This is a genomic window from Candidatus Krumholzibacteriia bacterium (assembly GCA_030748535.1).
GTDB lineage: Bacteria > Krumholzibacteriota > Krumholzibacteriia > JACNKJ01 > JACNKJ01 > JASMLU01.
The window spans coordinates 57672-109459 of record JASMLU010000004.1; the positions used below are offsets into that span (position 1 = coordinate 57672).

Consider the following 51788-nt stretch of genomic DNA (forward strand, 5'->3'; position numbering starts at 1 on the left):
CCGAGCCCGAAGGACCCTCCAGCAGAAGCCCCCGCCCGGGATGCAGCGTGGCATTGAGAGAATCGACTAATACCTGACCCCCGGCCTTCACAGAGAATGACCGGATTTCCAGGTTCTTCGCCAACTCACTCCCCCATGCGTGAAATGGCCTCAATCTCGATGGAAACCTCCACGAAATTCCCGACCACCAGGCCTCCTCCATCCATCGTCCGGCTCCAGGAAATCCCGAAGTCGCGGCGATCAATCTTCGTGCGAGCACTGAAGCCCGCACGCAGGTTGCCCCGTGGATCCGTCATCTGTCCGACAAGCTCAACTTCCAGAGTCACCGGCTTCGACTCTCCGTGGAGACTGAGCTCCCCGTCGAGGAGAAAACCACCATCGCTGATTTCCCGGACCCGAGTCGATGAGAAAGTCATCTCCGGGTACTTTTCTACATCGAAAAAGTCCTCGTTCTGGAGGTGGCGATCCCGCTTTTCACTATCGGTATCAATGCTGCTCATTCCAATCACAGCATCCACACGAGATGCCTCCGGATGAGCAGGATCCCAGTGAACAGTCCCGCTGAAATCGTCAAAGCGGCCGGACACCTTGCTGATGCCCAGATGGCGGACCTTGAAGGCCACCTCACTGTGGCCGGAATCGATGCTGTACTCCGCGGCCGAGAGAGAAAGGGAGACAAGGATGAGGGCAAGACACAGAAATCTAATCATGGATAAGCTCCTGCTGAGGGGTTGAATACGGAAGATCGGAAACTTTCCGGGAAAGTCAAACCCGGGTGGATCGTTTCTCCGTGGATTCAGCCCCATGGCCCTGCTATAATGGACAAGTCATTCTGCCACATCCTCCGAGGAAACCATGAAACAGACGATCCTGATTCTCCTTACCGTATCTGCCATCGCGGAAGACCACTTCTGCCTGAACCCCACGCTGCCGAAGCCCACGGAATCGCCCGAGGAAGTTTAAAGGAGCGGCAGAGGAAACCAGAAAACTCGTTCCCCTGAAGTGAGGAATATGAAACGCAATCTCGTCTCAGTGGCCCTCCTCGTGACACTCTTGGGCCTTGTCTGGGTGAACTCGCATCGAAGCACTGCCGTGCCCATGCCCACTGAACACCGCCTGGACAGCGAAGCGGAAAGGCAGAACCGAAAGGGCCGCAAGGAGTGGATGCGTCAGATGCACCGGGCTGCTCCCGGCGTGGACTGGGAGGCCATCAACCGGGCGAACGGTCTTCTCCTTCAGGAAAAACGCAAGGGACGGAGAACCGATCTCTGGACGGAAAGAGGCAGCCACAACCTCGCCGGGCGCATGCACTGCGCGGCACTTTCTTTGGAGGGCGACAGCCTCTACGGAGGCTCTTCCAAGGGCGGCGTCTGGAAGGGCAGCCTGATGGGACAGGGCTGGCGACCGGTTTCCGACAATCTCTACGGCGGTTCCCATGGGCTGGCAGTGGCCGGCTCCGGCACAGAGGTCATCACCTCCGTCACCGACGGCGGTCTTGTTCACTACAGTGAGGACGGAGGAGCAAGCTGGCACCTGCCTTCCGGGCTGCCCGGCAGTATCCAGAAGGTCAAGCGCGTGGCTCGCGATTTCTCCAGCAATGACCGCGTCTATCTCATGATCGTCAGCGCAGGAAACGGGAAAGAACTCTTTCGCTCCGAAGATGCAGGACGCAGCTACACCGAGATCTATCACCTGAACACTGCGGTCGGCGACTTCTGGCTCGACCGACAGCAGGGCGGCAGCATCTATGTCGCCAAGGCCCGGAGTTTCTATCGCAGCGATGATCTGGGCGCAAACTGGAACTTCGTCGGTTTCATCCACGGTTCGTCTCCTGGCAAGGTGGTCCTGGCCGGAAGCGAAGCCGGGGCGCCGACCTTCTATGCCGCCACAAAAATAGGTTCGGAGTGGACCCTGCATCGTTCAATGGATGCAGGCCTGAGTTGGGAATACCGTTACGACATCGATGACTTCTGGGAAACCCTTGCCTCGTCGATCGTCAATCCGAACCTGGTTCTCTTCGGTGGCGTCGAGCTATTCCGGTCCCTCGACGGAGGCGGCAGTTTCAACAAGGTCAACAACTGGTACGACTACTACTCGAATCCTCTATACCGCCTGCACGCGGACCTTCCCGGCTTCGACTGCCTCTGGACCGGCTCGGAAGAACTCATGTACATCGCCACGGACGGAGGACTCTACCGGGGGATCAACAATGTGGCCGTTGTGCAGAACATCTCGCTCGAGGGACTGGGCGTCAGCCAGTACTACGGAACCCATACCAGCGTGCTCAACCCCTGGAGGATTCTCGCCGGTGCCCAGGACCAGGGCTACCAGCGTTGCGATGAACTGAACGGCGACAGCGGCAGTCTGGACTTTACGCAAATCTGGAGCGGTGACTACGGACACCTGACTTCTTCCAACGGCAGCCACGACTGGGTCTACTCGGTCTATCCGGGTTTCCTGCTGATCCATGTCGGCGAAGAAAACCCGAGCCTCTACGATGCAGACTTCCCGGCCGATGAGAGCTACTCCTGGTTGCCCTTCATTCTCGCAGACCCCGAGGACTCGCAGTCCGTCTTCTTCTGTGCAAAGCACCTTCACCGGGGAACCTGGGATGGCGTCATGTCCGTGGACTGGACCGCCGGTAGTCAGGACTTCACCGTGGCTGGAGGATCCTATCTGACCGCCCTCTCGATCTCTCCCGCGGATCTCAGCCGCCGCATTGTCTGCACGAACACAGGCCGCATCTGGCATTCCAGCGACAGTGGAGAAAACTGGAACCTCTCTTCAGACACAGGTCCCTCCTCTCACTATTTCTATGGAACCGGCATCCTGCATTCTGGGACCGACCCGCTTGTCGCCTGGCTCGCGGGAAGCGGCTACAGCGGCCCGGCGGTCTATCAAACTGTAGACGGAGGAGAACACTGGACCCCGCTTTCCGATGGCCTGCCCTCGACACTTGTCTATGAACTCGCTCTGGAATCCCCGGGAGAGGCCCTGCACGCAGCTACCGATGCTGGGCCCTGGCGCTTCGACCCCGCCACGGAAGTCTGGAGCTATGCCGGAGGAAGCGAAGCACCGCTTACGACTTTCTGGAGCGTAGAGACGGTGCCCGCCCTTGGCGTGATCCGCTACGCCACCTACGGCCGCGGTATCTGGGACTACGACTATCTCGATCCCACGGCAAGCGAGGACGCTCCTGACTTCGGGCGTTTCGCCCTCAGCAATTTCCCGAACCCCTTCAACCCGAAAACCACGATCCACTTCCGCCTTCCCGAAGCAGGACTGATGGAATTGGAAATCTACGATGTTCAGGGAAAGAGAGTGAAACAGTTCGAGCGGATGCACCGGGAAAGCGGAAGCCATTCACTGCAATGGGACGGAAGGGACGATCAGGGGGAAAGCTGCTCCAGTGGAACCTATCTCGTACAGCTTCGAAGGGGAGATCGTAAGGAAAGCCTGAAGATCACGCTGGCTCGCTAGCGAATGAGAAGCATCTTTCTCTTCAGCTGTTTCACGCCGGTATCCAGCCGATAGAAATAGGTGCCGCTCGCACAGTCCCGCCCTCGATGATCCCGACCGTCCCAATGCAGGCGATGCTCTCCTGCAGGAAGACTTCCCTCCAGCAGACTGCGAACCCACCTTCCCGAGGAATCGTAGATCCGAAGCTTCGCAAGGCCCGCTTTCTCCAGGTCAAAGCGGATCTCTGTTTTCGGATTGAAGGGATTGGGATAGTTCTGCTGCAGTTGCAGGGGAGCCGTGTCGGCGGCCTCGGTAGGATCCTGAAGTTCCAGTCGGAACATGCTTCTGCCATGAGTTCCCGCAATCAGGGTGCGTGTAGGCTCATGAAGCTTCAGGTCCAGCACCGGCACATTGGGAAGCCCGGAACCCAGTGCCTGCCAGAATGTTCCTCCATCGCTGAAATAGCAGCCGAGATCCGTACCGACATAGAGTCTGGAAGGGAAGTCCGGATCCACAAGAATGACACTTACGGGAAGCTCGGGGAGGTTCCCGCTGATGTCTGTCCAGGAAGTGCCACCGTTTGTGGTACAGAACACATGCGACACCGCTTCGTCCCAGCGCAGGCCGGAATAGCTGATGTAGGCAATGTCCTCATCGTAAGGATCCACGGCAATGCGCGTCACCCAACGCTCGGGGAGAGAATCGGCAAGGTAGTCCCAATTTGTGCCCCCGTCCGTGCTTCTCCATACCTTCGCATCATCGGTTCCTGCGTAGATTACACTGGAATTGGAAGGAGCTACGGCGATTGTTGTGATGGTTCCGAAATTGGCACCGTGGTTCCCCCCGGTGAGGTCTCCGCTGATGGCCGACCAACTGGAGGCTCCGTTCAGGCTTCGATACAGTCGATAGCTTCCGTAGTACATGGTCTGGGAGTTGTTGGGATCGAGGACCACGGGAGTCGACCAGTTGCGACGATCCGAGCCGGAGATCCCGGAGGTAGCTGAACTGAAACTGCTTCCCCCATTGGTGGAACGACAGAGCCCGCCATACTGGTACTCGGCATAGATCCGGTTCGCATTGCCGGGGTCCACGATGCAGGTAAAGCCATCCCCGCCCAGAATCCTTTCCCAGTCGTCCGTGGCTCCGCTCAATGTTCTCAGGGTTCCGTTATCCTGGGTTCCTCCGTAAAGTCGCTCGGGATTCTGGTAGTCCACCTCAATGGCATAAAATTGCGAGGTCGGCTGATTACCGAGTTTCGTCCAACTGTCTCCCCCGTTTCCACTTCGATAGAGACCGCCGTCATTGCCATTGAAGATTGTGTGGGGACTGCCGGGGACGAAGGCCATGGCGTGGTGATCCACATGCATGTTTCCGCCCACCTCGCTCCAGCTCTGCCCCCCGTTCTGGCTGCGATAGAAATACAGACCCAGAGCATACACCTGGTTCGGGTCTGAAGGATGCACCCGGATATTCCCGAACCACCATCCATAGGAGCTGTACATGCCGGAAAGGGAGGAGTCATTGCAGCGGCTCCAACTGTCCCCACCGTTTGAGCTCTTGTAGACGCCGTCAAAATAGCTGCTGTCGTCTGCGTAGATGGCATAAAGAATGTCCGGGCTTTCGGCGCAGAGGGCCAGCCCGATACGCCCGACATGACTGTCCGTGGGCAGACCGCTACTCAGTTCCGACCAGCTCTCGCCCCCATCCTGACTGCGCCAGATTCCACTGGAAGGCCCTCCGGAGCGGCGATAGGTCAAGCCTCTCATGCGCTCCCACATGGCGGCATAGATTTCATCCGGGTTCTGGGGATTGATCACAAGGTCGATGCAGGAGGTGGAATCCGTCAGGGAGAAAACCAGGCTCCAGGAGTCGCCCCCGTCTTCACTTCGATAAACGCCACGATGGGGATCGGGACTGAAGAGGCTTCCCGTTCCCGCTGCAAAGATGCGATTGGAATCACCGGGGTCCACAGCGATCCGGGCAATGTAACGCGTTTCCTCCAGACCGGAATACTCCCAGCTTTGGCCCTCGTCCAGAGAACGATAGAGCCCCGTACCGAAGAAGCTCAGGCTGGCCGCATTGGCTTCTCCCGTCCCGACATAGATCCGTTCCGGGTTCTGGGGATCAAGAGCCACGGAGCCCACTGACAGGGAAGGCTGATCATCAAAGATCGGTTCCCAGTTAGCACCGGTATCTACTGAGCGGAATACTCCCCCGCTGGCCATGGCCGCATAGACGATATTCCCCTGCGTGGGATGAAGGGCAAGGTCCGTTACCCTTGCGCCGATGTTGTCCGGGCCGGCCTGCACCCAGGCATTTCGATTCAGCCCTGACTCCGCCTGCATCCTCCGTGCTTCCTCGACCGACTGTCTCCAGGCGTCATGGTTCACACCCGAATGGGGCCAGGCACGCTGTGTCCAGAACCACTCATTGGGGCGTGCATTCGGCTCGCGAGCTTTCTCTGCAGGCGCAAAGAAACCCGCGAACTTTCCCACTAGCAGGAGAAGGCAGAGGGTAAAAAGAAGCTTCTTGATCACTTGATCAGCACCATTTTCTTACTGGCGACACGGTCTCGCGTTTCCAGACGATAGAAGTAGACGCCACTTGGAAGCGGGTGGCCTGTCACGTCCCTGCCATCCCAGGAAAGCAGGTGCTCGCCAGCGGCATGCTCGCCTTCAGCAAGAACCCGAATCACCCGGCCCCGTGAATCAAAGACGCGCAGAAGAGCCGGACCCTCTTCTGCCAGATTGAAACGGATTTCCGTCTTCGGATTGAAGGGATTGGGGTTGTTCTGATGCAGGCGGTCCACAAAGGAAACGCTGAGTCCATCGTCTCCCGTGGTGTCAAAGATGCCGGCGAGCAGGAAGTCATCGACGCCGCCTTCGACCAGGGAGCCGGAACCTTCATCCGAGGCAATGAAGCGTAGCTGCAAGACCCCTGCTTCTCCGACATGGTCAAAGAGGTCGAAGCTCTCCTGCACCCAGGCATTGCTCGAAGTCGTCGTGTGTTCCAGGGAGATCCAGCTGTTGCCGCCGTCATTGCTGAGATCCACATCCCACCAGTCATTGTTCGGATCGGCACCCTGGTCGTTGGAGTACCATTTCCAGTAGCTGAAGACTGCGGAAGTAGCACCGCTGAAGTCATAGCTCGGGCTGAAGAGAGTGGTCTTTCCACTGTCCACATCGTTGGCCCCGTCACTTCCACCGGGATGCTGTCCGGTAATCCAGCAGAGAGTTCCATCGGCACTATGGTCGTCACCTGGCTGGCAGCCCGTAGGCACCGGATCCACGCGCACCCAGACTCCGGTCGTGGCATCGTCGTCGGAAGCTCCCACAGTCCATCCTCGTTCGGCTTCCATCGTGTGCTCGAAGCTCTCGCCGATTTCGTAGTAATGCAGATTCAGGGGCGCACCGAAGGGGCTGCTTCCCGTGTGCCCGCCGACATCGTTTGCCGTAAGGAAGTACTCGACCACGCTTCCCACGGCTTGAGCGGGAATGGAGGATCCATATTCCCCGGGAACTCCCGTGGCCGTCATCGGCTGATCAACAAACTCTCCCCCGTTCAAACGGTAGTGAAGCGTGACGCTCGCCGGGTCAATCGCAGTACCCTCATAGCCCGTGGGGATAGTCTGCACTTCGACCGGTGAATAGAAGTCCGGCGTGAAGGGAGCCGGGCTGTGGCTGAACTGAACGGCGCGCAGGCTTCCGGAAATCTGGATCATGTAGAGTGAAGGCCAGAGATTGTCCTCAAAGAGTTGCTGGCGGCGGGATTCCGGCGGCCAGAAACCGTCGCCGGAATGACCGATCTCGTTGGTAAATCCGAAGATCTTCTCGTGTTCACCCTGTGCGCCGTAATCCCAGTCGAAGGTACCGCCCGAGACGATGTAGAGAACGTCCCCGGGTTGCCCAGGCGCATAGCCATTGTACTTGACCATTTCTGCGGCAATGTCACGGAAGAGTTCCTCGTCGGGTGTGTCGGCAGTGGTGTAACCCCAGGGATAGAGCGTGAGTTCACTGTAGGAATGCCAACTCTGGCGAAGGTCGAATTGATGGTCATTGATCAGCGCGATCATGGCCTGCACTTCCGGCTCGCTGGCCGCATAGGGACCGCGATAGGTTTCGCTCGAAGGGCTCCCGCTACTCCCGCTGTCCAGACCCCACTCGTAGGGATAGTTGCGGTTCGGGTCCACGCCGTAACTTCCGCCATTATTGCGACGGTTCTTCCGCCACATTCCTCCGCCGTTCGGATTGGTGGACTCGTTGTAGAGGAATCCGTCGGGGTTGACGATGGGAACGAAGTAGACTTCGCGATTATCAAGCAGATAGGTAATCTCCGGGTCGACCCCGTAATTCTCCGCGAGGTACTCGGCCAGCATCAGGGGCATTTCCGAGGCCATAATCTCGCGGGCATGATGCAGTCCGTCAAAGAGAAGCTCCGGCTCCACCTCATCCTGCTCCGGATTGTCGGAAACCCGGAAGCACCAGAGATCGTTCCCCTGATGGCTTTGACCGATGGACCACTTCTCGCTGACCACTTCGGGGTAGAGCATGTGGAGGCTGTCCATCCAGGCGATGGCCTCGCTGTAGGTGTGATAGATGCCGAAGTTCGTGCGGCTGTCCAGGCGCGAAGCGTAGAAGTTCTCCAGGTCATCCTGAAGCACCTCGATCCGGCTGCCACGAAGAGTGAGCTTCATGTAGTCCTCACGCTGCACGACGATGTCATAGTAATCCCAGGCTCGCCCCGACTCCGTAATGTCGAGTTCATCGGGGTTGATCAGGATGTAGTTCATATCCTCTTCTGACTCGATGTAGAATCGAAGCAGGGTATGTGATTCCTCGAGTGCGAGTGAGGGCAAGACAAGCAGAACTGACAGGCAGACGATGGCCAGACGCATGGGGATCCTCCCGAGATCGTTAAGTTTCGATATTCATTATACCATAGGATGACGAGAGCTGACAACGCTTTGCAGGTTTCTGGCTCAGTTCTCGGCCTTTTCGCCCCAGTGCAGGTTCACCTTCATCAGACCTTCCAGTCCCGAAAGATCGCCAACGATCTGGTCGACATCCGATGGGTTCTTGAGCGTCACCATGAAGCTGAGCTTGATGACATCTCCCATTTTACGGCTTTTGACATTCACCAGGTCATAACTTCGAAAGTACTGCTCAAAGACGGGCAGGTAGATTCGGCGCTGCTCTTCATGGTCTGAAGGCAGTTGCTGGAAGGTGAGAAGAAACTCCGAGTGTCCGCTTGAGCCGTGGCGTGTCCAGTGGAGAATCCCGACAAACAATCCGACGAGCAGTCCTCCGAAGGCGGCAATCATCAGGTTGCCCGTACCGCAAGCCATGCCCACTGCCAGTGCGTAGAAGACATAGGCCGTGTCGCGGGTGTCCTTGACGACCGTGCGGAAACGGATGATCGACATGGCTCCGGCCAGACCGAAGGCCCGGGCGATGTTGCTGCCGATGACCATCATGACCAGGCTCATCAGCATGGAGAGAAGGACGATGGTGTTCAGGAAGGAAAAGGAAACCGTCAGTTGCCGTTGTGTTGCACGATAGACCCAGGAGACGAAAAGCCCCATGAGAAAGGCCAGAGTCGTGTTGAGAAAAACCTCTCCCCCCGTCCAGGGTTCGGGTCTCATCGCCAGTGTCTGCAACAGTTCATCCATGAGGAACCTTTCTTACTGCGGAATCTGTGCCCAGGCATTGATGCCTTCGCAATACTTCGAGTAGGAGCGAGGCATCAGGTTCATAAGACGGGTAAGGCGGCACATCCAGGAGGGCATATTGTCGTCGAACTTCAGTTCCAGGACAAAGAACTCGTCCTCGAACTGACGAAGCGGGTCATCCTCTCCAATGTCATCCATTTCCGGATTCGAGAGGCTGCGGATGTTCTGGTCAAAGGTGACCCTGTCGCGGGGGTTGTCCCTGCCAATCATGGCTTCCCTCTCATAGCTCACGAGAACTACCGGGGCGAGGTGCATCACCCGCATGTTGAATCGAAACTTTTCAAGAACCTTTCGATCCGAAAAGACCCAGTCCTCAAAATCCGGAGAAGGATAGCTGCCATTGAGAGCTTCTTCCACTCCCCCCACGGTGAGCTGCACCCGTTCTTTCACGGAACGGCGACCAATCTTGCGCTTGATCTCGAGAAAGGCCACGGACTCATTGCAGACGCTGTCGTAGGTTCTCACGCGAAGCTTCTTGCGGACATTGACGCTGTCGAGCTTCTCGTAAAAGAAGTCCAGATCCTCGGTATCAAAGTAGATGCTTCTTACCGTGTACCGTTGTCGGGGAAGGTCCCTGCAATGTTCGTCGTGAATGACAAAAGGGAAAACGATGTCCCGGATTTCCTCCATCCAGGCAATCGGAAGACGGTACTTCAGTTCATATCTGCGAAAAGCACTGGCCACTATGTACCCTCGCCCATCAGGTGCCAGAATTCACGCTTCAGGCCACGGAGGAAGTTCTCGTAGAGGATTCGGAGAAGACTTGCCCGCTCACCGTAGACGGAAGCCAAGCCGCGCATCCCGGGCAGGAGTTCTTCCCCCGGGTTTTCCAGGCTGGCAAAAACGGCAATGTAGTTCCCGCTTCTGGTTACGATCGTGCGGGAGTCGCTTCGATGCAGACGGCACTGCAAGCGGGTTCCCTTCATGCCGGGGACATGAAAACTAATCTGCTGTCCATGCTTCAGAAAGTCTGCTCTTTCCTGGGGAATCAGGACGGTAAGAACCAAAGAATCCTGACGGCTTACCTGAAGCAACTGCCCTTCCCCATGCCCGGAGTGAAGAAGGCCGCCCAGAGGAGAGAGGATTTCCTGCGCGAGCAGAACCTCTTCCATGGCGGACATCTCCGCCTGCAGGCCCTGGAGTGTCTGTTCGGCTGCGGCAATCTCCTCGGGCCTTGATCCGGTAGAGAGAACCCTGAGTTCTGCTCTTGCCAGATCCAGGTCCAGACTCAGGAGTTTTCCACGAACCTCGAAGTCCTCCAGGATTTCATCGCTAACGATTCCCTCCCGGTGCATCTCCCTTTGCCGGAGAAGCTGGGGCAGGAAAGCATCGTAACTGGCTTGAGCCTGTTTCTGCGCCAGGCTTGCTCTATCCAGCTCTTCCGGTTTTTCCCCGGCCTTGAGAGTTGCCAACAAGCTCTTTGCATCGCCAAGTGCGCGGGCCCTTTCTGCCATCTCCAGTTCCAGAGAGGAGGATTGCACCCGTGCAATCAGGTCTCCCTCATTCACCCTTCGGTGACCCGGGTTGTCGGGAATATCGGATAGCTCCAGATCCAGTATGGCCGGGCGATCAAAGCGATAGACGCGATAGTGAAGTGTCTCGCCACTCTGGTGATCCACGGCGCGGGATTCATAGCTACCCGGGCCCAGTTCACTCAGGGTCCACTGGCTGCGGGGAAGTAGCTGGCAAGATCCGCTGACCCTGCGGTCCACCTTGACAAGGCCGAGAACCAGAAACAGGACTGCCAGGGATCCGAGAAAGACAGACCAGAAACGGCCACGACGCCAGGATTCGGGAACTCGCGTCATGGTGAGGCCATCTTCCATAGTTGAGCAAAGAGCTCTTCATGCCGCTGAACATCTGCGGAGCTCTCAAAGATGTTCAAGAGTTCTACATTCTTCCCGGCGCCGGACAGGGTCCAGTTGTAACTGCCGGAAAGCACCTGCCGGGAGTCGATGATGAGGAACTTCGCATGGAGTTTACCCCGGGAGCGGGGCCAAAGACGCAGTTCCGCGCCGCACTCCTGAAGGGCGCGAGTGATGCCTGCGTTCTCAGCGGCCTCCTTGGCATCCAGAAGAATACGCAAGGCGACCCCCCTCTTCGCGGCCTCTTGCAAGGCGGAGAGGATCCGGGGATCCTTGAACTTGTACACAACGGCGTTCACGCTCTCGCCGGCAGAAGCCAGGGCGGACAGGGTCGTCTGCCTTGGGTTTCTGTCCAGAGAGAGCTGAAACACCGAAGAACCAAGCGACTCGGTTGGGTTCACGTCGCTCCTTCTTTCCGCTGCCCGCAGGCCCTTCCCATCAAAGAACAGAGAAAAAAGGAAGATCCATGCCAAGAGGCAGAATCCGACCCCTCTTTCCCGGAAAGGGATGCTGTACAGCGTGGGTGTCATGCCTTAATTGTAAAGCAATCTCTTTCAAAAATAAAGGCTTCCGGCATTTCTGCGGGACAATCCCCCGGGAAATTGATAGCCTTTGCCCATGTTTTCCAGACTCTTGAAAAAGCTCTCCGAAGGCCCTCTGCTGCTCGATGGCGGGATGGCTGCCGCCCTCTCCGCAAGGGGCTTTCCGCAGTCCCGACCCCCGGAACTCGCCTGCCTGGAATCACCGGAACTCCTGAAGGAAGTCCACACCGGATTCCGGGATTCCGGATCCGATGTTTTTTTGACAAACAGCTTCGGTGGCAACGAATTTCGCCTAGAAAAGCACTCACTCGGCTCGAATCAGGAAGAAATCCTCCTTTCATCGGCAAGAATCGCAAGAGAAGTCGCCGGATCCGGAGTTCTGGTCGCCGGCAGCATGGGGCCTTCGGGTCGGGAGGATCTCTCCCTTCAAGTCCTGGAAGCGGCTTTTGCAAGACAGGCGGAGTTCCTGGCGAAAGGAGGCGTGGATTTCTTCTTCATCGAAACCATGCAGAATCCGGAGGAAGCGGCCGCCGCAGTCCGGGGTGCAGAGAGAAGTGGCCTGGAAGTCTGCGTCTCGATGTGTTTTCCCTCGGGGATTCCCGATGATTCCCTGCTCGCGGAACTCGTCCAGCGTATGGAAGACACAGGAGCGGTCGCCATGGGAGCCAACTGTTCTCCCTCGTCTCATGGCATGCCGGACCTGATTTCGCGCGTGAGTCGCTTCAGTTCCCTTCCCCTGATCGCAAAACCCTCGGCAGGTTTGCCCCTGATGGAAAATGGCAAACCTGTCTACCGGCTTTCGCCGGAGGACTTCGCCTGTGATCTGCTTCGGGCACAAGATGCGGGAGCCTCCCTGCTCGGAGGATGTTGCGGGGTGGAGGCCGGGCATATCGCCGAGCTGCATCGGCAGTGGAAGCATCCCTAGGCTGATTTTAGGGGAATCCCCTTGACCAAGTAAGCACGGAACTCTAGGCTTTTCATCTCTTTAGCTTCGATTGGGAGGATGATATGTCCAGAATCGTCAGGGCAGGGCTGATCCAGGCCACACTCTGTGCAGATGCCAGCAAGAGCGTGCAGGAAATCAAAAGCGCCATGCTCGAGAAACACCTGGGGCTGATTGATGAGGCCGCAGAAAAGGGTGTCCAGATTCTCTGCCTGCAGGAACTCTTCGACGGCCCCTATTTCGCCGCCGAGCAGGACATCAAGTGGTACGAGATGACCGAGCGGATTCCCGATGGCCCGACCATCCGGATCATGCAGGAAAAGGCGAAGCAGCATGATATGGTGATCGTCGTTCCCATGTACGAAGAAGCAGAAACCGGGGTTTACTACAACACGGCCGCCGTCATCGATGCCGATGGCACTTATCTGGGCAAGTACCGCAAGCACCACATCCCCCACTGCAATCCCGGCTTCTGGGAAAAGTTCTACTTCCGCCCGGGAAACCTGGGCTACCCGGTCTTTGATACGGCTGTCGGCAAGGTGGGAGTCTACATCTGCTACGACCGCCATTTCCCCGAAGGCTGGCGAGAGTTGGGACTGGGAGGCGCAGAGATCGTCTTCAATCCCTCTGCCACGGTTCAGGGCCTCAGCGAATACCTCTGGAAACTGGAGCAACCGGCCGCTGCCGTTGCCAATATCTACTATGTCGGAGCCATCAACCGCCCCGGTACCGAGGCTCCCTGGAACTTCGGAGAGTTCTACGGCACTAGCTATTTCGCCAATCCGAGGGGGCAGATCATTGAGGAGGGACCGCGCCTTGAAGATGCCGTCGTGGTGGCCGATCTCGACATGGAACTCATCCGGGAAGTGAGAAATGTCTGGCAGTTCTACCGGGACCGCCGTCCCGAATCCTATACGAAAACGGTCGCACCCTGAGCGGGAGGCTCATGAACTACGACGCGCGTCTTTACAATAAAGACCTGGCTCCCGTTCCCCCGGAGAACAGAACCTGGGGCATGGGGAACATCGCCGCCCTCTGGGTCGGTATGGTCGTCTGCGTTCCGACCTACATGCTCTCGGCCGGCCTGGTCAGCGAAGGAATGAACTGGTGGCAGGCCATCCTCACGGTCTTCCTCGGCAACCTGATCGTGCTTCTTCCCATGATGCTCATCGGCCATGCGGGCACAAAGCACGGAGTGCCCTTCCCGGTTCTCCTGCGCTCTTCCTTTGGAAGCCTCGGAGCCAATGTGCCCGCCATCCTTCGGGGACTGGTGGCCTGCGGCTGGTTTGGCATCCAGACCTGGATTGGCGGCGCGGCGATTTACACCCTGCTCAATGTTCTCAGCGGACAGGCCTTTACGGGCGAACCCCTGCCGGTTCTCGGAATCAACGCCGTCCAGTTGCTCTGCTTTCTCGGCTTCTGGTGCATGCATGTTTTCTTTATCGCCAAGGGAACCGAATCCATCCGCTGGCTGGAGACCCTGGCAGCCCCCTTCCTGATTGCCATGGGCCTTGCACTGCTCTTCTGGGCCTATAGCAAGGCAGGCGGGTTCGGAGAGATGCTCTCGGCTCCTTCGAAGTTCGTGGCAGGAGGCGCAAGAGAGGGTGAGTTCTGGAAGGTCTTTTTCCCAAGCCTCACGGCCATGGTGGGCTTCTGGGCGACTCTTGCCCTGAACATCCCCGACTTCACCCGCTACTGCAAGAGCCAGCGCGACCAGCTTCTCGGGCAGGCACTCGGACTGCCTCCGACCATGGCCCTCTTTGCCTTTATCGGAGTGGCGGTGACCTCGGCCACCGTCGTCATCTACGGAGAGGCTATCTGGGATCCGGTTCAGCTCATGGGGAAAATGGGTACGGGATTTACCGTCGCCCTCGCCCTCTTTGTTCTTGCCGTCGCCACGCTCACGACAAATCTGGCGGCCAATGTGGTGGCTCCCGCCAATGGCTTCAGCAATATCAATCCTGACCGGATCAGTTTCCGCATGGGCGGCTTCATCACGGCGGGACTCGGTATTGCGATCTTTCCCTGGAAACTCCTCGAGAGTACGGGCGGCTACATCTTCACCTGGCTGATCGGCTACTCAGCCCTGCTTGGCCCCATCGCAGGGATCCTGATTGTGGACTACTTCCTGATCCGCAAAACCGAACTGCATGTGGAGGATCTCTTTCTCATTGAAGGACGCTATTCCTATCGGCGCGGATGGAACCCGATCGCTCTTGTAGCCCTGATCCTCGGCGTTCTGCCCAATGTGCCCGGCTTTCTGCATACGGCCGGCCTTGTTTCCCGCGTTCCTGCCATCTTTGACAGCATCTACACCTATGCCTGGTTTGTGGGCCTTTTGATTGCGGGCCTGCTCTATTTCACACTGAGCCGCTCTGCCATAGCGGCGGATTTGAGGAAGTAAATGTCTCAGCCGACACTGCCCGATTGCAAGCATCAAGCCCGGCCCTACGATGGTCCCGATTACGGAGAGGTTCTCAATACAAGACGGGAACACCTGAACCCCGCGATTTTCACGCTCTACAAGGAGCCGCTCATGATCGTGGAAGGGCATATGCAGTATCTCTTCGATGAGAAGGGGCGACGCTATCTGGATCTCTTTGCCGGCATCGTGACCGTCTCCTGCGGGCACTGCCATCCAAGGGTCACGGACGCCATGAGCGAGCAACTACAGCGCATCCAGCACACGACGACGATCTACCTGAATCCCCTGATCGGCGAGTATGCAAAGCGCCTGGCTTCGAAACTCCCCGGCGATCTGGATGTCTTGTATTTTGTGAACAGCGGAAGCGAGGCCAATGACCTGGCACTGATGATGTCGAGGCTCTACACCGGACACCACGATGTCCTTGCCGTCCGCAATGCCTACCATGGCGCGAGCCCGACGGCCATGGGCCTGACCAGTCATCACACCTGGAAGTACCCGGTCCCCCACTCGCAGGGCATCCACCATGTTCCCTGCCCCGATCCTTCGCGTAGCCGCTATCAGGGAAGCCCCGAGGAAATCGCAAGCTCTTCGGCCGAGGAAATCCGGGACATCATCCGCTTCAGCACGCCGGGAAAGGTGGCGGCCTTTATCGCCGAACCGATTCAGGGAGTGGGCGGCGCCACTTATGGAAGCCGGAACTACCTGGGCGAAGCTTACGGGATCGTCCGCGAGCACGGCGGCCTCTGCATTGCCGACGAAGTGCAGACCGGTTTCGGACGCACCGGCGATCATTTCTGGGGATTCGAAAACTTCGATGTGCAGCCCGACATCGTGACCATGGCCAAGGGAATCGGCAACGGCGCCCCCCTGGCTGCCGTGGCCACACGCCGGGAGATCGCGGAAGTCCTCACGCAACGCATTCACTTCAACACCTATGGAGGCAACCCGATCTCCATGGCGGCCGGCTTGGCGGTTCTGGATGTCATCGAGGAGGAGGGGCTGCAGGAAAACTCGAAAGTCCTCGGTGCCCGCTTCCATGAGGGGCTTTTGAAACTGAAGGACAAGCACTCACTGATCTATGATGTTCGAGGCATGGGACTGATGATCGGCGTGGAACTGAGAGACAAAGAGGATCAGCCGGCCACTGCCGCCTGCGCAGAAGTGCTGGAGCAGTCGCGTGAAAGAGGGCTCCTCGTCGGCAAGGGCGGTCTCTTCGGCAATGTGCTCCGGATCAAGCCGCCCATGTGCATCAGCGCAGACGATGTGGACTTCGCGCTCGAGGTTCTCGACATTGCAATCGAATACGCGGCCAAAGCCTGATGGAAGGAGATAGCATGGGTTTCGACAAGGTCATCACGGGCGGGAGGATTGTCACTCCCGAGGGCATCATCGAGGGCGATCTTGCCATTGAAGGCGAGAAGATCGTGGCCATCGGTCCCGGCCTGGCCGACATGGCTTCGGAGATCATCGATGCAGAGGGACACCTCGTCCTGCCCGGAGCCATTGATGTTCACACCCATCTGGAATTGCCTTTCTGTGGAACGGTCTCTTCCGATGACTGGATCACGGGCAGCCGGGCCGCAGCGCGCGGAGGCGTGACCTCCTTGATTGACTTTGCCATTCCCTTCGGCGATCAAACTCTTTCGGAAGCCCTCGATTCCTGGCATGCGAAAGCACGGGGCAAGAGCCTGATCGACTACGGATTTCACATGGTCATGACCAATGAAACTCATGTCACCCAGATGGAGACGATGTTCGAGCGCGGTGTCCCGAGCTTCAAGGAGTTCATGATCTATGAGGCCCAGGGATGGCAGGCTCATGACGGCACGCTCTTCCGGACTCTGGAGCGTTTGAAGGACATGGGTGGAATGCTCATGGTTCATGCAGAAAGTGCGAAGGTTCTCGACGAACTAATCGGACGCTACCACACGCCGGAAGCGATGAAGCAGTACGGGGCGAGGCTTCACACGATGACGCGCCCGGACTTCACGGAATCAGAAGCCGTGCAGAGAGCGGTCAAGTGGAGCGAGGTCACCGGAGGCTCCTTGTACATTGTGCACATGTCGGCCGGCGAAAGCGCGGAGGTCGTTCGACAGGCTCAGGAAAAGGGCGTTCCGGTCTTGGCCGAGACCTGCCCCCAGTATCTGGCTCTTGATGACGAGGTCTTCAGTCGGGAAGACGGCCACCTCTTCGGCACCTGCCCGCAGATAAAGTCAAAGGGCAATGATGACAGACTTTGGCAGGGCTTGGCCGATGGCGAGTTGGCGGTCGTAGCTACGGACACCTGCAGCTTTACCCGCGAGCAGAAGGCGATGTGGGAAGGGGACTTCACAAAGATCCCCATGGGAATGCCGGGACTGGAAACCATGCTCCCGATTCTCTACACTCTGGGCGTCCAGAAGGGACGCATGGACATCGAAACGATGACTGCGAAACTGTCCACGAACCCGGCGAAAATCATGGGCCTCTACCCGAAGAAGGGAAGCATTGAGGTAGGTAGCGATGCGGACATCGTCATCATCCATCCCGAGAAGACCCACGAGGTCATTCCCGATGAGATGGAAACCAATACGGACTGGTCTCCTTTCGAAGGATGGCATCTTGCGGGCTTTGCGAGAACCACTCTTTCGCGCGGAGAAGTGATTGTGGACAAGTACAAGGTATGCGGCGAAATGGGTCGCGGGCAATGGCTGCCCCGCGACAAGGCCGGATTCGTGAAAGGACTGCGATGATTCTGAGCAACTTCATTGGTGGACAAAAAGTGGAGAGCCCTTCCGAAAGAAGGCTCCCGGTCACGAACCCGGGCGATGGCAAGGTCATCGCAGAAGTGCCCCTGTCCCGGGCCGCAGAGCTGAACGAGGCAGTTCAGATTGCCAAAACCGCTCAGGAAGAATGGTCCCTGATCCCCTTGAAGGATCGCGTGCAGGTTCTCTTCCGCATGAAGACCCTCATGGAGGCGGAAGTAGAGAGTCTTGCAGAGTTGATCACCGTGGAGAACGGCAAGACGATCGAGGAGTCCCGGGGTAGCATCCTCCGGGCGGTTGAATGTCTGGAGTTTGCCAGCAGTCTCCCCCAGATCGCTACGGGGGAAATTCTGGAAGTAAGCCGCGGAGTGGAATGTCGTTCCACGCGCTACCCGCTCGGAGTGGTCGCAGGCATTACGCCCTTCAACTTTCCCCTCATGGTTCCCCTCTGGATGGCTCCCCTGGCTCTCGCCTCCGGGAATGCCTTCATCCTGAAGCCCTCCGAGCAAACACCGCTTAGCGCCATGGAACTGGCTCGTCTCTTTTCCGAGGCCGGACTTCCCGATGGAGTCTTTTCTGTCATGCACGGTGACCGTGAAATCGTGGAAGCCATTTGTGATCATCCCGACATCGCCGCTGTGGGTTTTGTCGGTTCCACTCCCGTAGCGCGCGCGGTCTACGAGCGTTGTGCGGCGACAGGAAAACGCGTGAGATCCATGGGTGGTGCGAAAAACCATCTGGTCGTCGTCCCCGACGCGGATCCGGAAATGACGGCCACCAATGTCGTGGCCTCGGCTACCGGTTGTGCGGGACAGCGTTGCATGGCAGCGAGTGTCCTGCTGGCCGTGGGCGATGTGGATCACATCATCGAGAAAATTCACGAAAAGACCCGGGCGGTCATCGCGGGCGACAACATGGGCCCGATGATCAGCGAGGCAGCCAGGGAACGGGTTTCCGGCTACATCGACCGTGCAGAGGCCGGAGGAGCCAAGCTGCTTCTCGATGGACGCGAACAGATTGCAAGCAATGCCGACGGCTTCTTCATCGGCCCCTGCATCATCGACCAGGCCAGCCCGGACCATGAGGCCGCCTGCCAGGAGATCTTCGGCCCGGTGCTGACGATTCTCCGCTGCAAGACTCTCGACGAAGCCATCGCCATTGAGAACGCAAATCCCTATGGCAACGCGGCCGCGATCTACACCTCCTCCGGCAAGGTGGCGCAGCATTTTGCGGACAAGGCCAGCGCCGGCATGATCGGAGTGAACATCGGGGTTCCGGTTCCCCGCGAACCCTTCGCCTTTGGCGGATGGAACGACAGCCGTATCGGCGAAGGAGAAATCACCGGCTTTGATGCCATGGACTTCTGGACCCGCTCGAAAAAGGTCACTAGCAAGTGGTCAAACGAGCACAGTGTGAATTGGATGAGTTGATGGAAAGCACCCGACTTTCAGAAGCCGAACTGCAGGACAAGTTCGCCGAGCTGTCTCCCCCCTTCGGTCCCCGGGAAGCCGCATCTCAGGCATCCCGGTGCCTCTTTTGCCATGACGCTCCCTGCACCCGTGCCTGCCCGACACACATTGATGTGCCGAGGTTCATCCGGCAGATCCTCCACGGCAATTACACGGGAGCCAGCCGCACGATTCTCGATGCCAATGCACTGGGGGGAACTTGTGCGAGGGTCTGCCCCACGGAGGTGCTCTGCGAGGGAGCCTGTGTGGATCGGCTTCTCAAGGGCGCGCCGGTGCCCATCGGGCGGCTCCAGCGTTTTGCCACCGACTGCGGAGATCCTCAGTACGAAGCTTCCGAAGACACGGGAAAGAAAGTCGCCGTTGTCGGCTCCGGCCCGGCCGGACTCTCCTGCGCCTGGCACCTTCGCCTTCAGGGACACAGTGTCACGGTTTATGAAAAAGAGCCGGAGGCCGGCGGCCTTGGAAGCCGGGGGATTGCTTTCTACAAGATTCAGGAGCAGGACATCCTGAGAGAAGTCGAGCGCATGGAAGGAATTGGGGTAGAAATCCGTTGCGAAGAGACCATTGATGCGGACCGCTTCCAGCAACTGAGAGAGGACTTTGACGCGGTCTTCCTTGCCACGGGACTCGCTCACTGTCGGCGTCCCGGAGTGACGGGAGAAGATGCCGCGGGGGTCTTTGACGCTCTTGAGTGGATTGAAGAACTCCACAGAAACGGCTGGAGCCATCCACCGCTTGGATCGAAGGTGCTGGTCTTCGGCGGTGGCAACACGGCCATCGATGCCGCCATCAATGCCGTCAAGCTGGGAGCAGAGTCGGTGACCCTGGTCTACCGCCGTGATTCAGCTTCCATGCCCGCCTATCGTCATGAGTTCAAACACGCATTGTCCGAAGGCGTGGACTTCCGTTTCCTGGCATCTCCCCGGGAGTTTCTCCACGAGGACGGTAAACTTCACTCTGTGCGGCTTGAGAATCTCAGTATGAAGGGTGAAGGCCGCAGAGCGGAACTGGAAGTCCTCGACGAGTTCACCCTTGAATGTGACATGGCACTCCTCGCCACGGGGCAAGTCGCGCACCGGGACTTCTATGAAAATGTCGAAGGACTTGAACTGAAGGGACAATCCCTCCTTGCCGACGCTGAAGACGGCAGCACGAAGCTGGCCGGAGTCTATGCCGGTGGCGACTGCAGAAACGGGGGCGCGGAAATGGTAGACGCCGTGGAGGAAGGAAAGCGCGCTGCGGTCGCCATCCACAGGAGCCTGGGAGGAAGCGAATGAAAAAGCCGGACCTGTCTACGAACACCTGCGGCATCCTCTCCCCCAATCCCTTCTGGCTGGCCAGTGCGCCGCCGACAAACTCCGGCTATCAGGTTCGCCGCGCCTTTGAGGCCGGCTGGGGAGGGGTCGTCTGGAAGACTCTCGCCCATGAGCCGATTGTCAATGTCTCCAGCCGATACGGAGCCCTGGATTACGATGGTCGAAAGATCATGGGCTTCAACAATATCGAGCTCATCAGCGACCGCAGCCTGGAGGACAACCTTCGCGAGATCCGGGAGATCAAGCGGGACTTTCCCGGGCACGCCGTCGTGGTGAGCCTGATGGTGGAAAGTGAAAGGGAGCGCTGGCATGACATCGTCCGGCAGACTGAGGACACGGGTTGCGATGGACTGGAGTTGAACTTCGGGTGTCCCCACGGCATGAGTGAGCGCGGGATGGGATCGGCCGTGGGGCAGGTTCCCGAGTACACGGAGATGATCACGGCCTGGGTAAAGGAAGTCGCGCAGACTCCCGTTCTGGTCAAGCTCACCCCGAACATCACCGACATCCGTGCGACCGGCCGGGCGGCCAAACAGGGCGGAGCCGACGGCATCTCGCTCATCAATACGATCAACTCCATCATGGGCGTGGATCTGGAGACATTCCGTCCCATGCCCCATGTCGCAGGACGAGGTTCCCACGGCGGATACTGCGGCCCGGCAGTCAAGCCGATTGCCTTGAACATGGTGCAGTCCCTGGCTTCGGACCCCGAAGTGGATATTCCTCTTTCGGGCATCGGAGGAATCCAGGCCTGGCAGGATGCCGTGGAGTTCATGCTCCTGGGCGCCAGCAGCGTTCAAATCTGCACGGCGGCGATGCACTACGGCTTCCGTCTGGTCGAACACATGATCTCAGGCATGGAAGACTGGATGAGCGAACACGGTTTTGAGAAGACGACAGACTTCATCGGTCGTTCGGTTTCCCTGGTCGGAGGATGGAACGAACTGGATCTCGGCTACCGGGTTGTCGCAGAAATCAAACAGGAAGACTGCATCCATTGCGGCATCTGCTACATCGCCTGCGAAGACGGAAGCCACCAGTCGATCAGGGTCGAGAAGGTCAAAGAGGAGGATTTCCTCGCCTCTCCTGCAGGTTCACATTCCGCTTTCGAACACAGTGGCGGACGACGCTTCATGCCCGGCGCGGGCGAAGGCTATGTGAATGTCTTTGAAGTAGACCGGGAGACCTGCGTCGGTTGCAACCTCTGCTCTCTGGCCTGTCCCGTTCCGGGGTGCATTGAAATGGTCGAGAAGGACTCCGGACTTCCCTCCATGACGGTTGTTGAATACCACGAGAAACTGTCACGGGGCGAGATTGAGCCCATTCGACCCCCGGAAGACCACCGATAAAAAAAGCCGGGCATGAGCCCGGCAGGTGGAGGCGGCGGGAATCGAACCCGCGTCCGAAAAAACCTCAACGAAAGCGTCTACAAGTGTAGTCCGGCATTGAGTCTCATTTTCCGCGAGGGGGCCAAACGCACCTTCGGAAAACCAGCCTGGAAATTCTCGTGCTGATGCGTCAGGCCCGCAACAGAACCAGTCTCAGTGTTTGATACCCGACCCCGCTCCCTGAGACGCAAAGCGGGCGGGCATGGGGCTATTTAAGCCGCCAGAGCGAAGTTATCGTTCGCAGTTAAAATTGTGTCCGATACTTGATAACGGGGCTGAATCGGATTCCCCGACTTGCGGCTCTCGCCTCGTGAATCCCCGTCGAAACCAGGTCGCCCCCGGGATTCTCCCGTAAATCTAGTGGAATTCAGCAATTATGTCAAATGCACCGCTTCCGGAAAAGCGGACTATTTCAGACAATCAGGTATGAATACCCACAGAAGGAGATGGATGGCAAGAGCTTATGTCATTTTACATGGGCTTTTACCTTGCGAATGTGCTATACTGAACGCGGAAGTGGAGCATTTTAACTCCTGTACATATTCTGGTTTGTCCGAACCGCTTGAGCAACGAGGATGGGGAATAGTAATATGCCCCACTCTCTTGATTTTGCAACTTTTGCGATACCCGCTACTTGAGGGGCATAGGCCCTCTGGTGGCATAAAGCGGAACAGTGATGAAGACATCCTTGCCTGACATCCTTTGCGGTCTCATGATCGTCCTGTCATTGGCCCTCCCGGCCGATGCCGTGCTGTATCGTGTATCGCCCCCAGGCTCGGAACCCGCCGGCTCAGACTCTGACTTCCCGGACATCCAGTCTGCCGTCGATGCTTCTGTGGACGGAGATATCATCGAGCTGGCCGCGGGCATCTTCTTCGGCCCCGGCAATGTCGATATCGATCTTCAGGGCAAGGCCATCGCCATTCGCTCCATCGATGCCAATCCCAACAGTAGCGTCATTGACTGCCAGGGAAGCCCCGGCTCCCCCCATCGCGCCTTCCTTGCGGTATCCGGAGAAGGCCCGGCGACCGTCCTGGAGGGAATCACCATTCTCGGGGGCCACATGGCAGGCTCCTGGCCCGAGCATGCGGGTGCCGCCATTCTCTGTCGCAACGCTTCCTCCCCTTCCATCGTGAACTGTTTCTTCCGCGACAACCATGCGGGCAGCGGCGGCGCGATCAGTTGTGACGGATTGAGTTCGCCCCGGATCCTCTATTGCCGCTTTGAAAACAACGACGCCGTCTACTACGGAGGGGCGATCTACTGCCACGAGCGCTCTTCCCCGACCCTGAGGGGCTGTTACTTTCTCGGCAATGCGGCTGGCTACTACGGAGGCGGCCTGAGGACGGTCTTCTCCAGCCCGCTGATCCTGGACTGCACCTTTGTGGACAATGAAGCCGGAGAAGGAGGCGGCGGGCTTGCTTTCTCGGGCAGCTCTGCACCGGAGCTTCTCCAGTGCACCATCGTCGGCAATGTGACGGGTGGAAACTCCGGAGGAATCTACAGCTATTATTCCGAGCCGCTAATCCGCAAAACCCTGATCGCCTTCAATTCAGGAAGTGCCGTGGATGTCTACGGCGACCAGCTTCCCATGCTCGAACAGTGCGACATCTTCGGAAACCTGGGAGGCGACTGGATCGACGCCATTGCACCGCAGCTCGGAACTTACGGTAACTTCTCCGAAGACCCACTCTTCTGCGACGAACATGACCGGGACTCCTTCACCGTAGCCAGCAACTCGCCCTGCGCACCCGACTGCAATTCCTGTGAGGATCAGATCGGCGCATGGCCGGTGGGCTGCCTGAACTTCAGTGCCCAGGAGACTTCCTGGAGTGAACTGAAAGCCATGGGGTGGTCCCCATGATGATGATGCTTACGGCAGGGGCAGTGAAACAGAAGACGCTCCACTCTTCCACTGCTCTTCTATCATTGCTCCTGCCACTTTTTCCCTGGCGACTGGCCGGGAATGACCGATGTCCCTCCGGGGACAGCGCGCCCTTTTGACCAGGCGCTATCCGAACCGTCGGTCAAGCCTCTCCCGGGAAACCGGGAGGGGTTTTTTATTTGATGTGCCGCAGGGGAGTGCTCCGGGCTTTCTCCGGGTTCGCCGGGAGCGGCAGTGCTAGATTTCGGTGAGTTGAAAAGCATGTGCGAATAGGGACATTGCACGCCACGCGAGTCATGGGTACAAATTACCCCGTAGCTGGCCAACCGCAGCGCCGTCAGAACGGCCCGCAGGAAGATGCGAAGCAGGGATGAGACCGACTCGGGACGGTGAGTAGAATCAGAAGACCATGTTCGAGTTTTCGCAAAACAAGACGGCTTCCGCCTCCTTGTATTGCTGGTTCATTTGCACTGTCTCCAGAAATGACATGAAGATTCGTTCGATGGGTACCAACTGCCGAAGAAGAACACCCGTGCTCGACTGGTCTCGGTTGTTGAAGTGGTCCATTGCGACCTCAAGGCTGCAGGTCGTTGAAATGAAGCTGTCATTTCTCCGAACTTTCGGCTGTCCCGGACAAGAATAGCCTCGATACAAGGCTACGACCGTATGTCCCAGGCGCTCGTACAACTCGCGCACGAAGGCCAGCCTGTAGAGTATGTGATCCTCGCGGCGTTCTTTGCTCCACAATCCGTCGAAGAGACCCGGATCCCGAACCTGCTTGCCTTCAAATGAAACCAGACCCAACTCTGCGAGCACGATGCGGTGTCCCTTGACGAGTTCTCCGGAGTAGGGATTGCTTACGAATTGTATGGCAAAGGCTTCCTCAAGATCCCAGAGGTCTTTCGACATCATGAAGCGCTTGAGATCGCCACACAGAGTCAGGCTACCGGTTCGACTCGAGAAGTCCAACGAAGCTCCCGACGCCAGAAACTTCGACTCGGCCTCCAGCCATTCCCCAACACCTTTCCGCAGCGAGGTGATGTTGACTTCTGAACTCGCCTGATGCTTGGGATCCGCTTGAATTTCGAGCGGTTGATCCAGTCGCAAAATGGTCTCTGCATAGAGTGCAAGATCGTCCTTTGAGGCCTCGACGCTTCCCTCGGAAAATTGACAACGGCCCACGAATTCAAGAGGCAACTCCCAGTGAGCCCCCTTATCCTCAAAGTCGAGGATCTCGACCACGAACATGCCGGACCTATCCTTCACTTCGAGAACGCGTATGGGCGTTCTTCTGTTGTCGAGCATGCGTCCTTCATTCCCTTGAGCAATGTACTTGAGTTCTCCAGGATGAAAGGAGGAGTCGGGCAACAAGTCAGGGTTTTTCCGGTAGACCATGCCTTCTCCTTATGTACTGCCGAGTTGGATGCGGTATCTCATCACTTGTCAAGATCTGGCCGAACGGTTGCCCTTCGAGCCATCAATGCTCATAAGTGCGCGAAGCAGTTGGACACCGAGAGCCCTGCCTAATAGTGGCGGAACCGCATTGCCGATCTGCAAGCGCTTGTCGCCCATATTTCCGGTGAAGACAAATCTGTCAGGGATAGGGATTTCAAACGCATAGTCCCGCTCCCACATTCCGGATCATAGCAAATCCGGGGAGAATGTAGCACAGCGATCAGGCCGTTTCAATGCGCGGGTCGGGAAACTGTCGTGAGCACCCTTGCGTGGCCAGGGTGACGCATGGCGAACGCCGCGATTTCGCATTGGGCGCCAACACGCTACAGCAGTGATGCTTGTGGATTCAGGGCGGGGTCACCGGCTGGGCCAGTCAATCCAGCGGGGTGAGTATCAAGTCGCTGCGATCATCGACCAGCGGCTTGCGAAGGCTGTGCACGAACTGCCAAGGCGACCGGGAGGAGCAGGACTCCATCAGGAAGTTCCGAGGAGTCTCTCCGCAAAGCGCAGCAGTCCGAGAGGCCCGGTCATCATCATGTCGCCGCCGGGAGCGGGGAAGAGAGTGTCCAGATCGGTCTCGAGAAGGAGGCCCCGGTTCGGTCCGGTAACGAGAATTCGTTCCACAGCGTGGAAGCCGGGCGGGTCGAAGTGCACGGCACCTTCGCCTCCGTCTTCGCGAACCTGCTCGTCCGAGAAGTCACCGTCTGCGAATCGGCGGAGTGCGTCGCCGAGTTCGGAGGCGCGCTTGCGGAACATACGCGTGTGATGCTCCATGGCGGAAAGGACACGGTCGCCTCGAAAGACCCCCGCCATCAGGTGGCAGTTACCGACATTCACCAACAGATCCACCCCGTCGCTCGGGAGTTCGGCGCGGCAGCCCATGAGTGCGGACATGGGAGTGTCCGCCGCAAGAGCCGGGACACCGGGGAGGTCCTTTGCCAGGCGATCGAGTCCCGACTGCATGCGATAGAAACCACTGGGCAGGTCGTCGCGTGTGAACGCCAGAGCGGAGGGATGAGGGTTTTCAGAGAGCCGCTCCGCGAAGGTTCGGAATCGGGACACGCGATTCAACTCCCCCTCCTTGTACGCGCCGTGGTCCTGCACGGCGAACGCAACGGCATCGAGGTTCTCGAGGTCTTCGTCGTGCGCGTGGAGGAAGTCCCGAAGCGCGGGAATCTCCATTTCATCGAGATGAATGCGCGTGCCGTTACCGGAGCCTTCAGGGAGGTCGTCCGCGACTTCGATGCCGTCCTTTCGAACATCCTCGACACAGTTCCGAACGAGGAAGCAGGTGCGGGAAGTGGTTCGGACACGGTGCCCCTGCTTCACGAGTTCGCGGAGCGCGTAAGCAAGGGGGCCCCCGCCGACGGTGTCGCCCACGACATCCAGGTCGCCTGGCCTGGAGAGCACCCGTTCCGCATAGCGCTTGGCCGGAGCCCTGACGACCGCCTTGACGCAGTTCTCAAGGGTTCGGGTGGAGTCGTAGAGAAGGACATCCTTGGTGCCGTGCCCGATGTCGATGGCGAGGATGCGGTTCATGAGGAGGACCGCCCGGTTTCGTCGAGGTCCCGGAGTTCGTAGTAGTGACCGACTTCGCAGGAGCGACAGGTCGTGTCCCCCGTGGAGAGGAAGAGCTCTTCGCACTGATCGCAGGCGATGACCGGCGTTTCGATGCCGAGTTCACGGGTGGTCATTCGGATCGGTGTGGCGGTCAGGACCTTTCGGCGTGCTTCCAGCACCTGGAGTGAGACGGGCGCCCAGCGCTCGCCCTTCGGCAAAGAGTGGTCGAGCAGGCGGCGGAACCAGTGGTCGATGGTCGGGAACTCCGGCGTGCGGCGGGAGTCGAGGTGAATGCGATAGCCGAGTCCGGTATCCTTGTCATAAAAGGTGCAGGCGATCTTGTGCAGGTCCTGGACACGGAACTGTGTCTTCCCGAGACGATACCGTAGCACAGTGTGGATTCCGCTCGGGAGACAGAGCCAGTTTTCGATGACCGTTCCCATACGCTTGGTCTCCGGCATGAGTTCCAGCGCCCAGTCGGCCATGAAAACGGCGATCAAGGTGCCGGGGACCGGAAACCCGTGGAACTCAATCGCAAGGCGGATGAGGTCGTTGAGTGTGTACTCGCCAGGCTGGGCTTCAGTTGCGGAACCGGGGGGGGATTCGCCGCGTCGTCCTCGTTCGATGAGTTCGACTACTCGCTTTGCGTCAGTGTCGGGTGCGGTCATGTGGAGAATCTCCTTTTGAATAGATGAAATTCCTGACGATTCATGCGGGGAACAGTGGTTGTCCGCAACACTCATCCGAGCCGTCGCCCGGCGGTGCAGCCTGTCCTTGTGCGATGTCTGCGTAAGCACGCGCGCTTTCCACGGCTCCCGGAATACGCCGCAGGACTTCGTCGATGTCTTCCTCGGTCGTGTGGATGCCCAGGCTGAAGCGGATGGATCCGTCCACGCGTGAGGCGTCCATGCCCATGGCGCGGAGGACATGCGAGGGGCGGGGGTCTCCGGCGGCGCAGGCGGAACCCCTGCTGGCCGCGATCCCTTCCAGCGCGAGGGCATTGACGAGCGCACGTCCGGGCACATCGCCGAGATAGAGATGCGTGGTATTCGGGAGCCTGCCTGCACGATCGCCGTTCACCGATGAGCCGGGGAGCGCTGCGACAATCCCTTCCTCCAGGCGGTCGCGAAGCGTGGTGCACTTCGCCAGTCCCGCTGACCACGCAGGCTTGCGCACTTCCCGGATCCATGCGTGAAGTCCGGCCAATGCGGGAATGTCCGGCGTTCCGGCGCGGAGTCCGCCTTCCTGTTCGCCGCCGTGGACCCTCGCCATGATGCGCACGCCGTCGCGTACGAACAGGCACCCGATGCCAGGTGGTCCGTGGCTCTTGTGGAAGGAGAGAGTGAGCAGATCCGCAGCAAGTGCATCAATCTCCAGCGGAGCCCGACCAACGGCCTGCACCGCATCGACATGGAAGGGAACCGAAAGTTCCCGGCAGTGCGCCGAGATCGCCGCCACCGGCTGGAAGTGTCCGGTCTCGTTGTTTGCGAGCATGACCGAACAGAAGGCAGAGTCCCTGCGAATGGCATCAGCGACGGCGTCGGCCTCCACGATGCCCCCCGGGCCGGGCGGGACATGGGTGATTTCCCAGCCGTTTCTTGAGAGAAGGCGACAGACGGTGCCTACGGACGGGTGCTCGATGGCGGTCGTGACCGCGTGGCGTGCGTGGTTGCCGGCGAGGCGCGCATCGGCGATGCCCTTCAGGGCTAGGTTGTTGGCCTCGGTCCCGCCGGACGTGAAGACGATCCTACCGGCGGGGTTCCCGAGAAGTGAGGCGAGCGCTTCGCGGGTGTCCTCTACGATGCGAGCCGCACGGTGGCCGTCCTCGTGGGCACTTCCCGGATTCCCGCAAGGGCCTTCCAGCGCAGCCGTGATGGCAAGGACGACCGAAGGCAGCGGACGGCTGGTGGCGTTGTGGTCGAGATAGATGCCGGACATAAGGCCTCGGGTGCGCACAGGGCACGAAATGTGGAAGGACGGTCGAAGGGCCAGAGGCAGGAAATTCAAGCGCATGGTCCCGCCCACCGACATTCCGGATCGTAGCATATCCGGGGAAATCCTAGCACAGCGATTATCCAGTTTCAAACTCCGAGCAGGGAAAACTGTCACGAGCGTTCGATCTTCATGGCTTCGTTGATTCCCTCCAAGCCGTTGGCGATCAGGGCTTCCAGGACGTCGTCGATGGCGTTATCATCCTTGCGGTGGGTCATGTCGTAGGCTCCTTCTCGTTGATGGTTAGTTTCACCAACAAGAAGAGCGGACAAGGCCCGCCGTTTCAACGACGGAGATTGCCCCGGTCAGGCAGCCTCACCAGAGTTTACAGAAGAGAAGTTACACGCCCCCTGGATGAGACAGTTTTCAGCAAGGAGAAAGCGTGTGGTTGATAACCGGGGACATCCGACTAGATGCACACCTCTGGAAACAACAAAGCCCGCTGCTAAGTTATTGCAGCGGGCTTATTTATCTCGGTACGCCACCAGGGATTCGAACCCCGGACCGCCTGATTAAGAGTCAGATGCTCTGCCAGCTGAGCTAGTGGCGCAAAGCGGAGCACAGGGTAGGAAGCCCTGCGCTCGCTGTCAATAGTGCCTAGAAAGGCAAATCGTCCTCGGGCTCGGAATAGCTGCCGCCACTTTCAACCGTGGCCGCCGCCGGCTCCTTCTTCTCCTGGGAGTAGTCTCCCCCGGAAGCGCTCCCGGCATCGCCGGCCTTGCCGAGCATCACCATACTGAAGCAGCGAACCTCAGTGGTGTAGCGGGTCTGCCCTTCCTTGTCCTCCCACTTGCGAGTCTGGAGAGAACCCTCCACATAGATCTGCTTTCCCTTCTTGCAGTAGCGGGAAAGAGTTTCTGCGGTCTTGCCAAAGAAAACGAGACGGTGCCACTCGGTGTGATCATCCCAGTCGCCATCGCGGTTTTTGCGACGCTCCGTGGTGGCCAGCGTTGCGTTTGCAACGGCGGTTCCACTCTGGGCATAACGAAGTTCGGGATCCTTGCCGAGGTGACCGACGAGAATGACCTTGTTGACTCCTGCCATGGAATCCTCCTCTTGAATGTGCGGCTCTCACCCCGCAAAAGCGGTGCCGGTCTCGCAGGGGGCAAGACCCACAATTCCGTGGCATTTTTCCTTCAGAAAGAAATCCTCTGTCACCGGAAAAGACAAAGTGCTGAAAATGTGTCCACGGAAAAGGGGTGGAAGACGGGGATCGAACCCGCGACCACAGAGACCACAACCCTGTGCTCTACCAACTGAGCTACTTCCACCATAGGGCCAAAGCCCGGTAAGAGTGCAAACTATCAAGCCCCGAAGGGGAAGTCAAGACGGGTACGCCCGGCAGGATTTGAACCTGCGGCCCACGGCTTAGAAGGCCGTTGCTCTATCCAACTGAGCTACGGGCGCATGGTCGGGGCGACTGGATTCGAACCAGCGACCACCTGCTCCCAAAGCAGGCACGCTACCAGACTGCGCTACGCCCCGGAGGACTCACAATAGTTTCGAAGTGGCGAACTGTCAACGAGAGGGAAGAGATTCGAGCAGGGGAGCCAGGGCTTCGAGGGCCCGAAAGCGATGACTGTGCCGGTTTTTCTCTTCCTCACTGAGTTCGGCCAGGGTCTGGCCCTCTTCCGGCAAGAGAAAGACGGGGTCGTAGCCAAAGCCCTGCTCTCCGCGCGGCTCCCGGTCGATGAGACCCTCCAGGCGGCCTTCTGCGAGAAGACAATCTTCTCCCGGAGCCGGACAGAAGGCGATGACCGTCCGGAAACGAGCACTGCGCTTCTCATCGGGCACTTCCTGCAGCAGGGCCAGGGCCTTGCGCCAGTTGTCCTCGTAGCTGCACCCCGGGCCGGCCCAGCGAGCCGCAAAGACACCGGGGGCGCCGCCGAGAGCATCGATCTCCAAACCCGTGTCGTCGGCCAAAACGGCAGAACCGGTGAAGGCGGCAATTTCGCGAGCCTTCTTCGCGGCGTTCTCTTCAATGGTCGCCCCGTCTTCAATGACCTCCGGCAGGGGTTCTGAATGGGAAACCACTTCCAGGGGAAGCCCCAGTGTTTTGATAATGGCCGTAATTTCCTCGACCTTGTGAGGGTTGCCGGTGGCAAGGACGATCTTCACCCCAGAATCTCCTTCTGCATTTCGATCAGGGTTGCATTGCCAGCGGTCGCCAGATCCAGCAGTCGGTCCAGTTCATCGCGGGAGAAGGTGCTCTCTTCGCCGGTGCCCTGCACTTCCACGAAATTGCCGTCCTCATCCATGATGACATTCATGTCCACATCGGCCCGCGAGTCTTCCGGGTAGTCCAGGTCGAGCAGAGGCTCTCCGTCTACCATGCCGACACTCACGGCGCTCATTAGTCGAAGCAGGGGCGACTTCTTCAGCTTCAGGCTCTTCAGGGCTTCGTGAAGGGCCAGCACTGCTCCCGTGATCGAAGCGGTGCGCGTGCCACCATCGGCTTCAATGACATCGCAGTCCACGGTGATCGTGACTTCCGGCAGAAGAGACAGGTCGCAGACCGCACGCAGGCTGCGGCCGATGAGCCGCTGGATTTCCATGGTGCGCCCTCCGGCACCCCTGCGCTCGCGACCGACCCTCTCCGGACTGCTGGCCGGAAGCATCGAGTACTCCGCCGTGATCCAGCCCGCCCCGTCGCGCTTCCAGGGGGGAGCGCCATGGCGGATAGAGGCCGCACAAAGGACTCTCGTCTCCCCGAAATGCACCATAACCGAGGCCGGCTGGTTCTTCAGGTAGCCAGTTTCGAATTGAATGTCGCGCAGCTTGTCCGTCCTGCGCCCGGATTTGCGAGGGCTCATCGCTCTTCCTTTCGGTCCAGCAGGGTCAGGTTCTCGATCGATTCTCCCAGAAAGGACTCTCCGATCTGTCGGAAGCGAAGAGGAAGGTCGCTGACAAATACCTCGAGGGACCCCTGCTCACTGTCCGATGTTTCCAGTTCTCCGCTTCCCAACAATTCTGACAGCTCGCCGGCCAGTTCCTCTGCAGAGTCCACCAATCGAACCCCCTCGCCCATCAGTTCCTGGAGAAGAGGCTGCAGAAGCGGGTAGTGCGTGCAACCGAGAACCAGGGTGTCCACTCCGGCTTCCATCAGGGGAGACAGGTATTCCCGAGCGACCAGCCGGGTTGCGGGATGGTCGAGCCAGCCTTCCTCCACCAGGGGCACAAAAAGCGGGCAGGCCCGGCTACTCACCGACAGTCCCCCGCGAAGGGCCTTCAGGGCGGCAGTGTAGGCGGCGCTGTCCACGGTAGCGGGCGTTCCAATGACCCCCACGATTCCGTTTTTCGTCCCTTCTGCAGCAGCCCGGGCTCCGGGTTCGATCACGCCGAGGATGGGAAGGGAAAACTCCTCCCGAAGAAGATCCAGGGCCAGGGAGCTGGCCGTGTTGCAGGCCACCACCAGAGCCTTCACGCCCTGCTCCACGAGGAAGGCCGTGTTTTCGCGGGCAAAACGACGCACGGTGTCGCGCCCCTTGATGCCATAGGGCACGCGGGCCGTGTCGCCGAAATAGATCAGTTTCTCGCCGGGCAGTCGGCGGCGAATCTCCCGGACCACCGTCAGTCCGCCAAGACCAGAATCCCAGATGCCGATGGGCTCTTGCTTCATTCCGCTCCCAGTTCAATTCTTTCATCGATGAGCAGGTGCCCCGCCAGGCTGGCCTGCCTCTGTCCCGCGATCAGGATCCGGAGACTCTCCAGTTCCGGAAAGTTCACCCTCAGGGTTCTCTTCAGGGCTTCCAGGGCCACTCTTTCTTCCACACTGCCCGCCCATCGAAGAAGCTGTGCTGTTTCCTGCCCGAAATCAAGGACGAGATGACCGCCCTCCTCCAGAAAGAGCTGCCGCATCCGGGAACCCTCCGGGAAGGCCCGCCCCTTTCCCTGCAAAGGACCCCGCAAGAGTTCCTTCAGGGTCACCTCGATGCGATCGGCCGGATCCTCCTGAAGGGCCAGCGAACGGGCTTCCTCTCGCCAGCGCAGGTCCAGGCTTCCTTCAGCGAAAAAGAGAACTCGAATCTGGCTGCCGTAACTCCGGTCCCAGAGTTGTTCATCGGGCACCCGCGCCTCTTCGGGAGCATCCGGCGCGCAGGCGAGCAAAACAAGCAAAAGGAGAAGGACTCTTTTCATGGGCGACCCTCCTTCTCCCAACGCCGGCTCTGAATTCGGAGGGCACGAGCCAGGGCGCGGAGCCTCTGCTTGCGGGTGGGAGGATCCTCCCAGGCCGCCCTCTCGACCGCAGAATCCAGATTGCCGACTTCCAGAAGAAGGGCGGGCATATCCAGGCCACGGAGCGCCAGGGTTCTCTCGCTTCGAATTCCGAGAGTCCGGGAGATGTCTTCCAGAGAGAGAAAGCGTTGAAGATCCAGCGCCAGTTCCAGGCTTGCCCGATGATGCTGATCCTGCACGGACTGCCAGGGAACAAGTTCTCCGGGCAGCTCCCGACCAGAGTTCTCCTGAAGAATGAACTCCATGCCCACAGGCCCCTCGCTGCCCCTTCGTGTCCAGTGCAGGGAGAGAAAGAACTCGCCACCGGCGACATTGGCCGCCTGAACCCGGTGACCGGCAGGAATGTCGCGATCCGACTTCCGGCTCCAGAGCACCTCAAAACCTTCTTCCGAAAGAAAGGGCTCCAGGTAGCCCGCCATCTGCAGGCACCAGTCCTTTTCGCGGAGAGTGCCGGAAATCGCGCCCGTGTCGCGCCCCCCGTGTCCCGGATCCAGCACAATGACTTGAAAGCCGCCCCGACGAAGCTTCGGCTTTTCTCCGGGCAAAAGAGCCTCCCCGAGAGCAGGTTCGGGCAAGCTGCCCCCCTCTGAAAAGTCCATGGAGAGCACCCAGATCTTCCCGCTGCTGTCCATGCGCTCGCGAAGATTCTGGATCGGTCTCGATGGAAAGAGAAGCAGCCTTGCGGAGTCTTCGTCCTGCAAGGCAACAAGAGAGTCCACGCTTCCGTCTTCGGGAACCCGACTCCAGTCAAAGTCCGAAAGGCGACCGCCGGGAACCAGAAGCTCCAGACTCCCGTCCTTCCGTTCCCGGCTCGACGGCTCCAGTTTTCCAGAGAGGGTCAGAAGCATGCGCAGACGACGGGAAGAGCTGACCCATTCCAAAGAATGAAGATTCGGCCGCCCCGGGCCGGCAATCACCCGGGGAGAATCCGGGTCCAGCGAGAGGGACAGATCCGGGAAGTCCGCGATCAAGGCGGGCCAGAAGTCCAGGGGAAGGTAGAACTCGCCTTCAGCGATTCGGCAGGGTGCCGCCAGTTCCCGGGCGCGTCCGTCAAAGAAAACCCAGGGCATAGCGTCCGTGAACTTGATCCTGTGATCGCCGACACGAAGGAGTGCCTTTCGGGTCACCGGATCGAAGTAAGTGGTTCCCTGCAGAATCTGGCTGAGATCCCAGAGATTGATATAAAGAAGCGGCGCGTCCGGGAAACGATAGAGAGGAAAATCCCGGGCACTGCGGCCTTCTCCCGGCAGAAACTCCAGCTGCAGTTCATCGACAAATGCCGTCTCCGTGGCCGAAGCAAGAGAGGCAAGAAGCAGAAGAGCAAGGAGGGTCTTCCTCAAGACTCCTCCCGCTTGCGGGCCCGGGCCAGCGCACGGTCGCTGTCGCGCTTGGCCACGGTCTGCCTCTTGTCGTACTGGCGTTTTCCCCGGGCCAGGGCCACTTCCACCTTGGCCCAGCCCCTGGCTGTGAAGTAGACGCTGATGGGAACCAGGGTCAGGCCTTTCTCGATCAACTGGCGACGGATCTTTCTCAGTTCGCGGGCATTCAGCAGGAGCTTCCGCGGACGCTCCGGCTCGTGATTGCTCCGGTTGCCCTGCTCATAGGGGCTGATGTGTAAGCCGACGAGCCAGAGCTCCCCCTTCTCAAGGCGCGCCCAGGAATCCTTCAGGTTTGCGCGACCCGCACGAAGGCTCTTCACTTCCGTGCCAGTCAACTGCAGACCGGCCTCCCAGCGCTCGAGCAGGTGATAGTCATAGCGCGCCTTGCGGTTCACGCAAACTGTTTTGACTTCCTTCGACATTACAGACTTTCGACAAGGGGAAACCCCAAGCTATCACCCGTTCCCTCGCGCTTCAACGGGAATCAGTCCCCCTTGACAAGGAAGTCATGTCTTTCTACTCTCCTTGCCGCATGCCGAAGTGGTGGAATTGGCAGACGCGCTACGTTCAGGTCGTAGTGAGGGAAACCTCGTGGGAGTTCGAGTCTCCCCTTCGGCACCATGAAGGCGGCCTTTCGGGCCGCCTTTCTTGTTTCGGAACGGAGAAGCCATGAGAAAGTTCCTGCTCCTGCTCCTCGTCCCCCTCCTCCTCTCAGCCAATGAGAAAGCCTGGCCCGACTCCCTGATGCAGGAAGCTCTTTCTGCCCTGGATCTCCGGCAGGAGGAAATGGACCTCTTTCCCGAAGTCACCGACAGCGATCCCTTTCGGCTTCCCTGGATCAGCCATTGCATGGAAAAGCCCGGGGACTTCTCCGGGACATCGGAACGGATTCTCTCCGGATTCCGTAATGCCGACCCCTTTGACTTGCAATGGGCCGAGGAAGTGTCCCGCCTCCTCTTTCCGGGGCAGGAACTACAGCCCGCTCCTGTCGAACACATGACGCTCGACGAGTTCATGACAGAATGCAGGAGGAAGCGAGACCGGGCACTCGAAGATCTGGGCAGCGATGAAAAGGCCTTTCTCCTCGAACAGGGATTGAGCGAGCTGGAACGAGCCGACCTGCGGGGTCTGGAAGATCTGTTCGAGATTCACCAAAGAGAAAAAGAAGCTTCCGCTCGTAGCGATTCTCTCATCGGACTTTGGACACGGATCGACCGCGCATTGCTGATGGAAACGGCTCTGGAGTTTCTGTTTTATATGAAGCAGGAACTGCAGCAACTGTCTTCCCATTCCGAAAGCTCCCCGGACTTGCAGGGCTACCGTTTTCCGGACGGCAGTTTCGTGGAAGGTCCCATTCATCATGTTCTGGAAAGCCCCCATGGACACATCGTCGTTGGCGGTCACGAAAGCAATCGCTACGAGGGTTCCTTTCTCCTGATTCTCGACCTTGGTGGCGATGACATCTATCGGCTGGAATCCTGTCGGCCCGGAGCCTCCGCATCGGGAGCCTGGAGAGCCATTCTCGATCAGTCAGGATCAGATCGCTACGAGTCACTGGAAGATGCCTCCACCGCTGCCACCTATCTGGGCGCCTCTCTTCTGATCGACGAAAGCGGGGACGACCACTACCTCGGAAAGAGTCACGACATTGCCTCGGGCTGGCTCGGACTGGGAGTCCTGATCGATCGAAGTGGTGATGACTTTTATTCCGGTGACCGTTGCAGCGAGGGCGCAGGAGCTGGCGGCATCGGGCTGCTCATCGACGAGTCCGGAAGCGACATCTATCGTGCCCACCTCTACTCCCAGGCCTTTGGATTCTGCGGCGGAATGGGACACCTTCTCGACAAGGGCGGACACGATCTCTACGCGGCCGTCCCCTTTTACACGGATCATCTTCGTTATGAAGATCATGCCGTCACGCTTTCCCAGGGATTCGGATTTGGATGGCGCCCCCACTGGTCGGGCGGTGTCGGCCTTCTGCAGGATCTGGAAGGAAACGACCATTACATCGCCGACAACTTCGGACAGGGCTGTTCCTACTGGTATGCCCTCGGACTGCTGGAAGACCGCGCCGGAAACGACAGCTACGAACTCTGGCAGTACGGACAGGGCGCGGGCATTCACCTTTCACTGGCCGCGCTTCTCGACTACGCCGGAAATGACAGCTACTCGCTTCACGGAGTGGGACAGGGCTGTGGGCATGACCTGGCCTTCGGACTCCTTTACGACCGAAGCGGCAATGACCGATACAGCTGCGATGACCTGTCCCAGGGCGCAGGCAATGCCAATGGAATCGGGATCCTTCTTGATGGAGCAGGGCGCGATGGATATCTCGGGAAAAACCTGAACGCGCAGGGCTATGGAAACCGAAGACGCCACTTCGGAAGCCTGGGCATCCTGCTCGATGCCGGAGGAGATGACTGGTACTCCGAAGCAGGCGACGGACAGGAGAAACGACGCAGCTTTCGGGGAGCACTGCTCGATCGGGAACTGCCCCGAAGCATTCCCTCTCCCTGGAATCCGGCAGTCGCGATTCCCCTGATTGAGGAAGCACGCAGTTTTGATGACTACTTTCTCATGGCCTCCACCGGAGAACCCCGTTTTCGCAAGTGGAAGAAAGCCGGTCACGATTCCCTGATGGCAGATCCCGAGGAAGCCATCCCTGCGCTCATTCTCCACTTCGACACTGAAGATGCGAGCGAGCGACACGCCCTGAAAAATCTCATGGTGGACTTTGGCGAGCGGGCGGTGGATCCCCTTCGCGAGGTTTTGCGTTCCCCCCATCCCGAGCGATGGCGCCTTGCGGCCTGGAGTCTGGAGAACATCGGCGATGCCCGGGCCTTCGAGGAACTGATGTTGCTTCTTGATTCTCCCCGGGGAAAGCGGGACCAGATCTCTGCCCTGGCGGCACTGGCGCGGCTTCGGAATCTCGGGAAATGGCGTCTTCAGCGACTGGAAGCTCGCTGCTCTGAGATCCGTCCTGACAGCCCGGTGCTGATTCTCAAGGAGCTCGCCCACCTCCTTCACCGGCAGAACATCGGAAGCTCCCGGGAATTGCTGACTCTTGCAGCACACGACCATGCTTATGTACGCTGGGCCGCAGAGGAGGCACTCTCCTCGCGGGGAAACTGGGCAGAGGACTTCGGGAAGATCTGGAAGTCATCTGACGGGGAACAGCGCCGCCGACTGGCACCTCTTCTCTCCCATCTCTCTGCCTTTCGATGCCGTGACTTGCTTCGGCACTCGCTGAGAAAGCCTTGTAGTGAGGAACTTCGTCGCGCCCTGCGCCATGCCCTGGAGGATCACCCTAATGGGGACGGACTCGCCCTCGAAGCCCTGGCAGGCCGTCTGAAAGGAAGACCATGAGCCACACGATCCCCTTTGAGTTCCCTTCGCCCGCCGATGGCGCCCCTCTTCGCGGTGATCTGCATCTCCCGCAGGGAGAGCCCGCAGCCTCGGTTCTCCTCGTTCACGGCTTCAAGGGCTTCAAGGACTGGGGTTTCTGGCCACCCTTTGCAGAGATGCTGGCAGAGCGCGGCCTTGCCGCTTGCCGCTTCAACCTGTCGGGAAGCGGCGTCGGCCCCGATGGCGAAACCTTCAGTGAGAAGGACCGCTTTGAAGCAAACACGAACAGCCGGGAACTTGCCGACATTCTCTTCCTCCTGGATCTGCTTTCTCTTGGGAAAGTCCCCGGCGCCCCCACCAAGCCGGGGCCGGTCGGACTCGTCGGGCACAGCCGGGGAGGCGGAGGAGCCATCCTTGCGGCCGCCTCCGAGCCGCGGGTCGCAAGCCTTGTCACCTGGGCCTCTGTCGCCAGTGTCCAGCGTTACACGGAAGAGCAAAAACAGAAATGGCGTGAGCGCGGTCATCTCACGATCAAGAATGCAAGAACGGGCGATGCCTTTCGCATCAGGACTGCTGCGCTCGATGACATTGAGGAACACGAGGCAGCGCTGGACATTCTCTCTGCCGCTGCAAGTCTGGACATTCCCAGTCTCGTGATTCACGGGATGAAAGATGAAGCGGTTCCCTTTGCCGAAGGCCTTGCCCTGGCCCAGGCCTTCCAGAGGAAGGGTCGCTTCCTTCCCCTGCCGGATTCAGGGCACACCTTTTCCGCCTCTCACCCCATGCCCCAGGATATGCCCGATGACCTGGCGCGGGTCTTCGAGGCCAGTGCAAAACATCTCGAGGAGGTACTCCTGTGAACCGGGAAGAAGCCTGGAAGCTCTTTTGCGAGTTCAATGAAACGGATGCCCTGCGCAAACACGCACTCGCCGTGGAGGGAGTCATGCGCTATTGGGCAAGAAAGAGCCAGGCCGATGAAGAGCTCTGGGGGGTCGTCGGTCTTCTACACGATCTGGATTATGAAAAGTGGCCCGAAGAGCACTGCGTCCACAGCGAACGAATCCTTCGCGAGAGAAATTGCCCCGAGGAGATCCTTCGCGCCGTCCTCAGCCATGCCTGGGGCGTTTGCACAGAGGTCGAACCGCAAAGCGAGATGGAGAAAGTCCTCTACGCTATCGACGAACTGACAGGACTGGTGGCCGCTACCGCCCTGGTTCGCCCGAGCAAGAGCGTTCTCGATACCAAGGTAAAGAGCGTAAAGAAGAAATGGAAAAATGCCCGCTTCGCTGCGGGCGTGGATCGCTCGGTGATTGAAAAAGGGGCAGGGATGCTCGGAATGGAAATCGCCGACCTGATCAGCGAGGTCATTGAAGGCATGCGGGAAGTGGCCGACGACATCGGACTCCGGGGAGAGGCCTGACTCAGATCTTCTCCTCATTGCTCAAGGCGATACGGGCATTGCGTTGCATTCTCTCAAGGCCGGCGCGCATCAGGGGAGTGCCCGCAAAGCTCTTCAGAAAACTCTCCTGATTCATCGCAAGAAGGCTTTCAAGAAGCGGCGCCTGAAGACCGCTCCTCGGCTGGAAATCCTCGACAGCAGTTTGCGGGACTTCCCGGTTCCAGGGGCAGACCTCCTGACATAGATCACAACCGAAGATCCGGTCCCCCATCTTCCCGGCAAGCTCTGCATCGATGTCTCCACGATGCTCAATCGTCAGGTAGCTGATGCAGCTGCGGGAATCCAGCACTCCCGCCTCGGGAAAGGCGTCGGTCGGACAGGCATCGAGGCAGGCCCGGCAGTTTCCACAACGATCGGGGACCGGAGCATCGGGCTCCAGATCCAGATCCGAAAGAACCGCGCCCAGAAAGGTCCAGGAACCGAGCTTTTCATCGATCAGCATCGTGTTCTTGCCGATCCAGCCCAAGCCCGCAGAAGCCGCCAGAGAACGCTCGAGTAGGGGCGCGGAATCCACGGCGATCTTCGTCAGCGAGGCTCCGTGATCCTCGCGAAGAAGCGTCGTCGCACGACGAAGCATGGATCTCATCACCTTGTGATAATCGCGGAAGCGTGCGTAGCGGCTGATGCGCCCCTGGCCTCGTTGCGGAGGAGCTTCCTCTGCAGAGGAGTGATAGTTGAGCGACAAAAGAAGGACGCTTCGACAGCCTTCGAGCAGCAGGGCGGGGTCTCTGCGAAATTCGCAGCTTCGGTCCATCCAGTCCATGGAGGCGGCGTGGCCCGCTTGAAGCCACTGCTCCAGGCGGCCGTGATCGGCATGAGGCCCGACCGAAGCAATGCCCAGCCGGTCAAATCCGAGCGCGAGAATCGACTCTTTGAGCTTCTGGCTCTTCAAGTTCCTCCAGGATCTCGTAACGCTGGTTCCGAAGAGCGGGACGGAAACCGGCATCACGAATCAGGCGCACGATCTCCTCCCGGCTCATCAGGAAGGAAGCTCCCGCCTGGCTCACCACATTCTCCTCGAGCATGAGGCTTCCGAAGTCATTTGCGCCAAAGCGCATGGCGACCTGACCGATCTTCGCACCCATGGTCACATAGGAAAGCTGCAGGTTCTCAAAGTTGTCGAGATAGAGTCGCGAAAGTGCCAGGACACGGAGGTAGTCCACTGCCGAGGCCTTCTCCGCTTTCAGGCGGGTGTTCTCCGGCTGGAAAGTCCAGGGGATGAAGGCCGTGAACCCTCGCGTCCGGTCCTGCACCTCCCGCAGGCGATGAAGGTGCTCGAGAATCTCCTCGTCGCTTTCCACATGGCCGAACATCATGGTAGCCGTCGTGCGCATGCCGATGGAGTGGGCCGTCTCCATGACTTCCAGCCACTCGTCGGCACTGTCCTTGAGAGGCGAAATCTCCCGGCGGACACGATCGGCCAGAATCTCGGCACCGCCCCCGGGAACGGAATCGAGACCCGCCGCTTGCAGCCGTTTGAGAGCCTCCATAATTGAAAGGTCCGAGTACTCTGCAATGCGACGAATCTCCACGGGGCTGAAGGCGTGGACATGGATGCCGTAGTTCTCGCGGATCCATCGCAGCATGTCCTCGTACCAGTCGATCTTCAGTCCCGGGTGCACGCCTCCCTGCATGAGAATCTGGCTTCCTCCCACATCGAGAGTTTCCTCGATCTTGCGGGCGAGTTCCTCGCGACTGAGGACATAGGCATCGGCATCCTTCTCTCGCCGATAGAAGGCACAGAACCGGCAAGAGACATTGCAGACATTCGAGTAGTTGATGTTCCGATCGAGAATGAAGGTCACCCGGGATTCGGGATGGAGCATCTTCCGGCGCTGGTCGGCGGCGCGCCCCAGATCCAGAAGATCCACTTCCCGCAATAACTCAAGACCCTCTTCTCTCTTGAGACGCTCACCGCGGGAGGCAGCGTCCAGAAGCGAGGAAACCGTCCCTACTGCCATACCCGCACCTCCTCATAGAGAGTATTGCGCTCGACAGGAATTCGTCCGGCCCCCTGAATCAGGCGAACCAGTTCTTCCTGCGGAAGATGTTCGGGAGTGCGACCGCCCGCATCATGAGTAATGCGTTCGCGTGTTACGGTTCCGTCCAGATCGTTTGCTCCGAAGCGAAGCCCCACCTGGCTGAGTTTTTCGCTGACCATGATCCAGTAGGTCTTCAGGTGCTGGAAGTTGTCGAGAAAGAGGCGGGCAACAGCCAGAGTCTTCAGGTCATCAAGACCTGTCGTGAACTGCTCGACGGGAAGCGGATTGTTCTCGGGGTGGTAGGCCAGGGGAATGAAAGCCTGAAAACCTCCGCTCTCGTCCTGCAGATCGCGCAGGCGAAGCATGTGGTCCACGCGATCCTCCAGACTCTCGATGTGTCCGTAGAGCATGGTCGCATTGGAGCGAATTCCCTGCCGGTGGGCTTCCCGATGCACCTCGAACCAGCGGTCGGTCCAACTCTTGTGCCCGCAGAGTTTCTCCCGGATCTCTTCCTGAAAGATCTCCGCTCCCCCGCCGGGAAGACTCCCCAGTCCCGCCTCCTGCATGTCGCGAAGAACTTCGCCGATCGTCCATCCCGTAAGCTTGGCAAAGTGGTCGATCTCCACCGCCGTCCAGGCCTTCAGGTGTACCTCCGGATGAGCTTCATGAAGCAGGGAAATCAGCCTACGGTACCAGTCGTAGTCCTTGCGTGGATGAATGCCCCCGACAATATGAATCTCGCGCGCGCCCTCGGCTTCCATTCCTGCGGCGGCTTCGAGAACCTGCTCCTCGCTCATCGTGTAGCCGTGATCGTCCTTCATCGTGGCGGCGAAAGAGCAGAACTTGCAACTTCCCGCATAGACGCAGACATTCGTCGGATTGATATGCCGGTTGATGTTGAAGTAGACCTTGCGCCCGTTCTTTTTCTGATTCACCTGATCGGCCATCTCTGCAAGCGCATAGAGATCTTCACTGCGGTAAAGCTCCAAAGCCTCGCTCGCATCGAGCCTTTTGCCATCGGTGACTTTCGAACGGATCTTCTCCAGAGACATGACACTCCTTTGGTCTGGAAAAGGTAGCCCTCCCGGCAACTTGCTTCAAGGACATTGACCAATGGAGCCAAAGACCCTAGGCTCCTCAAATGAAACTCGTCCTTCTTGCAAGCATCCTGATTCCCGTGTTCCAGCTTCTTTCGTCTACGCTCTGGGGCACCTGCCGCGATCTCAACACGGACACTCTCTATCCGCCGGCTCAAATGGACTCCCTTCTCTTGCAGGAGCAGTCTCTAGACAGGGCGGAGCGCATCGGGCTCTGGGCACGGCGCTTTGCGGAAGCAGAAAAACCCCGCTACCTCTTTGGCCTCGCAGAAGGCGGCTATGTGTCCCGGGGGCTGCTCGTGCAGGACAGCAGAGTGGATTGTGTGAGCCTGAGTTATCGGGTTTGCGAACTTGCTCAGGCCCGCAACTCGGAAGATGCACTGAAAATTGCCCTTGGCAGCCGCTTTGCCGGAGCCCCCGAGGACTCCATTCTCGACAAGGAAGGACGCGCAAACTACGAGCATTCCAGCCATCTGGACTACTCCCTCGACATGATTCGTTCAGGGCACTGGGGAAACGACATCTCTTCCGGCTTGCAGGGTGCGCGAAGAGACAGTGTCGGTTCTTCCCGTTATCCGGCCGGGAGTTTCTTTTATGTTCCCGAGGAGAATCTGCTCGCGGAGGATCTGCAGGAAGGCGACCTGCTCTGGCTGACCCTGAACCCCGCACACGAGAGCGCCGCCAAACTCCGGGAGGACTACGGTCTTGTCATCGGGCATATCGGGATCGTGATTCTTGAAGACAAAACACCCTGCCTCGTTCACGCAGCTTCCCGCTCCCTGTCAGGCCATTACGAGGGAGGGCGAGTGGTCCAGGTTCCTCTTGCAGACTACCTCCAGCGCGTGGAGCGCTTCCATGGAGTGATCGTCAGTCGCTTCGACTAGGGAGCGGTCAGGGTATCCAGCCAGGTTTCTCCCGCCAGACTGTCCAGCCACAGCAGAATGTCGTCGAAGGTTTCGAAGGGAACATGCTCCAGCCCCTCCTCTTCGCACCACCTTGCAAGACCTCCCTTGGCGAAGAGAAGATCCGCACGCTCTGCCGGACAACGGTCCGTAGTTCCATCGCCAATGTAGATGAGGGGAAGCCGGGACTCTTGTAGCCACCAGCTTTTGCAGTGGTTGCAAAGGCCGCGAATGCGGGGACTTTCTGCGGGAAGGACCTTCCAGCGTCCGTCTTCCAGGAAGCCCAGATCATTGCAATGAAGAGGAAGTTCCGGAATCCCGGCCTTCTCCAGCATGGGCAGGATCAGGGGCCTCAGTCCGCCGGAGAGAATCCCGAGAGGCCAGTCCCGTTCTTTGCAATAGTGAGCGAATTTCACAAAAGCGGAATCCAGCGCCACCTCCTCCAGTACCGATTCGAGCGCCGTCTGAAAGGGCAGATCGAGAAGGGCGATTTCCTCTTGAAGCCCCTCCATTTCGCTGAGGCTTCCGTCCTCCACCCGACGCTCAATCTCGAGCCATCCGGCCCCGTGGTACTTGTCCAGCAGATGGACCAGCGTGTCCTTTTCGCTCACTGTTCCATCAAAATCCGTATAGACCTGAACTCTCACTTGCTTCCTCTTCCTGCTTTGTCTAGACTGCTTTCCGAAGGAGTCCTATGCGCTGGACAGACATGGATAGCCCTCTGGGTCGATTGACCCTTCTCGCCAGTGAGCGCGGTCTTCACCGACTGGAGTGGAATCAGCACCGGGCACGAAGTCTGAGAGCCGACTACTCTCCCGCCAACTTTCTCTCCCCGACGCCCGCAGAAAAGCACCTCAGCAGAAGCCGCTCCTGGCTGGACCGCTACTTCCTCGGGGAGAAGCCGGGCAAGCTTCCCCCACTGGATCTGTCCGGTCAAGCGGACTTCTCCCGCAGGGTGCTTCTCGCCCTCTGCAAGGTGCCTTCCGGCAAGGTAGTCAGCTACGGGCAACTGGCAGTGAAGGTCGGCAGTCCCGGAGCCGCACGGGCGGTGGGAAATGTCATGGCGGCCAATCCCATTCCGATCCTGATTCCCTGCCACCGGGTTCTCGCCGCGGGAGAACGCTTGGGCGGATTCAGCGGCGGACTCGACAGAAAACGCAAGCTCCTTCGACTCGAAAGCTACCCGGTACCAATTCAATAGAGCGGAACCTTCTCGTTATTTCCAGACACAAGGATGCAGGATGAGCCAGAAACAACCCGACACAAAATACCTCAGCGACTATCGGCCCACCGACTTTCTGATCGATGAGGTCTCTCTCGACTTTCAACTGAATGAAGAGGGGAGTCTGGTCAAGAGCCGGATGAGCGTCCGCAGAAATCCGGATACGGACTCCGCCGGGAAGCCCCTGCGTCTTCAGGGGCGGGATCTGGAGCTTCTCTCTCTCCGCGTCGATGGGGAAGAGCGACGGGAGATCGAGATCGGAGACGGAACCCTCACTCTGGATTCCGTGCCCGATGAGTTTCTTCTGGAAACGGAAGTACGCATCCACCCCGAAAAGAACACGAGCCTTGATGGCCTCTACAAGTCCGGAGGGAATTACAGCACCCAGTGCGAAGCGGAAGGGTTCCGGAAAATCACCTGGTTCCTCGATCGCCCCGATATCATGGCGCGCTACACGGTACGCGTGGAAGCCGAAGAATCGAAGTACCCGGTGCTTCTCTCCAATGGAAACCTGATGGAGGAAGGGAAGCTTGAAGGAGGAAGGCACTTTGCCGTCTGGCAGGATCCCTTCCCCAAGCCCAGCTATCTCTTTGCCCTGGTGGCCGGGCAACTGGTCTGCCGGGAGGACAGTTTCACTACCATGAGCGGGCGGGAAGTTAGCCTGAAGATCTGGGTTCGGGAAGAAGATCTGGACCGCAGCGCCCATGCCATGGATTCGCTCATCAAGTCCATGCGCTGGGATGAGGAACGCTGGGGACTGGAATACGATCTGGACATCTTCAACATCGTGGCCGTGAGTGACTTCAACATGGGTGCGATGGAAAACAAGAGCCTGAACATTTTCAATACGAAGTATGTTCTCGCACACCCGGAAACTGCCACGGATGCGGACTTCATCAATGTGGAAGCCGTGATCGGGCACGAGTATTTTCATAACTGGACGGGCAACCGCGTGACGGTTTCCAGCTGGTTTCACCTGAGCCTGAAGGAAGGCCTGACCGTCTTCCGCGATCAGGAGTTCACGGCGGATCTCAACAGCCGGGCGGTGGAGCGAATCTCCAGCGTTCAAACCCTTCGCAGCCACCAGTTCCCCGAAGATGCCGGCCCCATGGCTCATCCGATCCGGCCCCAGAGCTATATCGAGATGAACAATTTCTACACGACGACGGTTTATGAGAAGGGCAGCGAAGTGATTCGCATGTACCAGACCCTTCTCGGGCGGGATGGTTTCCGAAAGGGAATGGATCTCTACTTTGATCGACACGACGGGCAGGCCGTGAGTACCGATGACTTTCTCGCAGCCATGGCAGACGCCAATGGCCGGGACCTCAGCCAGTTTTCACTCTGGTACGAGCAGGCCGGGACTCCGACTGTCCGCGCAGAACGCAGTTGGGATGAGGAGAGCCGCAGCTTCACGCTAACCCTTTCGCAGTGCATTCCCGACACGCCCGGACAAAGCGACAAGAAACCCATGCACATTCCCGTAGCCATGGGGCTGCTGGACTCCAGCGGCAAGGAGATTCCCCTGCGACTGGAAGGCGAGGACAAGTCTTCGGGGACGCATCGAGTGCTGGAGCTTCAGGAGGCCAGGCAGAGCTTCCGCTTTCTTGATCTTGACGAAGAGCCGGTTCCCTCTCTTATGCGTGGCTTCTCTGCACCTGTCTATCTGGAATCGGATCTGGATCCCGGCGAACTGGCCTTCCTCATGAGCCACGACAGCGACAGCTTCAACCGCTGGGAAGCCGGACAGCAACTGGCCATGGGCGTTCTTTTGCGGGGAATCGAAGACCATCGGGCAGGGCGGAAAATGAGTTCGGATCCCTCGATTCAGGGCGCCTTCGAGGGCGTTCTCGAGAATCCCGATCTGGATCCGGCCCTTGCCGCCCAAGCCCTGTACCTTCCTTCCCAGAATCTCCTGGCAGAGAGAGTGGAAGTGATTGACCCGGTGGCCATCCATGAGGCTCGCAAGCACCTTCAGCGCTCTCTTGCACAATCCCTCCGGGAAGGATTCATGAAAGCCTATGAATCCAATCGCAGAAACGGATCATACTCGCTGGATCCCCGATCCATGGGCCGTCGCGCCCTGCGCAATCTCTCCCTTGCCTACCTCATGACTCTCAAGGAAGGCAGTGTTCAGAAATTGGCTCTCCGCCAGTATCGGGAAGCCGACAACATGACCGACTCCTTCTCTGCCCTGGCTTCCCTTGTTTTCAATGAAGCTCCCCAGAGTGAGGAAGTACTGGATCACTTCGAGAAGAAGTGGAAGAAGGATGCACTGGTTATGGACAAGTGGTTTTCCCTGCAGGCCATGGTCTCCCGTTCCGACACCCTGGCTTCTGTGAAGAAACTCACCGGGCACGAGGATTTCGATCTTCGGAATCCGAACCGGGTGCGCGCCCTTTTGAATTCCTTTGCCTTCAACAACCCGCTCTGCTTCCATAGTGAGGACGGGGGCGGCTACGAGTTCATCGCGGACAGGATTATCGAACTGAATGCCCTGAACCCCCAGGTCGCTGCTCGTCTGTCTGCAACCTTCAACCGTTGGAAGCGTTTCGATTCCGACAGGCAGGGCAAGATGCGCCAGCAGATGGAGAGGATCCTCGCCACGGACAAGCTTTCCAGTAATGTCTACGAGATCATCTCCAAGGCTCTGGACCTCGATCGCGCCGTCTCGGTCTAGACTTCCGAGATGCGCTCAAGCAGGGCGCGACAGGGAACTGCGATCTCCCCGGGAGGCAGCTTTTCACCGGGCCGCCAGAAGTGAAGGGAATCGTACTCGAAGCGATCCCGGGCCCTTGCTGCACGCTCAAGAAGTGACTGAAAGTCGAGACTTGTGTGAAAACGATAGAGAAGCTCCGGCTTCCCGTTTTCCAGATTCTCGATCAGCGCAAGCAATTCTCCGCCGAAGAGATCCTCCAGTCCCAGTTCCTCCCGAAGCTCCGCCTTCATGGCAGTTTCCGGACAGGGGATGCCCCCTTGCCGATGAAGATCCGGATCCAGGTGTCCGCCGGGCACATGCAGGAGGCCTGCCCCTTCCGCGACCTGCTGACTGCGACGCTGAAGGAGGAGCTTCCCTTCGGAGTCAATAAGAGCCACACAGAGCGCCAGAGGGCGGCTGGGCGTCCCCCTTCCGAAGCGCTCCTCTATTTCCTGCTGCCTTCCGCTACTGTGCATCCAGAGTTTGTAGGAGCTGCGACCGAGCTTGAGGGATAGTGTCCCCTTGTCGGATGAATGGGACAGAAGGTGTGAAAGGGCTCCGTCGAAGAGAACTTGTCCGCCTCCCTGGAGGCTTTCCCAATGGGCCGACGCTTCCCGGAGAAGTTCCGGGGGAAGCTCCCGGCTCTCCTCCTCGTAGTGAATCCCGAGACTCCCCGACGGCATTCTGCCCTTCCAGAGACAGGTCCAGGGTTTTGCTCTCATACAGGCTCCTAAAAAGAAGGACCCGGCAAGCCGGGCCCTTGGGGGGTCGCAAGTGGGGAATCGCGACTTTGCCGAGAGGTGCTCCCGACAGGACGGTCATCGGCGGGAATGAAGAAAACTTGAGGGATGTTTTGCGGCCGGTCTGCCAAAGGGCTGAATCGGAAAGGACAGGAAATCCTGCTGGACTTTCGGCCAGTGCAGGATATCCTCGGGAATCTCCCTGATCCCTGTGAGGGAAACATGAAACGGCCCATCCTCCTGATTCCCCTTCTCCTGCTTGGAGCCTGCAGTGGAATCCATGTCAGCAATGTCGGCGTCCCGAGCCGGCAGACCCGATGGGAGTTTGAGGAAAAGCTTCTTCTTGTCCACCCCGGCATGCCCGAAGACTCCCTCTCCCTGCTTTTCCCTACTGCAGAAAGAGCCGGTAGCACGGGGCTGCTTCACCGCAGTTCGATGATCACGGATGATCGGGTTCGAAGCACCTGGCATCTGGGCTGGAAAGAGGAACCGACCCATACGACAGACCCCCGGGACATCGAGAAGATCGATGTGATCCGGGGGATTGTCGAAGTACAAGACGGCAGGGTCCGCGGAATCAAGGTGAAACCGGTTCCCTAGCGATCAGGAACAGCCCATCGAGTTGCCGCAGTTGTAGCATCGGTAGCAGTTTCCGTTTCTCACCGTGATCGATCCACAGACATCACAGCTGGGAGCATCCTCCTGGAAGCGGGCAAACTGCCCGTCGAGTCCGTCTGCCCGCAGGGAACGGTCTGCGGGGGCGGGCGAGGGGCTTGCCGTCGCCGCTGCAGAAGAGGCATTGGGCTCCTCTTCAGGGCTGGAGGACGTTTCACTGACCGAGACCACGCCTCCGGCGAAACCGTCCACGAACTGCTGTCCCAGCCAGCGGAAAATGTAGTCCACAAGACTCTTGGCCATGGGGATGTCCGGATTCTGCGTGAAGCCACTCGGCTCGAAACGGCTGTGGACGAACTTGTCCACGAGAACCTTCAGGGGCACTCCGTACTGCAGGCCCAGGGACACCGAGGTGCCGATCGTGTCCATCAGCCCACCAATGGTGCTCCCTTCCTTGGCCATGGTGATAAAGAGTTCCCCGGGCTCACCGTTGTCATACTGCCCAACGGTCAGATAGCCCTCGTGACCCTGGATATTGAACTTGTGGGTCACGCTCTTTCTCGTGTCGGGCAGGCGTGTGCGGGCAGGCGCAATGACCTGAACCTCCGGGGCGGGCGCTGTCTGCGGATCGCCTTTCTTCTCCTCCTGACTGGTGTTCAAGGGCTGACTGCGCTTGGAGCCGTCCCGATAGACAGCCACCGCCTTCAGCCCCAGCTTCCAGCCCTGCAGGTAAACTTCCATCAGTTCATCCACCGTGATCTCATTGGGAACATTCACGGTCTTGGAAATAGCTCCGCTGAGGAAAGGCTGTGCTGCGGACATCATCTTCAGGTGCGCCATGTAGTGGATGGAACGCACTCCCTTGGCCGGCTTGAAAGCGCAATCAAAGACCGGCAGATGCTCGTCCTTGAGATAGGGTGCGCCCTCGATGGTGTCGTTCTCATTGATGTAGTCCACGATGGCCTGCGTCGCCGAAGGACTGTATCCCAGAACCTGTAGTGCCTGGGGAACGGTCCGGTTGACGATTTTCAGAAGCCCGCCACCGGCAAGGAGCTTGTACTTGACCAGGGCAATGTCCGGCTCGACCCCCGTGGTATCACAGTCCATCATGAAGCCAATGGTACCGGTGGGGGCAAGCAGCGTGGTCTGGGAATTGCGATAGCCGTGCTCCTGCCCGAGAGAAATGGCCCGATCCCAGCTCTCCCTGGCCGCCTTGAGAAGAGAGCCTTCCACAAAGCCCTGCGAAATGTCATCGATGCAGGAGCGGTGCTTCTCCATCACTTCCAGCATGGGTTCCCGGTTCACCTCAAAGCCCGCAAAAGGTTCCTTCACGGAAGCCAGCTCCGCACTGGTCGCGTAAGCCTCTCCCCCCATCAGGGCGGTCACGGCCGAGGCAAAGGAGCGACCCTCATCGCTGTCATAGGGCAGACCCTTGCTCATGATCAGGGTTCCGAGATTGGCATAGCCGAGACCCAGGGGGCGGAAGAGATGGCTGTTGAGGGCAATGTTCTTGACCGGGTAATTCGCACGGTCGACGATAATGTCCTGGGCCAGGATAAAGAGCCGGGTCGCGTGTCGGAAACCCTCCACATCGAACCGGCCCTGCCCGTCGCGGAACTTCATCAGGTTCAGGCTGGCCAGATTGCAGGCAGAGTTGTCGATGAACATGTACTCGCTGCAGGGATTGCTGGCATTGATGGTTCCGCTGTTCGGACAGGTGTTCCAGTCATTGATCGTCGAGTGATACTGAAGTCCCGGATCGCCGCAAATGTGAGTGCCTTCGGCAATCATCCGCAAGATCTCGCGAGCCTTGTGGCGCCCCACCACCTCGCCCGTCGTCACGGCGCGAAGCTGCTGGACACTGTCTTCCTCAACGGCACGGAAAAACTCCTCCGTGCATCGAACCGAGAAATTGGAGTTCTGGAACATCACCGAGGAGTAGGCATCCCCGTTGAAATTCCCATCATAGCCTTGCTCAATCAGTGCCCAGGCCTTCTCCTCCTCATTCCGTTTTGCATTGATGAAGTCGAGGACATCGGGATGGTCAATACGCAGGCTCTGCATCTTCGCAGCGCGACGCGTTTTCCCGCCACTCTTGACGACAGCAGCGATCTGGTCGTAGACCCGCATAAAGGAAAGAGGGCCACTGGGGGTCCCTCCGCCGGAGAGCTTCTCCCGGGAACTGCGGATCGTGGAAAGGTCGGTACCCGTTCCGGAGCCGTACTTGAAGAGCATGGCCTCGCTGGTCGCAAGGCGCATAATGTCTTCCATGTTGTCGTCGACTGCCTGAATGAAACAGGCTGAGAGCTGGGGCGTCACGTAACTCTTCTCGGAGCGGACCACCCGGCGGCTCTCCGGATCAAAATGGAAACCGGAGGGACTGCCCTCGATTCCGTAGACATGAAAGAGGCCCAGATTGAACCAGACCGGGCTGTTATAGGCACCGTACTGGTGAACCGTCAGCCAGACCATCTCCCGGTAGAAATTCTCTGCGTCCTGTTCCGTGTTGAAATAGCCGTCTTCACGACCCCAGTCGGCAAGCGTGCGGGCAACCCGATGGATCAACTGCCGCACGGAGTACTCACGCTCCGGCGTCCCGTTCTCCCCGTAGAAATACTTCGACACGACCACCTTTGTGGCCAGCATGGACCAGGCAGCCGGAACCTCGACATCCTTCTGTTCGAAAATCACCTCATTGTTTTCGTCGGTGATCTGCGCCTCCCTGCGCTCCCACTTCAGGTCATCAAAGGGATGAACCTCGGGGCGAGAGAAGTGCAGGGGAATCGAAAAGGAGGAGACCGGTTCTGAGGAATTCGTCGGGTTCTGGCGGGTCAAGGATTCTTCGGGAAGAGCACGGCTGTCAGTGGTCGCCATTTCGGCCTTCTTTCTTGGCGATGTGGGAGAGGTTTCCATCGAAATGTCTCTCTGTTATGTCGCAATAAATCCGATATTTCTTTGCGTCCAAGGGTCAAAAAGAGGGACTCCGTCGAGTCCCCTAAGCACTTGCGGGTAAAACACTTGGCGTTTCGCCGCCACACAAGATCTTGGGGTAAGCCCATGTCTAAACTACCAGATAGGGGCGGGTCAAGGACTTTCGAAGAAGAGTCCCTTTTTTTGCGAAAACGGGGTTCTCTGGAGAGAGAATAGCGGAGAAATGCCCCCGCCCAAAGGACGGGGGCACGGTTGACTTCGCAGGACTGGAGAAGTAAAACTCCAGACCCGCTGATTATATCAGATCAGAATGGTCGGGTCAAATCTGCTGGTTCTGGCCGGGAAATTGTTCCTGGCTCCCTCTTTGCCTTCCTCCGGGCATGGAGACCTCTGCAGATACCTTCTTTC

At 58.8% G+C, this 51788-nt stretch carries 43 protein-coding genes, 5 tRNA genes and 1 other RNA gene (1 of these 49 only partly in view); 18 read left to right on the forward strand and 31 right to left on the reverse strand.

Annotation, left to right across the window (positions count from 1 at the left end):
• Window positions 1-124, reverse strand: the start of a protein-coding gene (locus tag QGH30_06300) for an ATP-binding cassette domain-containing protein (GenBank protein ID MDP7021948.1). Its footprint begins 539 nt before the window's first position; 124 of the gene's 663 nt are visible here — the first part of the coding sequence; its start codon is at window positions 122-124; its stop codon lies beyond the left edge, outside the window.
• A gap of 1 nt (window position 125) precedes the next feature.
• Window positions 126-710: a YceI family protein gene (locus QGH30_06305; GenBank protein ID MDP7021949.1), complete on the reverse strand. Its 585-nt coding sequence runs from the start codon at window positions 708-710 to the stop codon at window positions 126-128.
• A gap of 301 nt (window positions 711-1011) precedes the next feature.
• Here QGH30_06305 and QGH30_06310 point away from each other — a divergent pair, with 301 nt between their 5' ends.
• Entirely contained in the window at window positions 1012-3480 is a 2469-nt protein-coding gene (locus QGH30_06310) for a FlgD immunoglobulin-like domain containing protein (GenBank protein ID MDP7021950.1), read from the forward strand.
• On the opposite strand, the gene QGH30_06315 is transcribed toward QGH30_06310, so the two are convergent.
• The 6 genes from QGH30_06315 to QGH30_06340 form a co-directional block, all read right to left on the reverse strand.
• On the reverse strand, window positions 3477-5996 hold the full coding sequence (locus QGH30_06315) for a FlgD immunoglobulin-like domain containing protein (protein MDP7021951.1): 2520 nt from the start codon (window positions 5994-5996) through the stop codon (window positions 3477-3479). The two genes, QGH30_06310 and QGH30_06315, sit on opposite strands and share 4 nt — an antisense overlap.
• Window positions 5993-8353 (reverse strand): M14 family zinc carboxypeptidase, encoded by a 2361-nt coding sequence (locus QGH30_06320; protein MDP7021952.1) that lies wholly within the window; start codon window positions 8351-8353, stop codon window positions 5993-5995. The genes QGH30_06315 and QGH30_06320 overlap by 4 nt, the downstream gene beginning before the upstream one ends.
• Before the next feature lie 84 nt (window positions 8354-8437).
• Window positions 8438-9127 carry a DUF4956 domain-containing protein gene (locus QGH30_06325; GenBank protein MDP7021953.1) on the reverse strand — a complete coding sequence of 230 codons (690 nt, stop codon included), beginning with the start codon at window positions 9125-9127 and terminating at the stop codon, window positions 8438-8440.
• 12 nt (window positions 9128-9139) lie between these two features.
• Window positions 9140-9871, reverse strand: a complete 732-nt coding sequence (locus QGH30_06330) for a polyphosphate polymerase domain-containing protein (protein MDP7021954.1) — start codon at window positions 9869-9871, stop codon at window positions 9140-9142.
• Window positions 9871-10995, reverse strand: a complete 1125-nt coding sequence (locus tag QGH30_06335; protein ID MDP7021955.1) for an HlyD family efflux transporter periplasmic adaptor subunit — start codon at window positions 10993-10995, stop codon at window positions 9871-9873. Before QGH30_06335 ends, QGH30_06330 begins: the two co-directional genes overlap by 1 nt.
• A complete protein-coding gene (locus tag QGH30_06340; protein MDP7021956.1) occupies window positions 10992-11453 on the reverse strand; it encodes a phospholipase D-like domain-containing protein in 462 nt (153 codons plus the stop codon). The genes QGH30_06335 and QGH30_06340 overlap by 4 nt, the downstream gene beginning before the upstream one ends.
• 217 nt (window positions 11454-11670) lie before the next feature.
• Between QGH30_06340 and QGH30_06345 the strand changes: the two genes are divergently transcribed.
• The 8 genes from QGH30_06345 (at window position 11671) to preA (ending at window position 21843) form a co-directional block, all read left to right on the forward strand.
• A complete protein-coding gene (locus QGH30_06345) occupies window positions 11671-12519 on the forward strand; it encodes a homocysteine S-methyltransferase family protein (protein ID MDP7021957.1) in 849 nt (282 codons plus the stop codon).
• Window positions 12520-12602: 83 nt separating this feature from the next.
• Window positions 12603-13472, forward strand: coding sequence for a nitrilase-related carbon-nitrogen hydrolase (locus tag QGH30_06350; GenBank protein MDP7021958.1), 870 nt, complete (start codon window positions 12603-12605; stop codon window positions 13470-13472).
• Window positions 13473-13483: 11 nt separating this feature from the next.
• Complete coding sequence (locus QGH30_06355) at window positions 13484-14941, forward strand: NCS1 family nucleobase:cation symporter-1 (protein ID MDP7021959.1); 1458 nt, start codon at window positions 13484-13486, stop codon at window positions 14939-14941.
• Window positions 14942-16285 carry an aspartate aminotransferase family protein gene (locus QGH30_06360; GenBank protein MDP7021960.1) on the forward strand — a complete coding sequence of 448 codons (1344 nt, stop codon included), beginning with the start codon at window positions 14942-14944 and terminating at the stop codon, window positions 16283-16285.
• 14 nt (window positions 16286-16299) lie between these two features.
• A complete protein-coding gene (gene hydA / locus QGH30_06365) occupies window positions 16300-17697 on the forward strand; it encodes a dihydropyrimidinase (GenBank protein MDP7021961.1) in 1398 nt (465 codons plus the stop codon).
• Complete coding sequence (locus QGH30_06370; protein MDP7021962.1) at window positions 17694-19139, forward strand: CoA-acylating methylmalonate-semialdehyde dehydrogenase; 1446 nt, start codon at window positions 17694-17696, stop codon at window positions 19137-19139. Before hydA ends, QGH30_06370 begins: the two co-directional genes overlap by 4 nt.
• Entirely contained in the window at window positions 19139-20455 is a 1317-nt protein-coding gene (locus QGH30_06375) for an NAD(P)-dependent oxidoreductase (GenBank protein MDP7021963.1), read from the forward strand. The genes QGH30_06370 and QGH30_06375 overlap by 1 nt, the downstream gene beginning before the upstream one ends.
• On the forward strand, window positions 20452-21843 hold the full coding sequence (preA, locus tag QGH30_06380; protein ID MDP7021964.1) for an NAD-dependent dihydropyrimidine dehydrogenase subunit PreA: 1392 nt from the start codon (window positions 20452-20454) through the stop codon (window positions 21841-21843). Before QGH30_06375 ends, preA begins: the two co-directional genes overlap by 4 nt.
• 23 nt (window positions 21844-21866) lie before the next feature.
• On the opposite strand, the gene ssrA is transcribed toward preA, so the two are convergent.
• Window positions 21867-22222, reverse strand: a transfer-messenger RNA (tmRNA) gene (gene ssrA / locus QGH30_06385).
• Window positions 22223-22570: 348 nt separating this feature from the next.
• On the opposite strand from ssrA, the gene QGH30_06390 reads away from it, so the two are divergent.
• Window positions 22571-23746 (forward strand): right-handed parallel beta-helix repeat-containing protein, encoded by a 1176-nt coding sequence (locus QGH30_06390; GenBank protein MDP7021965.1) that lies wholly within the window; start codon window positions 22571-22573, stop codon window positions 23744-23746.
• Between the two features lie 420 nt (window positions 23747-24166).
• On the opposite strand, the gene QGH30_06395 is transcribed toward QGH30_06390, so the two are convergent.
• The 16 genes from QGH30_06395 to smpB all read right to left on the reverse strand — a co-directional run bounded on the left by QGH30_06395 (window position 24167) and on the right by smpB (window position 34811).
• Window positions 24167-25033, reverse strand: a complete 867-nt coding sequence (locus QGH30_06395; GenBank protein MDP7021966.1) for a hypothetical protein — start codon at window positions 25031-25033, stop codon at window positions 24167-24169.
• Window positions 25034-25210: 177 nt separating this feature from the next.
• Window positions 25211-25339, reverse strand: coding sequence for a hypothetical protein (locus QGH30_06400; protein MDP7021967.1), 129 nt, complete (start codon window positions 25337-25339; stop codon window positions 25211-25213).
• Window positions 25340-25696: 357 nt separating this feature from the next.
• A complete protein-coding gene (locus QGH30_06405) occupies window positions 25697-26761 on the reverse strand; it encodes a DUF1786 family protein (protein ID MDP7021968.1) in 1065 nt (354 codons plus the stop codon).
• Window positions 26758-27450 carry an FmdE family protein gene (locus tag QGH30_06410; protein ID MDP7021969.1) on the reverse strand — a complete coding sequence of 231 codons (693 nt, stop codon included), beginning with the start codon at window positions 27448-27450 and terminating at the stop codon, window positions 26758-26760. Before QGH30_06410 ends, QGH30_06405 begins: the two co-directional genes overlap by 4 nt.
• Before the next feature lie 40 nt (window positions 27451-27490).
• Window positions 27491-28795 (reverse strand): cysteine desulfurase family protein, encoded by a 1305-nt coding sequence (locus QGH30_06415; protein ID MDP7021970.1) that lies wholly within the window; start codon window positions 28793-28795, stop codon window positions 27491-27493.
• Window positions 28796-29251: 456 nt separating this feature from the next.
• A tRNA-Lys gene (locus QGH30_06420) sits at window positions 29252-29324 on the reverse strand.
• A 47-nt stretch (window positions 29325-29371) separates the two neighbouring features.
• Window positions 29372-29818, reverse strand: a complete 447-nt coding sequence (locus QGH30_06425) for a single-stranded DNA-binding protein (GenBank protein ID MDP7021971.1) — start codon at window positions 29816-29818, stop codon at window positions 29372-29374.
• Window positions 29819-29972: 154 nt separating this feature from the next.
• Window positions 29973-30045 (reverse strand) — tRNA-His (locus tag QGH30_06430).
• Between the two features lie 62 nt (window positions 30046-30107).
• Window positions 30108-30181, reverse strand: a tRNA-Arg gene (locus QGH30_06435).
• 1 nt (window position 30182) lies between these two features.
• A tRNA-Pro gene (locus tag QGH30_06440) sits at window positions 30183-30259 on the reverse strand.
• A 33-nt stretch (window positions 30260-30292) separates the two neighbouring features.
• Entirely contained in the window at window positions 30293-30892 is a 600-nt protein-coding gene (gene rdgB, locus QGH30_06445) for an RdgB/HAM1 family non-canonical purine NTP pyrophosphatase (protein ID MDP7021972.1), read from the reverse strand.
• On the reverse strand, window positions 30889-31587 hold the full coding sequence (rph, locus tag QGH30_06450) for a ribonuclease PH (protein MDP7021973.1): 699 nt from the start codon (window positions 31585-31587) through the stop codon (window positions 30889-30891). Before rph ends, rdgB begins: the two co-directional genes overlap by 4 nt.
• The gene (murI, locus tag QGH30_06455) at window positions 31584-32393 is read right to left on the reverse strand and encodes a glutamate racemase (GenBank protein MDP7021974.1); all 810 of its coding nucleotides are present in this window, start codon (window positions 32391-32393) and stop codon (window positions 31584-31586) included. The genes rph and murI overlap by 4 nt, the downstream gene beginning before the upstream one ends.
• The gene (locus tag QGH30_06460) at window positions 32390-32911 is read right to left on the reverse strand and encodes a GerMN domain-containing protein (protein ID MDP7021975.1); all 522 of its coding nucleotides are present in this window, start codon (window positions 32909-32911) and stop codon (window positions 32390-32392) included. Before QGH30_06460 ends, murI begins: the two co-directional genes overlap by 4 nt.
• Window positions 32908-34350 carry an N-acetylmuramoyl-L-alanine amidase gene (locus tag QGH30_06465; GenBank protein ID MDP7021976.1) on the reverse strand — a complete coding sequence of 481 codons (1443 nt, stop codon included), beginning with the start codon at window positions 34348-34350 and terminating at the stop codon, window positions 32908-32910. Before QGH30_06465 ends, QGH30_06460 begins: the two co-directional genes overlap by 4 nt.
• A complete protein-coding gene (gene smpB, locus QGH30_06470; protein ID MDP7021977.1) occupies window positions 34347-34811 on the reverse strand; it encodes an SsrA-binding protein SmpB in 465 nt (154 codons plus the stop codon). Before smpB ends, QGH30_06465 begins: the two co-directional genes overlap by 4 nt.
• A 112-nt stretch (window positions 34812-34923) precedes the next feature.
• Here smpB and QGH30_06475 point away from each other — a divergent pair.
• The 4 genes from QGH30_06475 to QGH30_06490 all read left to right on the forward strand — a co-directional run bounded on the left by QGH30_06475 (window position 34924) and on the right by QGH30_06490 (window position 39154).
• Window positions 34924-35010, forward strand: a tRNA-Leu gene (locus tag QGH30_06475).
• A 48-nt stretch (window positions 35011-35058) separates the two neighbouring features.
• A complete protein-coding gene (locus tag QGH30_06480) occupies window positions 35059-37755 on the forward strand; it encodes a hypothetical protein (GenBank protein MDP7021978.1) in 2697 nt (898 codons plus the stop codon).
• Complete coding sequence (locus QGH30_06485; protein MDP7021979.1) at window positions 37752-38594, forward strand: alpha/beta fold hydrolase; 843 nt, start codon at window positions 37752-37754, stop codon at window positions 38592-38594. Before QGH30_06480 ends, QGH30_06485 begins: the two co-directional genes overlap by 4 nt.
• The gene (locus QGH30_06490) at window positions 38591-39154 is read left to right on the forward strand and encodes an HDIG domain-containing protein (GenBank protein MDP7021980.1); all 564 of its coding nucleotides are present in this window, start codon (window positions 38591-38593) and stop codon (window positions 39152-39154) included. The genes QGH30_06485 and QGH30_06490 overlap by 4 nt, the downstream gene beginning before the upstream one ends.
• A gap of 1 nt (window position 39155) precedes the next feature.
• On the opposite strand, the gene queG is transcribed toward QGH30_06490, so the two are convergent.
• From queG to mqnE, 3 genes are read right to left on the reverse strand one after another with little or no spacing between them, the layout of a single operon-like run.
• Window positions 39156-40085 carry a tRNA epoxyqueuosine(34) reductase QueG gene (gene queG, locus QGH30_06495; protein MDP7021981.1) on the reverse strand — a complete coding sequence of 310 codons (930 nt, stop codon included), beginning with the start codon at window positions 40083-40085 and terminating at the stop codon, window positions 39156-39158.
• Complete coding sequence (gene mqnC, locus QGH30_06500) at window positions 40039-41154, reverse strand: cyclic dehypoxanthinyl futalosine synthase (protein MDP7021982.1); 1116 nt, start codon at window positions 41152-41154, stop codon at window positions 40039-40041. The genes queG and mqnC overlap by 47 nt, the downstream gene beginning before the upstream one ends.
• Window positions 41145-42227 (reverse strand): aminofutalosine synthase MqnE, encoded by a 1083-nt coding sequence (mqnE, locus tag QGH30_06505; protein MDP7021983.1) that lies wholly within the window; start codon window positions 42225-42227, stop codon window positions 41145-41147. Before mqnE ends, mqnC begins: the two co-directional genes overlap by 10 nt.
• A gap of 89 nt (window positions 42228-42316) precedes the next feature.
• Between mqnE and QGH30_06510 the strand changes: the two genes are divergently transcribed.
• Window positions 42317-43156: a DUF1460 domain-containing protein gene (locus tag QGH30_06510; protein MDP7021984.1), complete on the forward strand. Its 840-nt coding sequence runs from the start codon at window positions 42317-42319 to the stop codon at window positions 43154-43156.
• Here the strand turns inward: QGH30_06510 and QGH30_06515 are convergent.
• Window positions 43153-43821: an MtnX-like HAD-IB family phosphatase gene (locus QGH30_06515; GenBank protein ID MDP7021985.1), complete on the reverse strand. Its 669-nt coding sequence runs from the start codon at window positions 43819-43821 to the stop codon at window positions 43153-43155. The genes QGH30_06510 and QGH30_06515 overlap by 4 nt on opposite strands.
• Window positions 43822-43868: 47 nt before the next feature.
• On the opposite strand from QGH30_06515, the gene QGH30_06520 reads away from it, so the two are divergent.
• Both QGH30_06520 and pepN read left to right on the forward strand, forming a co-directional pair.
• A complete protein-coding gene (locus tag QGH30_06520) occupies window positions 43869-44375 on the forward strand; it encodes a methylated-DNA--[protein]-cysteine S-methyltransferase (GenBank protein MDP7021986.1) in 507 nt (168 codons plus the stop codon).
• A 40-nt stretch (window positions 44376-44415) separates the two neighbouring features.
• The gene (pepN, locus tag QGH30_06525) at window positions 44416-47076 is read left to right on the forward strand and encodes an aminopeptidase N (protein MDP7021987.1); all 2661 of its coding nucleotides are present in this window, start codon (window positions 44416-44418) and stop codon (window positions 47074-47076) included.
• Here the strand turns inward: pepN and QGH30_06530 are convergent.
• Complete coding sequence (locus QGH30_06530) at window positions 47073-47816, reverse strand: NUDIX hydrolase (GenBank protein ID MDP7021988.1); 744 nt, start codon at window positions 47814-47816, stop codon at window positions 47073-47075. The genes pepN and QGH30_06530 overlap by 4 nt on opposite strands.
• A 240-nt stretch (window positions 47817-48056) precedes the next feature.
• Here QGH30_06530 and QGH30_06535 point away from each other — a divergent pair, with 240 nt between their 5' ends.
• On the forward strand, window positions 48057-48434 hold the full coding sequence (locus tag QGH30_06535) for a hypothetical protein (GenBank protein MDP7021989.1): 378 nt from the start codon (window positions 48057-48059) through the stop codon (window positions 48432-48434).
• A gap of 3 nt (window positions 48435-48437) precedes the next feature.
• Here QGH30_06535 and QGH30_06540 read toward each other — a convergent pair whose 3' ends face one another.
• Window positions 48438-51323, reverse strand: coding sequence for a vitamin B12-dependent ribonucleotide reductase (locus QGH30_06540; protein MDP7021990.1), 2886 nt, complete (start codon window positions 51321-51323; stop codon window positions 48438-48440).
• Window positions 51324-51788 lie beyond the last annotated feature (465 nt).

What these genes read in the sequence shown, in the direction of transcription:
- QGH30_06305 (MDP7021949.1), bottom strand. Translation starts at nt 710, where the DNA reads ATGATTAGATTTCTGTGTCTTGCCCTCATCCTTGTCTCCCTTTCTCTC.
- QGH30_06400 (MDP7021967.1), bottom strand. Translation starts at nt 25,339, where the DNA reads ATGGGCGACAAGCGCTTGCAGATCGGCAATGCGGTTCCGCCACTATTA.
- QGH30_06510 (MDP7021984.1), top strand. Translation starts at nt 42,317, where the DNA reads ATGAAACTCGTCCTTCTTGCAAGCATCCTGATTCCCGTGTTCCAGCTT.
- QGH30_06530 (MDP7021988.1), bottom strand. Translation starts at nt 47,816, where the DNA reads ATGAGAGCAAAACCCTGGACCTGTCTCTGGAAGGGCAGAATGCCGTCG.
- QGH30_06370 (MDP7021962.1), top strand. Translation starts at nt 17,694, where the DNA reads ATGATTCTGAGCAACTTCATTGGTGGACAAAAAGTGGAGAGCCCTTCC.
- QGH30_06405 (MDP7021968.1), bottom strand. Translation starts at nt 26,761, where the DNA reads ATGAACCGCATCCTCGCCATCGACATCGGGCACGGCACCAAGGATGTC.
- mqnC (MDP7021982.1), bottom strand. Translation starts at nt 41,154, where the DNA reads ATGGCAGTAGGGACGGTTTCCTCGCTTCTGGACGCTGCCTCCCGCGGT.
- QGH30_06345 (MDP7021957.1), top strand. Translation starts at nt 11,671, where the DNA reads ATGTTTTCCAGACTCTTGAAAAAGCTCTCCGAAGGCCCTCTGCTGCTC.
- QGH30_06410 (MDP7021969.1), bottom strand. Translation starts at nt 27,450, where the DNA reads ATGACCGCACCCGACACTGACGCAAAGCGAGTAGTCGAACTCATCGAA.
- mqnE (MDP7021983.1), bottom strand. Translation starts at nt 42,227, where the DNA reads ATGTCTCTGGAGAAGATCCGTTCGAAAGTCACCGATGGCAAAAGGCTC.
- QGH30_06520 (MDP7021986.1), top strand. Translation starts at nt 43,869, where the DNA reads ATGCGCTGGACAGACATGGATAGCCCTCTGGGTCGATTGACCCTTCTC.
- QGH30_06320 (MDP7021952.1), bottom strand. Translation starts at nt 8,353, where the DNA reads ATGCGTCTGGCCATCGTCTGCCTGTCAGTTCTGCTTGTCTTGCCCTCA.
- QGH30_06535 (MDP7021989.1), top strand. Translation starts at nt 48,057, where the DNA reads ATGAAACGGCCCATCCTCCTGATTCCCCTTCTCCTGCTTGGAGCCTGC.
- QGH30_06460 (MDP7021975.1), bottom strand. Translation starts at nt 32,911, where the DNA reads ATGAAAAGAGTCCTTCTCCTTTTGCTTGTTTTGCTCGCCTGCGCGCCG.
- QGH30_06325 (MDP7021953.1), bottom strand. Translation starts at nt 9,127, where the DNA reads ATGGATGAACTGTTGCAGACACTGGCGATGAGACCCGAACCCTGGACG.
- QGH30_06485 (MDP7021979.1), top strand. Translation starts at nt 37,752, where the DNA reads ATGAGCCACACGATCCCCTTTGAGTTCCCTTCGCCCGCCGATGGCGCC.
- QGH30_06360 (MDP7021960.1), top strand. Translation starts at nt 14,942, where the DNA reads ATGTCTCAGCCGACACTGCCCGATTGCAAGCATCAAGCCCGGCCCTAC.
- pepN (MDP7021987.1), top strand. Translation starts at nt 44,416, where the DNA reads ATGAGCCAGAAACAACCCGACACAAAATACCTCAGCGACTATCGGCCC.
- QGH30_06480 (MDP7021978.1), top strand. Translation starts at nt 35,059, where the DNA reads ATGAGAAAGTTCCTGCTCCTGCTCCTCGTCCCCCTCCTCCTCTCAGCC.
- rph (MDP7021973.1), bottom strand. Translation starts at nt 31,587, where the DNA reads ATGAGCCCTCGCAAATCCGGGCGCAGGACGGACAAGCTGCGCGACATT.
- QGH30_06335 (MDP7021955.1), bottom strand. Translation starts at nt 10,995, where the DNA reads ATGACGCGAGTTCCCGAATCCTGGCGTCGTGGCCGTTTCTGGTCTGTC.
- smpB (MDP7021977.1), bottom strand. Translation starts at nt 34,811, where the DNA reads ATGTCGAAGGAAGTCAAAACAGTTTGCGTGAACCGCAAGGCGCGCTAT.
- QGH30_06310 (MDP7021950.1), top strand. Translation starts at nt 1,012, where the DNA reads ATGAAACGCAATCTCGTCTCAGTGGCCCTCCTCGTGACACTCTTGGGC.
- QGH30_06425 (MDP7021971.1), bottom strand. Translation starts at nt 29,818, where the DNA reads ATGGCAGGAGTCAACAAGGTCATTCTCGTCGGTCACCTCGGCAAGGAT.
- murI (MDP7021974.1), bottom strand. Translation starts at nt 32,393, where the DNA reads ATGAAGCAAGAGCCCATCGGCATCTGGGATTCTGGTCTTGGCGGACTG.
- QGH30_06540 (MDP7021990.1), bottom strand. Translation starts at nt 51,323, where the DNA reads ATGGCGACCACTGACAGCCGTGCTCTTCCCGAAGAATCCTTGACCCGC.
- QGH30_06375 (MDP7021963.1), top strand. Translation starts at nt 19,139, where the DNA reads ATGGAAAGCACCCGACTTTCAGAAGCCGAACTGCAGGACAAGTTCGCC.
- QGH30_06415 (MDP7021970.1), bottom strand. Translation starts at nt 28,795, where the DNA reads ATGCGCTTGAATTTCCTGCCTCTGGCCCTTCGACCGTCCTTCCACATT.
- hydA (MDP7021961.1), top strand. Translation starts at nt 16,300, where the DNA reads ATGGGTTTCGACAAGGTCATCACGGGCGGGAGGATTGTCACTCCCGAG.
- preA (MDP7021964.1), top strand. Translation starts at nt 20,452, where the DNA reads ATGAAAAAGCCGGACCTGTCTACGAACACCTGCGGCATCCTCTCCCCC.
- QGH30_06355 (MDP7021959.1), top strand. Translation starts at nt 13,484, where the DNA reads ATGAACTACGACGCGCGTCTTTACAATAAAGACCTGGCTCCCGTTCCC.
- QGH30_06350 (MDP7021958.1), top strand. Translation starts at nt 12,603, where the DNA reads ATGTCCAGAATCGTCAGGGCAGGGCTGATCCAGGCCACACTCTGTGCA.